The organism is Mycobacterium sp. shizuoka-1, from assembly GCF_002723835.1.
Lineage (GTDB): Bacteria > Actinomycetota > Actinomycetes > Mycobacteriales > Mycobacteriaceae > Mycobacterium.
On record NZ_BEWG01000047.1, the window covers coordinates 26855 to 80832 of the forward strand.

Below are 53978 nucleotides of genomic sequence, written 5' to 3' on the forward strand. Positions count from 1 at the left end.
GGCCGCCCGGATCCCGGTCGCTTCCGCGGCCGTGCTGGCCATGGCGGTGCCCGGCGGCACCCCGCTGCCGCCGCAGTCCGGGGTGTTGGTGGCCAGCGGAGAACGCTTGCACGCCAAGGCGATCACCTTGTCGACCCGCAAATGGGGGGCGCGCGGCAACGCCGAGCTGCTGCGGCTGTCGTTCGGCCGGTTCGGTGATTCGGTGGCCCGCGCCACCTCCGATGCCGATCTGCTGGCCTGGGCGCTGGCCGACCTGCAGACCGTGTTCGGCATCGCGGTGGACCCGCTGGACGTGCGGGTGCACCGTTGGCTGGAGGCGATGCCGCAGTACGGCCCCGGCTATCGCGAGCAGACCGCCGGGCTGCGCGGTGATCTGCCGCCGACGCTGGCGCTCGCGGGCAACTATCTCGACGGTATCGGGGTGCCCGCCTGCGTGGCGGTGGCCGGCCGGGCCGCCGAAGCTGTGGTGGCTGCCACCATCCGCCGATAGCGCAACCGTCGCGTGGCACGATTGGTGCCATGGCCAAACTGGATTACGACGAGCTCAACGCCACCATCCGCTACGTGATGTTCTCGGTGTTCGCGGCCGAGCCGGGGGAACTGGGCTACGACGAAGAATCCCGCGCCGCCGTCGTCGACGAAACGGCCACGTTCCTCAAGCAGCAGGAGGAGAACGGCGTCGTGGTGCGGGGCCTCTACGATGTCGCCGGCCTGCGCGCCGACGCCGATTTCATGATCTGGACCCATGCCGAGCGGATCGAGTCGCTGCAGGCCACCTACAGCGATTTCCGCCGCACCACCGCGCTGGGCCGCGCGGTTTCGCCGGTGTGGAGCGCCGTCGCGCTGCACCGCCCGGCCGAGTTCAACAAGAGCCACGTCCCGGCGTTTCTCGCCGGGGAGGAGCCGGGCAATTACGTCTGCGTCTACCCGTTCGTGCGTTCGCTGGACTGGTATCTGCTGCCCGACGACGAGCGCCGCAAGATGCTGGCCGATCACGGTATGGCCGCGCGCGGGTACAAGGACGTCCGGGCCAACACGGTGCCGGCGTTCGCCCTCGGTGACTACGAGTGGATCCTGGCGTTCGAGGCTCCTGAGCTGTACCGCATCGTCGACCTGATGCGGGATCTGCGCGCCACCGAGGCCCGCCGCCACGTTCGCGAAGAGATCCCGTTCTTCACCGGTCCGCGCATCGGGGTCGAAGAGCTGGTCGCCAAGCTGCCCTAGCGAGCAAACTCGCGGCCGAGCAAACCGAATTTCGCTACCATTGCCCGACCGGGTCCGACGACGCGGCCGCGACAATCGGGAGGCCCGAGTGACTGGGCTCAACGCGACGCACCTGCGTGCGGTGGTTCTGGGCCCGATCCTGTCCGTGGCCGTCCTCACCGTGGTGCTGGTTGTCGGCAGCTGGCGAGGCGGGACGCCGGTCTCGCTGTTCACCGTCGTCGACAACACGATGATCGCGATCGCGATGGTGGCGGCGGCTGCCGCGGCGATCACCGCGCGAAGTGGTCGCGGCCGGACGCGCACGGCCTGGCTCAGCATGACGATCGGGCTGGTCTCGTTCGTGGTGGGCGCGTTGCTGTGGTTTTTCTACCGGGTGATCGACTTCGAGGACACCTACCCGTCGGTGGCCGACGTCGCCTATCTGGTGTTGCCGATCGCCGTGGCGGTGGCGCTGCTGTTGTTGTCCTCGGGGTTCAGCCGGTCGTCGCGGACCCGGTTGCTGCTCGACGGGCTGATCGTGGCCGGATCGTTCGCCATCATCGGCTGGGCGATGGTGCTCGAGGAACTGTGGCGCTCGGCGCCCGGTGGCCGGCTTCGGGTGGCCGTCTCGTCCAGTTACCCGGTGCTGGACGCGGTTGCGCTGACCATCGGTGTGCTGGTGGTGGCACGTGCTCAACGTGGCCAGCGGCGCACCCTGATCCTGCTGACGCTGGGCATGCTGAGCGTCGCGCTCTCCGACGGCGCGTTTGTGTACCTGACAGCGACGCAGCAGCCGACGCAGGTGGCGGTGCTGTACGTCGGATGGCTGGTCGGCCTGGTGTTCTTCATTGCTGCGGCCATCGCCGGTCGCGGCTTTGTGCACCGGGAAACCGTTGTTGCGCAACCAGTCTCGTTGATGTCGGTGTGGCTGCCGTTCGTCCCGGTGTTGTTGGCGAGTCTGGCGGTGTTCACCGAGACGCCCGAGCAGCTCAAGGACGGACCGATTCCGGCGATCGGGGTGGTGCTGCTGCTGGCGTTCAGCGCCCGCCAGCTGCTGGTGATGGCCGAGAACCGGACGTTGCTGGCGACGGTGGCCGAGCAGGCGCTGCGTGACCCGCTGACCGGGGTCGGCAACCGGATCGTGTTCCGCGATCGCCTCAACCATGCGATGGAGATGCGTAAGCGGGACGGGCTCTCGGTGGGGATCCTGGTGATGGACCTCGACGATTTCAAGGTCGTCAACGACACGCTCGGCCATCCGGTCGGCGACGAGCTGCTCAGCCTGGTGGCCGAGCGGATCGTCGGGTGTGTGCGCGCCGGCGACACGGTGGCGCGGCTCGGCGGGGACGAGTTTGCGGTGCTCATCGAGGGCCGGGTGGACAATTCGCAGCTGGTCGCCCACCGGGTGGTGGAGGCCTTCGACCAGCCGTTCATCGTCGACGGCCAGGATCTGGTGATCCGTCCCAGTGTCGGTCTGGCGGTCGCCGAGGCCGACGAACCGGAACTGGCCGCCGACGAACTGCTGAAGCGAGCCGACATTGCGATGTACGCGGCCAAGCGGTCGCGTGCGGGCGGTGTGCACCCGTTCAACGCCGAGATGCTGCTGGCCGAATCGCCGACGCCGGAGCGGGATCTGTTCGCCAGCGGGCCGTTGATGGTCACTCGCAGTGGCGCGAGCACGATCCGGTTGTTGGGCGAGCTCCGCCAGGCCATCGACCAGTTCGAGCTGACCTTGGTGTATCAGCCGAAGTTCGACCTGAACACGGCCGCCATCAGCGGGGTGGAGGCGCTGGTGCGCTGGCCGCATCCCAAGCGGGGGATGTTGGCGCCGGACGAGTTCCTTCCGCTGGTCCGCCGCTATGGGCTGATGGGGTCGATCACCGACCTGGTGGTCAACATCGCCCTCGATGACGTGTTGCGTTGGCGGGCCGAGGGACTCGAGGTGCCCATCGCGGTGAACATGTTCGCGCCGTCGATGGCCGATTTGCGGTTGCCGGCGAAGTTCGCCGCAGCGCTGGCCGAGCGCAATCTGAGCGCATCGCTATTGACCGTCGAGATCACCGAGGATCTGTTCCTGGACAACATGGATCGCACCAAGGCGGTACTGAACCAATTGCAGGAGAACGGTATTCGCATCGCGCTCGACGATTTCGGCAGTGGCTACTCGGCGCTGTCCTACATGCGCGATCTCACCGTCGACGAGGTCAAGCTGGATCGCCACTTCGTTGCGCCGATTCCCGCGGATCAGCGAGCGGCCGCCGTGGTGCGCGCGGTGGTCAACCTGGCCGACGAATTGGGTTTGACCACGGTGGCCGAGGGTATCGAGACGGCGGCCACGGCCGACTGGCTGCGCCGGCATGGCTGCCATGTCGGCCAGGGCTATTACTTCAGTCCGCCGCTGTCCTCGGACAAGCTGGTCGAGGTCTTCAAACGGTGTGAGGGCGTGGGTGACTACCAGAGCTTGGGTGGTCCGGTCGGGGGCAGTTCCTACCGCTGGTCTGAAGCCGATGTTCCCCAAATCGAGCTGATGAGCTAGGTATACTCGCCCGACCGCCACGATCCATGTGGCGGGTGCGGGGAGGGGGCGGGGGATGCCCAGGACGCTGAAGACGTCTCACGTCGCGATCGGCGCCGCCGCGTATTTCGTCGCGTTCCTGGTCGTGATTCTGGGTGGGCAGATCCGCGGACCGCTGCTGACCGCCGTCGACGACATCATGCTGGTGGTCGTCTCGATCGCGGCGGCGCTCGCGTCGGCGCGGACCGTGACCATGACCCGCGGCCGGACCCGCGCTGCCTGGGCCGCAGTATGTTTCGGCCTCACGGCGTACGCTGCCGGGCAGGTCGTCTGGGCATATCTGGAGATCGTGGCCGGCGAGAAGCCGTTCCCGTCGCTGGCCGATGTGTTCTTTTTGATCTATCCGGCCGGCGCCTGTGTGGGACTGCTGCTGATCCGCACTCACTCCAGTCGGTCGTCGGACTGGCGCATCTTCTTCGACGGCGTGATCGTGGCTGCGTCGTTGTTCGCCGTGTCGTGGGCGTTGGTGATGAGTGGGGTGTATCGCGCCGGTGCGTCGAGCGGGTTCGAGTTCGCGCTGCTGATGGCCTACCCGATCTGGGATGTCGTGCTGGTGACCGTCGCCTGTGTGGTGATGCTGAGCGCGGGTCCGGGCGCCCGACTGGCCCTGTGGCTGCTGACGCTGGGCCTGGTGGCGATGGCGTTGGCCGACAGTGGATATGCATATCTGACTGCCCGCAACGAATACTTCAGCGGCAACGCGATCGACATCGGCTGGGTGGCCGGGCTGCTCCTGCTCACTCTGGCGGCGGTGGCGGGCCAGAACGTGACGCCCGACGAGCGCGCCGCCCAGGAGATGCCCGGCTGGGCGGCGGTCTGGGTGCCCTTCGCGCCGTTGATGATCGGCGTGGTGGTGGTGGCGGCCCAACCGCCCGCCGAGTTGGCCTCCGGGCCGATCCTGCCGGTGGGGGTCCTGCTGTTGATTGCCGTGCTGGTTCGGCAGTTCCTCGCGGTGAGCGAGAACCGGCGGCTGGTGGAGACCGTCGCCGAGCAGGCGCTGCACGATCCGCTCACCGGTCTGGCCAACCGCGCGCTGTTCAATCAGCGTCTCGAACACGCGATGCAACTGTATGAGCGCGAGTACCTTTCACCGGCGGTCGTGGCGGTGGACCTCAACGACTTCAAACTCGTCAACGACAATCTCGGCCATCCGGTCGGCGACGATCTGCTGATCGCCGTGGCCCATCGGCTGCTCGACAGTGTCCGCACGGGTGACACGGTCGCGCGGCTGGGCGGCGACGAGTTCGCGGTGCTGGTCGAGGGCAGTTCCGAGGCGGCCGAGGTGGTGGGACGCCGGGTGGTGGCAGCGTTCGAGGAGCCGTTTGTGATCGCCGGCCACGAACTGCTGATCCGGGCCAGTGTCGGGTTGGCGATCGCCGATCCGACCGAACCGGGTCTGTCGACCGAGGAATTGCTCAGGCGCGCCGACGTCGCGATGTACTCGGCCAAGCGGTCGCGGGCCAGCGGTGTGCAGAGCTATCACCCGGAGATGCAGTTGGCGGACGATGCCGGCGACAACCGCCTGTTCGGTGGGCTCCCGGGCGGTTTCGGTGCGGACGCTGCCACGACGACCCAGCTGCTGGGCAGGCTTCGTCATGCCATCGACCACGCCGAGCTCAGCTTGGTGTATCAACCCAAGCTCGACCTACGCACCGGCGCCATCGTCGGAGCCGAGGCATTGCTGCGCTGGCCGCAGCCCGACGGGACGGTGCTGGCGCCCGAGGCGTTCCTGCCCCTGGTCCGCAGGCACGGCCTGATGGGACTGGTCACCCGGCTGGTGATCGGCAAGGCCCTTGACGACGCGTTGACGTGGCACCGGGCCGGGGTCGACATCTCGGTGGCGGTGAACTTGTTCGCGCCGTCGCTGGCCAACGTCGGCCTGCCCGCGGTCATCACCCAGGCGTTGGCCTATCGTGGTTTGTTGCCGTCGGCATTGACGGTGGAGATCACCGAAGAGCTCTTCCTGGACAGCACCGAGCGGACGTGCAATGTCTTGAAAGAGCTGCGCCGCAACGGGATCCGGATTGCCATTGACGATTTCGGCAGCGGATACTCGGCGTTGTCCTATCTGCGTGACCTGCCGATCGACGAAGTGAAACTGGATCGCAACTTCATCGCGCCGATCCTGGTCGATGACCGTGCGGCGGCGGTGGTCCGCGCCGTCGTCGATCTTGCGCACGTGCTGGGGCTCACGGTGGTGGTCGAAGGTGTCGAGGATGCCGACACCGCAGCGTTGGTACGCGATCTCGGCGGAGACATCGGGCAGGGATTCTTTTACGGCGTGCCGGTGCCGCCCGCCGAGTTGTTGCGGTTGGTTCAACGCAGATCCGCCGGCGCGGGCGTCCCCCCGGGTTAGCCCGATCCAGCGGCGAGACCGCTGATTCCGCCTCTGGGCTGCACCGGCGTTGCTAACCTCTGCGCTGGGGTATGTGCCGTTTCTGCCGAAACTGTCATGGGTGTCAGCGTGGACAACAGGGTGCGAGCTGGTGGGGCCGCGGCGTTCATCGCCGCCGCGGTCGCCGCCGTTGCGATGTGGCTGATCGCCGATTGGACCCCCGCTGCCGTGCTCGACAGCGTGAACTCGGTGCTGTTCCTCGGCGCACCGTGGTTCGCTGCGGCCAGTGCCGCGTGGGCGGCGCGGTCGTCGACCGGCCGGCCGCGGGCGGCGTGGCTGTGCATGGCCGGCGGGCTCACCGGCTGGGCGGCCGGAGCGAGCGCGCTGGTGTACGTCGAGGTGTTTCACACCGGACAGATGCTGGCCACCACGCAGAAGTGGCCTTTCATCCTCTTCCCGGTCGGCTTCGGCGCGGCCCTGATGCTGTTTCCCACCGGGATGAGCAAGCGGTACATGGGCCGCTTCCTCTTGGACTCGGCCATCGTGGCGGCCTCGTTCTTCTTGGTGTTCTGGCTTCTGGTGATGGACGAGTTGTACAAGGCCGCCGGCGAAGTCGACCACGTGATGCAGTTCGTGCCCGCGGTGTACGCCGCGATGGAGATCGCCGTACTGACGGTCGCGATGCTTCTGGTGATCCGCGGTCCGTCCGATCAGCGGGTCACGCTGGCCCTGTTGACGGTGGGCTTGTTCTGTATCGTCCTGTCCGACAGCGTCTATACCTACGTCTCGGTGAAGGGCGCTTACCAACACGGGTCTCTCGTCGACACCGGCTGGATCGTCGGGATGCTGTTGATCGCGGTGGCCGCACTGTCGGCCCGTCAGCCGACCACTCCGGCCCGCAGGGTCCGAACCGAGTCGGCGTGGGCGTCGGTGTGGCTGCCCGGTCTCACCGCGGTCCTGTTGGTGGCCGCGGCGGCGACCGAACCGATGGTCGACCTGACCTCCCGACCGGTGCTGGTGCTCGGGGGGTGTTTGGCACTGGCAGTGTTCATCCGCCAGTTCCTGGCCATCAGCGACAACCAGCGTCTGCTCGCCGAGGCCGCAGATCAGGCCCAGCGTGACCCGCTCACCGGGGTGGCCAACTACTCGCGGTTCAACGACCAATTGGCCGAGGCGGTGCAACGGCGGGACCGCGACGGGATCCCCGTTGCGGTGATGGTGTTGGACCTCAACGATTTCAAGCTGGTCAACGACAGCTACGGCCATCCCGCCGGTGACCGGCTGCTGATCCTGGTCGGCGACCGGATCAGCCGGGCGGTCCGGCCGGGGGACACGGTGGCGAGGCTGGGTGGCGACGAGTTCGGCATCGTGATGACCGGTCCGACCGGTGACGCCCACCGGGTCGCGCGGCGCGTGATCGGTGCATTCGAGGCACCGTTCGTCGTCGACGACCACCAGCTGTCGATGCTGCCCAGCGCCGGGGTGGCCGTCGCCGAGGCCGGCGGCCCGGCGGTGTCCACCGACGTGTTACTCAAACAGGCTGATACCGCGATGTATTCGGCCAAGTGGGCCGGATCCGGCGGTATGCATGTCTTCACCGCCGAGATGGACTCCGTGCGGGTCGACCGGGCGTTGTACCGCACCACCGATGTTCCGGTACGCAACGGTTCGGCGGTGCTGACCGTGCTGAGCGATCTGCGCCGCGCCGTCGACGCCGGCGAACTGGCACTGGTGTATCAGCCGCAATTCCGGCTGCACACCGGCGATCTGGTGGGTTTCGAGGCGCTGCTTCGCTGGCCGCAACCCGACGGCGGCGTGCTCATGCCGCACGAGTTCCTGCCGTTGGTCCGCCGCCACGGCCTGATGGACGCGGTGACCGACCTCGCCCTCCGCCGAGCCGGCCAGGACGCCGCGCGGTGGCGGGCCGCCGGCGTCGACGCGTCGGTGTCGGTGAACGTCTTCGCTCCGCTGCTGGCCGACGCCATGCTGCCGGGCCGGATCAGCGCCGCGCTGGCCGCGAGCGGGCTGCCCCCGCAGCACCTCACGATCGAGATCACCGAACACCTGGTCCTCGGCGACGTCGAGCAGACCCGATCCGTTCTGCAGCAACTGCGGAGCCAGGGGATCCGGATCGCCATCGACGACTTCGGCACCGGGTACTCCACACTGGCCTATCTGCGGGAATTGCCCAATGACGAATTGAAGCTGGATCCGCAGTTCATCGCGCCGGTGCTCATCGACCCGACCGCGGCCGCCGTCGTGCGGGCCGTGGTGGGGCTGGCGCAGTCGCTGGGGATCAGCACGGTGGCCGAGGGTGTCGAGAACGCCCACACCGCAGCGTGGCTTCGCCAGCAGGGCTGCGATATCGCCCAGGGCTTCTTCTACGGAGCCCCCGTCGGCGTCGACTCGGTGCTCGCCCGCTTCGCGCCGGCGACCGCTACTCCTCGGACGGCACCAGCTTCAGCGAAATCGAATTGATGCAGTAGCGCTGATCGGTCGGCGTCGGGTAGCCCTCACCGCTGAACACGTGCCCGAGGTGGCTGTGGCAGTTCGCACACAGCACCTCTACCCGGTGCATGCCCAGCGTGTCGTCCGGCCGCAGGATCACCGCCTCGGAGTGCGACGGGTCGAAGAACGACGGCCAGCCGCAGTGCGACTCGAATTTCTCTGTACTGCGGAACAATTCGGCACCGCAGGCCCGGCAGGCGTAGATGCCTTCGGTTTTGGTATCGGTGTACTCGCCGGTGAACGGACGTTCGGTGCCGGCTTGCCGCAGCACCGCGTACTCAGCTGGGCTCAGCCGCTTGCGCCACTCGTCGTCGGTCAGTTCCAGCTTCGGAGCGGGAATCGAACTCATGGCTTCACGTTACCGTGCGGCCGGCTCCGGGCTGGCGCGCATCCACGGCGGATCGATGCCGTCGGCCAGCCGGCCGTCGGCCTTGGCGTCGGAGTAGCGGAAGTACAGCACGCAGAACACCACGATCAGCATCAGCGACCAGCCGTAGGTGATCTTCATGTACTCCAGGAAGCGCCCGGTGGTCGGCCAGCGCCACATCAGCCAGCGGTCCATGGTCAAGAAGCCGTAGGTGGCCAGCCATGCCGGCCAGTTACGCACCACCGAGTTGGGCAGCACCACCGTCATCAGGAACGGGAACAGCATCATCGAGTAGTAGCCCTGCGCCAGTGACAGCACGAGCCAGGACGCGATCAGCAGCACACCCGAAGAGGTCAGCATCCAGAACAGCGGGTCGCGGTGCTTGTAGTACCGATGCAGCAGCCACAGGCTGGCCACCGCCAGCGCCAGGAACACCAGCCGCAGCGCCAGGATCAGCCAGGTCGGCAGCCCGTAGTACACACCGTTGCCCAGCACCGAGCTGTTGAAGTAGTCGCGGGTGGAGAAGATGTAGGGCAGCGTGCGGTTGACGAAGTCCATCGGGTCGGCGACCAGCGGCCAGGCCGCCACGTTGAAGATCACCGGCACGATGACCGCGGCCGCCACGGCCCGCCATTGCCGGTTGAGCAGCGGCAGCAGCAGCAGCACCCCGAGCAGCGGTTTGACCACCAGGGACAGCCCGATCGCCGCACCGGCCAGCCATTGATGGCTGATCTTGCCGTCGAGCAGCCAGCGGAAGAACAGCACCTCGGCCAGCAGGATGCAGCCGTTGATGTTGGTGAACACCAGCGTGTTGGTCACCGACTCGGTGCAGAACATGGCCACCAGCAGCGCGGGCAGCGCCACCGACGTCAACGAGAAGTTGAACAGTCGCACGATCAGGCAGGCGGCGATGATCATGGCCACCGTGTTGAAGAACACAAACCAGTTGTGCGAGGCGAACACCGGCAGGTAGCCGAACGGCGCCATCAGCAGGGTGCCACCCGGGGGATACAGGTAGTGCGGGTCGACGTAGTCGAAGTGCTCGTTGTAGATGGCGAGCCCGCGCCGGAAGTTGGACACCGCCCGGTAGACGGGCCCGAAGTCGTCGGTGATGTAGCCGTTGGACGACAGCACATAGCTGCGATGGATGATCGACATGATCGCGATCGGCCACAGCGCCGACCGCAGGACCGCCGCCGTGGTGGGCGGGCTCGTCCGGGGTCGAAATGCGGACAGCAGGCCGGATCGAGAGTCAGCTAGCGCCACGTCCGCACCGTACACCGGCGCGACGCGTCAGACGCTCAGGCGGGGCAGTAGGTGTCGGTGGGCGGCATGTCGCCGCTGTCGAGATAACTCACCATCGGCGGGATGGCGCAGGCCGAGTAGATGCTCGCGCCGTGGCCGATGCCCTGCCACATCACCCGCTTGCTGGCCGCGCCGGCGTTGATGATGGTGGCCGCCGAGGCGGGCACGCCCTGATTGCCGACGATCGGGTCGTTCTGCACGCCCATGAGCAGCGCATTGACCTTGAGGTTCTTGGGCTCCTTGGGGGCCGCGCCGCTGGGCCAGTTCAGGCATTTCACCAGGTCGAGGGCGCCGACCGTGCCGAATTGTGGGTAGAGCTTGCCCCATTGGACGACGAGTTCGCGGACCCGGTCGGGGGTCGGGCGGTTGAGGGCGTCGCTGCAGGTGTTGACGAACTGGCCGTCGGTGTCGCGCATCGCCTCGGCCTGGTTGATCAGGCTGTTGAGCTGATTGGCGTCCCCGGCCCGGGCCGCGGCCAGCGTATTGGCCAGGCTGACGGTGCTGCCGATGCGGTCGCCGCTGGGGAAGCCCAGCGCGGTGACGATCGCATTGGCCAGGACCGCCACCGACACGCCGCCGGGCCCGCGGCCGGCGCGCGCCGCGGCCAGCAGCGAGTCGACGGCGCCCTTCGGGTCGGGCCCGAGCGCACAGTTGACCGCGATGCACTGCGCGGCGAACGCGTCCAGCGCGGCCTGTTGACCCTTGACCTGCTCCTCGGCGGCGGCTTCGGCGTTGACGCCCGGGGGCACGGGGGAGTCGAGCACCAGGCGGGCCACCTTGTCCGGGTGCGAACCGGCGTAGGCCAGCGCGATCTGCGCGCCGTTGCCGACCCCGATCAGCGCTAAGGCCGGGACGTCCCAGGTGCTGCGCAGCCGCTCCAGATCCTCGGCGGCGCGGGAGTTGTCGTAGGCGGAATCACCGGGGGCGATGGTGTCGGTGCAGCTGGTGGTCGCGGTCATGGTGATCGCGCCGAGGTTGGCCACCGGGTCGTCGCCGGACTCGAACTGGGCTTGGTCGCGCATCTCCTGGCGGTCGAAGGCATCGCGGCAGTCCACCGGGCTGGACATCCCCATGCCGCGGCGATCCACCGACACGATCGGATGGCTCTTGAGGATGTCGGCACCCGAGCGGGACAGCCACACCGGCAGCTGCATCGAGGACGGGATGTCGGTGCCGGTGGTGAACACCACCGGGCCGGCGTCGGGTGGGGTCTGCACCGACCTGGCCCGCACCACACCGATACTCACGGTGCCGGTGGCACCGGCGATCGGATCGAGGTCGGCGTCGTAGTTGGCGCACTCCAGGGTCACCCCGGGCGCGGCCGGGGTGCCGGCGTCGCCGAACACCCGCGACGTGCAGTCCTTCCACATCAGGTCGTTCTTGGGCACCGCGATCGGCGGCGGGCCGCCGGCCGATTTGGTGGACGTGGGAGCCGACTGGTTGTGCGCCTTGTCGCTGGCGAACTGAGGGTTTGCCGCCAGCCACGGGGCGCATCCGGTCAGCAAAGCCGTCAACGCAGCGGTGCCGAGGCTGACTATGGCCTGGGAGGCCCAGACCCGACGATCGCGCATGCCCACCACAGTAGCGACACGGTAGGCCGGTTCCGGTCAGCCGACGCGGGTGTAGCGGGCGTAGAGATAGCCGTCGGCGTCGCCGATCAGGTGCGCGCGCCGCATGGCGGTCAGGACGTTGCCGGGGCCGGACACGATCCGCGGCGCGGATCCGCCGACGAGCGTCGGTGCGGTGGTCAGGCACAGCTCGTCGAGCATGTCGTGCTCGACGAAGGTGCCCATCAGCGTGGGCCCGCCCTCGCACAGCACCCGGAGTAGCCCGCGGTCGGCGAGCGCGGCCAGCACGGCGCCTGGGTCGACCTCGGCGGGATCGTCCGCCGAGCAGGCAATCACCTCGGCGGCCCCGGCGAGCCGGGAGCGGGTCTGTCCGACGGCGGCGTCACAGGTGAGCACCAGGGGCGCCACCTCGGTGCGGGTCAGCACCGGCTGGTCGTGCTCGACATGCCCGGACCGGGTGACCAGCGCGATGGGCGGGACTTCGCTCTGGCCGCGGTGGCGGCGGGCCTGTCGTTCCGGGACCGTCATCTGCGCACCCGCGTAGTTCTCGGCGCGTGCGGTGCCGGCGCCGACGACGATGACGTCGGCGAGCTCGCGCAGCACCCGGAACAGTCGCCGGTCGCCCGCGCCGCCGAGGCCGCCCGAGGTGCCGCCGGTCGCGGCGCCGCCGTCGAGGCTGGTGATCATGTTGCCGCGGACCACGCACCGGGTCAGTGCGCTCGGGTAGGCGTAGAGCTCGGCGAGGCGGTCGTCGCCGACCGCTCCACCGTCACCCAACAGTGTGAAGTGCGTCCCATTCGGGTCATTCGCGCTTGGGTCGGCCATGCGCACGATTCCAGCACGGAGGGCAGGAGCGAAGCGACCCGGGAAACGACCCAGCGATAAGGTGCCTGTCATGGACCGCCTCGTCGATCGCCATCCGACGGTCTCTCCGGAGCGGCTGATAGCCCAACTCGTCCCGCCGCCCACCTTCGCCGACGTCCGCTTCGACACCTATCGCCCCGACCCGGCCGAGCCCACCCAGGCCGCCGCGGTGGATGCCTGCCGGGCGTTCTGCGAGGAGGCCCAGCGGCGCCGGGCAGGCAAGAAGAAACTGTTCGGCAAGCGGGAAACCCTGCCGGGCGTCGGGCTCTACCTCGACGGCGGGTTCGGCGTCGGCAAGACGCATCTGCTGGCGTCGTCGTACCGGGAGATGCCCGACTCGGCCGAGCACCCCAGGGCGTTCGCGACGTTCGGCGAGCTGACCCAACTGGCCGGGGTGTTCGGCTTTGTGGAGTGCATCGACCTGCTGGCCGACTACGTGCTGGTGTGCATCGACGAGTTCGAGCTCGACGATCCGGGCAACACCACGCTGATCTCGCGGCTGTTGTCTCAGCTCGTCGAGCGCGGGGTGTCGATCGCGGCGACGTCGAACACGTTGCCCGAGCAGCTGGGCGAGGGGCGCTTCGCCGCTCAGGATTTCCTGCGTGAAATCAACACGCTGGCAAGTATTTTCACCACGGTTCGGATCGAGGGACCGGACTACCGCCACCGTGGCCTGCCGCCGGCCCCTGAGCCACTGACCGATGACCAGGTGGCCGCGCGGGCCGCTGAGGCCGCCGGTGCGACCCTCGACGATTTCGACGCGTTGTGCGCGCACCTGGCGACCATGCATCCGTCGCGCTATCTGACCCTCATCGAAGGGGTGAGCGGCGTCTACATCACCGGGGTGCATCCGATCGAGGATCAGAATGTGGCGCTGCGGCTGGTGGCGCTGACCGACCGGCTGTATGACGCCGGCATCCCGGTGGTGGCCTCGGGCACCAAACTCGACACCATCTTCTCCGAGGAGATGCTGGCCGGCGGCTACCGCAAGAAATACCTGCGGGCGACGTCGCGGCTGCTGGCGCTGACCAGCCCGGGCGGGCTGTGAAGCTCAGGTTTCCGACGACGGCCGAATCTTGGTCAGCTCGCCCAGGCCGCTGACCTGAAGCACCCGCATCAACACCGGGTTGGCGACGATCTGCACTGATTCGGCGTGTGGGACAAGGGCGTTGATGCCCGCACTGTCCAGATAGTCGACCGCGCTGAGGTCGACGGTGAGGATGCCGGTGCCGTCGGATGTACCCGCTTCGAGCGCCGCGGAGAAGCCGGCCACATTGCTGGCATCGATTTCCCCGGTGGCGATCAGCACCTGTTCGCCGTCCGGTCCGCGTTCGCTGCGAAACGTCACGGGCGTGCTCATCGGCGGATCCTGGTCGACAGCTGCACCACGGTGCCGGTGGTGTCGCGGTGGATCGAAACGTCCTCCATCAGGGCTTCCATGATCTGGATGCCTCTGCCGCGGTGGGTGTAGCCGGTGTCTTTGGGCTTCCACGAGCCGGAGTCGGTGATCGTCAGGCGCAGCTGGTCGACTTCGGAGATGGCCTGCAACGTGATCGTGCCGCCCTCGATGTGCCGGTAGCCGTGTTCGATCGAGTTGGTCACCGCCTCGCCCGCGGCGACAAGCACGTCCTGGGCCTGGTCTTGATCGATGCCGGCGGCGGTCAGCCAGTCCCGCAATGCGGCACGCGCGGGGGCCAGGTGCATCGGGTCGGCGGGGATCGTGACTTCCAGCGGAGCCGGGTGTCGGTAGAGCAGCAAGGCGACGTCGTCCTGATAGCCGCCGGGCGGTGCGAGCTGCCCCATGATCTGGTCGGCCAGCGGGTCGAGATCCAGGGCGCTGTCGCCGCGGATCAGGTCGACCGCCCGGTCGATTCCGTCGTCGAGGGAGCGGCGCCTGCGCTCGACCAGGCCGTCGGTGTAGAGCAGCAGGGTCGCCTGGGCGGGCACCCTCAGGTGAGCTTCGGGGCGTTGCCGGTCCGGCCGGATCCCCAGCGCGAGGGAGTGTCCGTCTTCGAGCAGCCGGGTGGTGCCGTCGGCGCAGACCAGGATCGGTGGCGGATGACCGGCGCTGGAGTAGGCGAGTTCGCCGGTGTCGGGGTTCAGGATCGCGCAGAACGCGGTGGTTGACTGCGCTCCGGGCAGTCGTGCGGCGAAGCGGTCGAGCCCGGCCAATGCGGCTGCGGGGCTGGACTTTTCGAGCAGCAACGCACGACAGGCGCTGCGCAGCTGTCCCATCACGGTGGCGGCGGCCAGGTCGTGCCCGACGCAGTCGCCGACGACCAGGGCGATCCGTCCGTCGTCCAGCGCGATCACGTCATACCAGTCGCCGCCGACCTGCAGCGGGTGCGAGGCGGGCTGGTACCGCACCGCGAAACCGGCGGGCAGGTTGGCCGGGCCCAGAATCGAATGTTGAAGGGCCAGAGCGGTTTCCCGCTGCTGATCCAGCTGGTGCACGCGCTGCAGGCCTTGGCCGAGCCGGCCGGCGAGCACCGCAAGCAGAGTCTGGTCGTCGCCGGTGAAGGGGCGTTCGTCGGTCAGGTCGATCCAGATCACCAGGATGCCGCGCGGGTGCTGAAGCGCGATCGCCGCCGAACCGGCGACGGTGGTGGCCGCGCTGAGTAGGTCCCGGCTGGCGCCCAGGGCGGCGATCGCCTCCTTGACCGATTCGGGCAGCGCGGCCCACTGGGCTTCGTCGGTGTCGCCGAACAGTTCCGGGAGCTCCGATGCCGGCAGGACCTCGCCGTCGTGGACCGGGAAGACCGCGGCCGACACCCGGTGGGCCGACCACAGCGCACGCAGCTGCTGTAGCGCGGCGCGCAACGCGTCGTCGACGGTATCTGCCTGCGCGAGTTGCTGATTGAGCGCAGCCAGGGCGGTCTGGCGTTGCTCGCTGTAGTGCTCTGCGGTCACATCGCGGAAGGTCCCGACCATCACAGCGCGACCGGTTTCGGGATCCTCGGCGTGGGCGATGTTCGCGGTGATCCAGACTCGGTGACCGTCGCGATGGTTCACCGGAATCGTGTAGCTGCCAAGGGGTTTCTCCGCCATGCCGGAGAAGGCCTCGACGATCATGCGGTGCGCCTCGGGCTGGGAGTCGGCGTCCGGCCACCAGGGATGCTCGGGCGCGTAGGGCAGATCGTCGGCGCCGAAACCCAGGATGTCGGTGAACGCGTTGTTGATCTCGATGACGGCCCCGACTTCGTCGCAGACGAAGAAGGCCTCCTGCAGCGACTCCACCAGCGCGGTGCGCCAGCGGGTGTGATGGGTGCGCAGGCGGGCCAGTTCGATGTTCGCGCGCACCCGGGCGAGCAGGTCGGCGGCGGCGAAGGGTTTCACCAGATAGTCGTCGGCGCCGGCCTGCAGGCCTTCGATGGAGGCTTCCTGACCGGCTCGCGCCGACAGCAGCAGCACGGGCACGCCGACGGTCCGCGGATCGGTGCGCAGGGCCGCGACCAGGGACAAGCCGTCCAGGCGCGGCATCATCACGTCGCTGACCACCAGGTCGGGAAGCTCGGAGCGGATCCGCTCGAGGGCCTGTTGTCCGTCGGCCACCGCGTCGACCCGGTACCCCGCGCCGCGCAGCAGCCGAACCAGGTACTCACGCATGTCGGCGTTGTCGTCGGCCACCAGGACGGTGCTCGTGGCCGCGGCGGCAGCCGGCGGCTCCGGAGCGTGGGTCACGTCCTGTGGCCGGTGGTCGGGCAGCCACCGCAAGGCTTCCTGCACAAAGGGTTCGGCGATACCGGAGGGCGTCCGGCTGGCTCCCGGTGCGATCAGCGCGTCGGCGGGCAGGTGGCTCGAGCCCAGCGGCAACCGGATGGTGAAGGTGGTCCCGGCGTCTTCGGTGCTGTCGGCGGCGATGGCGCCGCCGTGCAACCCGACCAGTTCCTTCACCAGCGCCAGGCCGATGCCGCTGCCCTCGGTGGAGCGGGCGCGGGCGCTCTCGATGCGGTGGAACCGTTCGAACAGCCGGGGCATCTCGACGGCCGGTACGCCGATGCCGGTGTCGGCGACGGTCACCACCGCCGCGTCGCCGTCGCGCTCCACCCGAACGGTGATCGTGCCGGTGAAGGTGTACTTCAGCGCGTTGGACAGCAGGTTGAGGACGACCTTCTCCCACATGTCGTGGTCGAGATAAACCGGCTCGCCCACGGAGCGGCAGTCCACCGTCAAGGCCAGCCCGGCGCGCTCGATCGCCGAGCGGAACACGCTCGCCAGTTCCGCGGTCACCTCGGCGAGGTCGACCGGTTCGTACTGCGCCTGCACGCGGTTGGCCTCGATCCGGGAGAAGTCCAACAACGTGTTGACCAATTTGGCCAGCCGCAATCCGTTGCGCTGGATCACATCGAGTTCCTGCTGGGCGTGCTCGTCGAGGCCCGGCGCATGCGCACGCAGCTCGGCCACCGGACCCAGGATCAGGGTGATCGGGGTGCGGAATTCGTGGCTGATGTTGGAGAAGAACGTGGTCTTGGCCCGGTCCAGCTCGGCGAGTTCCTCGGCGCGCTGTTGCTGTTCGCGGAAACTGCGGGCGCTGGAGATGCCGGTCGCGATATGGCCGGCGACCAGCTCGATGAAGCCGCGGTAGTCGTCGTCGAGCGGTCGATGCCGATTCAGGCCGGCGACCAGGAAGCCCGACGGTGTCCCGCCCTGCGCGAGCAGGGGTGTCACCAGCGCTTGGCGCGGCGGCGCCTGCCACTGCCCGGTGGGCATGTCGGTGAACGGCGGACCGCCGAGATCCACCAGCTCCGATTTGCCGTGGGCCAGGGCGTCGAGCGGCCAGACCCTCGCATCCAGCGCCGGGAGTACGTGTGGGGCGGCCGGGTGGTCGGGCTCGATTCCGGTGGCGCCGGCCAGACGGGCGCCACCGTCGTCGTCGAACAGGTAAGTCAGGGTGAACGGCAGGTCGCGCGGGTTGCGCTCGAGCTGGCGGCCGGCGAAGGCCAGCATCTCCTGCTCGGTACGGATCACCGACGGGTCGGAGCCGAGATGGCGCAAGGTGGCCATCCGCCGCTCGCCGATCACCCGGTCGGTGTCTTCACTGACCACGCAGAGCACTCCGACGATGGCACCGGCTTCGTCGCGCAGCGGACTGTAGGAGAAGGTGTGGTAGGTCTCCTCGGTGTAGCCGGATCTCTCCAGGAACAGCAGCAGGCCCTCGTCCCAGGTCGCTTCGCCGGTGGTCAGTACCCGCTCGATCCGTGGCCGGACGTCTTCCCAGACCTCGGCCCAGACCGTGCTGAACGGCAGGCCCAGCGCCCACGGATACTTGCGGCCCAGCGTGTCGCGCCGGTAGGCGTCGTTGCAGAAGAAGGTCAGTTCGGGCCCCCAGCCCATCCACATCGGAAAGCGGGAGGACAACAGGATGCTGACGGCGGTCTTCAGACTCTGCGGCCAGTCCGCCGGCACTCCCAGCGGGGTCGACGCCCAGTCGACGCGGGACAGATCCCGGCCGACATGATCGTCAGGGCCGGAAGCCGAGCCAACGTCCACCTAGCGTCCTTTCGGCTGGATCCGGCATGGGGAGATCAGCCTCCGGAGTTCACAGTACGGCCAGTTGGCCAAACCAGGGGCCCAAGTCGGCGCAGAGGGCCAGATCAGAGCCGGCGGACCATGACGAAGTCGTGCTCGGTGTGCGCGCCGAGCGAGAACGTCTTGGTGCCGGTGACCGTGAAGCCGTGTTTGGTGTAGAACCGTTGTGCCCGTTCGTTTCTCTGGTTCACCCCGAGCCAGACGCAGCCTGCCCCGGCGGCGCCGGCGTGGTCGAGCGCGGTGGTCATCAGCGTCGCGGCGACGCCGGAGCCGTGACAGTCGGGCAGCACGTAGATCTTGGACAGTTCGACCGCCGGGCGGATGGTCACCGCCCGGGCGACGTCGCCGTCGGTCCCGACGCCGTCGACGAGGATGGCGTAGCCGACGATTCGGTCACCGTCGCGGGCAGCCAGCACGGTGCGCGACGGATCGGCCAGGTAGTCGGCGAACCGCCGGGCGGACAGCTGCGCGGCGATGAAGGCCGCGATCTGCTCGGGCGGTGACGTCGGCGGGCAGGCGAGCGGGAAGGTAGCGGCGGCGACCGCGGCGAGTTCGTCGAGGTCGGCATCTACTGCCGTCGACACCGACAACGCTGAGCGCACGACCGTCCTCCTCACCCCGACGAAGGATCGCACACCGGGCCGGCCACGGGTTTGGCAACCGGCGCCGGTGGTACCCGCCCGGTTGCCCGGGACCGGCCGTCTGCGGCATCTTTACGGGTGGTGCGCCGGGAAGTCTGGTCGGCAGTCACGCCTGCATGGGCGTGATTTCAGTGACGATGTGGAGACCTCGGCGTGGCCCTTGCCCTGGCATTTGGTGTGGTGCTGCTGATCAGCGTGTCGCTGTCAGGGGTCGCGGCCAGGACGGTGCTGTCCACCGCGCTGATGTTCCTGCTGGCGGGCGCCCTGATCGGGCCGGGCGGCTTCGGTGTCGTCGACCTCGGGCCCGGCCACGGCATGGTGGCCGCACTCGCCGATATCGCGCTGTTCACGGTTCTATTCACCGACGGCCAGCGTGCCAATATGCGTGCGCTGCGGGAAAATTGGCAGTTGTCGGGCCGGGCGATGGGGCTGGGCATGCCGCTGACGATGGTCGGGATCGCGGTTCCCGCTCACTTTCTGGCCGGCCTCGATTGGCCCACCGCGTTCCTGCTCGGCGCCATCCTGTCGCCGACCGATCCGGTGTTCGCCGCGGCGCTCGTGGGCCGGTCGGACGTCCCGCTGCGACTGCGGCGCCTGCTCAATGTGGAGTCGGGTCTCAACGATGGGCTGGCGCTGCCGTTCGTGCTGATCTTTCTGGCCACGGCCAAGCACGAGAGCTCGCATTGGACCCAGATTCTCGAAGAGCTGATGCTGGGGCTGGTGCTCGGCTTCGGTGTCGCCGCAGTGGTGGCGCTGGCCTGGCGCAGCACGATCCTCACCGCCGAACCCCGGTTGCAGCCGCTCGGGCCGGTCGCGATCGCGATCGTGATCTATGCCGCCTGCCATCTGACCCACGCCAATCCGTACCTTGCCGCATTCGCCGCGGGATCGACGCTGGCGACGTTGGATCCCATGGTGGCCGAACGATTCGAGCCGTTCGGCGACCTGCTGGCCGAGCTCACCAAGTTCGCTGCACTGCTGGTCTTCGGTGCGCTGATCACCCCCGACCGCCTGTCTCACCTCGGCTGGCGGGAATGGTTGTTGGCGGTGATCGCGATTCTGGTCATCCGGCCGGTGTCGCTGTTGGTCTCGCTGCTGCGCACGAAGATGCCCCGCCGCGAGCGGCTGGCGGCGGCCTGGTTCGGCCCCAAAGGGTTTGCCTCGGTGGTCTACGGCCTGTTGGCGCTGCAATCGGGCATCCCGGACAGCGAGCTGGTGTTCGACCTGGTCGCCGTCACGATTGCGCTCTCGATCGTGCTGCATTCGTCGACCGACGTCCCGGTGGCCAAGGTGCTGCGCGTGGAGCCGCCCGACAAACTCCCGGCCGGCCAGGCTGACCCCGGTGAGCCCGTGGCCGGCGAACGCGCGGCACCGGAGAATGCGTGATGGGCCCGCCGGAGGTGACCAACGTCGTACGGTTTGTCTGTGCGTGCAGAGCAGATCGCCGAACAATTCCCGGTCGTCACATCGAATTCCGGTGCCCTGGATGCGGTGCGGCTGATGGCCGACCGGCGGCTGCCGGGCTTGCTGGTCACCGACTCACAGGGACAGCCGGTGACGATTCTGCCTGCCTCGCAAGTCGTGCGGCTGCTGGTTCCGGCCTACATTCAGGACGACCCATCGCTCGCCGGGGTGCTCGGCGAGCAGGCCGCCGACCGCATCGCCGACAAGTTGGGCGGCAAGTCGGTGGAGCAGGTGCTGCCCCGGTCGGCGCCGCACATGCCGACCGTCAACGCCGACGACACGATCGTCGAGGTCGCGGCCGTCATGGCCCGCGATCATTCACCGTTGGTGGCGGTCGTGACCGGCAAGCGGCTGATCGGTGTGATCACCGCCTCCCGGTTACTCGAAGTGGCGTTGCAGGCGCATTGAACTCGGCGAGCGCAGGGTAAGTCGTGGCCGCCGTCGCTCTCGGAGTCTTCGTCGTCGCCTATCTGCTGATCGCCACCGAGCGGATCAACAAGGTCAAAGCGGCGCTCGGTGGTGCCGCGGTGGTGGTCGCGCTGGGCGTCGTCGGCTCCGACGACATCTTCTATTCGCGGGAGACCGGCATCGACTGGGACGTCATCTTCCTGTTGCTGGGGATGATGGTGATCGTCGGTGTCCTGCGGCAGACCGGTGTGTTCGAATACACCGCGATCTGGGCGGCCAAGCGGGCCAAGGGTTCCCCGCTCCGAGTGATGATCCTGCTGGCGGTGATCACCGCCGGAGCCTCGGCTCTGTTGGACAACGTGACGACCGTCCTGCTCATCGCGCCGGTGACGCTGCTGGTCTGCGAACGGTTGGCCATCAATCCGGTGCCGTTCCTGCTCGCCGAGGTGTTCGCTTCCAACATCGGTGGCACCGCGACCCTGATCGGCGATCCGCCCAACATCATCATCGGCAGCCGAGCCGGCTTGTCGTTCAACGACTTTCTGGTACACGTAGCACCGCTGGTCCTGATCGCGCTGGTGGTGTTCTTGGCTGCGTTGCCGGTGCTGTTCCGTGGGGCGTTCACCGTGGAGTCCGACCGGGTCGCCGAGGTGATGTCGCTCAACGAGCGCGAGGCGATCCGTGACGTGCGGCTGTTGGTCAAATGTGGTGTGGTGCTGGGTGCGGTCTTCGCCGCGTTCATCGCGCACTCGGTGATCCACGTCGACCCCTCGGTGGTGGCGCTGCTGGGGGCGGGGATCCTGATCCTCATCTCCGGCGTCGAGCGGATGCACTACCTGGGCAGCGTCGAATGGGAGACGTTGTTGTTCTTCGCCGGCTTGTTCATCTTGGTTGGCGCGCTGGTGCGGACCGGGGTGATCGCTCGCGTGGCCGAGTTTGCAGGCGCGGCCACGGGCGGCAATCCGCTGTTGGCGGCGATGGCGATTCTGTTGGTGTCCGCGTTGCTGTCGGGGGTGATCGACAACATCCCGTATGTGGCGACGATGAGTCCGGTGGTCGCCGATCTCGCGGCGACGGTGGCCAATCCGGTGCACGGCCAAGCGCTGTGGTGGTCGCTGGCGATCGGCGCGGACTTCGGCGGCAACCTGACCGCCGTCGGGGCCAGCGCGAACGTGGTCATGCTCGGCATCGCGGCCCGGGAAGGATATCCGATCAGTTTCTGGGAGTTCACCCGCAAGGGTGCGGTCGTCACCGCACTGACGGTCGGTGTCGCGGTGCCGTACCTGTGGCTCCGCTACTTCGTTTTCGGCTGAGCACCTGTCCTGTCGGCTTCCTGGGAAGGTGGTAGGGCAGCGTTTGACCCCCGCCCGAGCGGGTACGACCGCTCCGCTCGACCCAAATGACCCGGATGATCGGTGGACGGAGGCGGCATGGGCATTCAGTGCTGGATCGAATACTGGGCGGCGTACCTCGCGGGCAGGCCGACGCCGGTGTCGCCATGACCGTGCCTGTCGCGCGTACGCCCAGCGCAACCCGTCCCTACCCGCCGCGCACCAGGCCGCTGGGCGCTGCGGTGGTGGACCTGATCGCGACCACCGATCCGAAGCGGATCGGCCAGATGTATCTGGTGACATCGTTCGTGTTCTTCATGACCGGCGGTCTGATGGCGCTGTTGATGCGCAGCGAGCTGGCCCTGCCAGGTCTGCAGTTCCTGTCGAACGAGCAGTACAACCAGCTGTTCACGATTCACGGCACGGTGATGCTGCTGCTGTACGCCACCCCGATCGTGTTCGGCTTCGCCAATGTCGTGCTGCCGCTGCAGATCGGGGCCCCGGACGTCGCGTTTCCTCGGCTGAACGCATTGTCGTTCTGGCTGTTCGCCTTTGGCGGCCTGATCGTGCTGTCCGGGTTCGTCGTGCCCGGTGGTGCCGCCGACTTCGGCTGGACGGCCTACACGCCGTTGAGCGATGCGGTGCACTCACCCGGCGTCGGTGGAGACCTGTGGACGTTGGGGCTGATCGTGTCCGGCCTGGGCACGATTCTGGGTGCGGTCAACATGATCACCACCGTCATCTGCATGCGCTGCCCAGGCATGACGATGTTCCGGATGCCGATCTTCACCTGGAACATCCTGGCCACCAGCGTGTTGATTCTGATTGCCTTCCCGATCCTGACGGCCGCCCTGTTCGGGCTGGCCGCCGACCGTCACCTCGGGGCGCACATCTACGATCCCGCCAACGGCGGCGGCATCCTGTGGCAACACCTGTTCTGGTTCTTCGGTCATCCCGAGGTCTACATCGTGGCCCTGCCGTTCTTCGGGATCGTCACCGAGATCTTTCCGGTGTTCTCCCGCAAGCCGGTGTTCGGCTACAACGGGCTGGTATTCGCGACCTGGGCGATCACAGTGCTGTCGGCATCGGTGTGGGCACACCACATGTTCGTGACCGGTGCGGTGCTGCTGCCGTTCTTCAGCTTCATGACCTACCTCATCGCGGTGCCCACCGGCATCAAGTTCTTCAACTGGATCGGCACGATGTGGAAGGGCCGGCTCACGTTCGAGACGCCGATGCTGTTCTCCCTCGGGTTCCTGGTGACCTTCCTACTCGGTGGTCTGTCGGGTGTGCTGCTGGCCAGTCCGCCGCTCGACTTCCACGTCAGCGACACCTATTTCGTCGTCGCGCACTTCCACTACGTGCTGTTCGGCACGATCGTGTTCGCCACCTACGCCGGGATCTACTTCTGGTTCCCGAAGATGACCGGACGCCTGCTCGACGAGCGGCTGGGCAAGCTGCACTTCTGGCTGACCTTCATCGGCTTCCACTTGACCTTCCTGGTGCAGCACTGGCTCGGTAACGCCGGCATGCCGCGCCGCTACGCCGACTACCTGCCGTCGGACGGTTTCACCACGCTGAACATCGTCTCGACCATCGGTGCGTTCATCCTCGGTGTGTCGGTTCTGCCGTTCGTCTGGAACGTCTTCAAGAGCTGGCGGTACGGCGAGGTCGTCACCGTCGACGACCCGTGGGGCTACGGCAACTCGCTGGAGTGGGCCACCTCGTGCCCGCCGCCGCGGCACAACTTCACCGAGCTGCCCCGGATCCGTTCGGAGCGGCCGGCGTTCGAGCTGCACTACCCGCACATGATCGAGCGGATGCGGGCCGAGGCCCACGTCGCCCGAAAGTCGGCAAATCAGGACGGTCCGGCCGATACGGTTGGCAGCTCCGCAGGTGGGGCCAAACGCTAGGACTTCTGCGCCGCCGTGATCGCCGCCAGGGTCTCGGCGATGTCGTTCTCGGCGCGGGCTTTGTCGAACCCGAGGCGGTGCAGGGTTCCGCTGTCGTCCTCGGCCTCCAGCAGCGCCAGCAGCATGTGCTCGGTTCCGATGTAGTTGTGGCCCAGGCGAAGTGCTTCGCGGAAGGTCAACTCCAGCACTTTACGAGCCTGAGTGTCGAACGGGATCAAGGCGGGCGGGTCGCCGGCGGCGGGCGGCAACGTGATCGCGGCGCGGATGGCGTCGGCGGTGATCTGTTGGGCGCGCAGCAGTGGGGTGGCCAGTGCGGCGGGATCGGTGAGCAGCCCCAGCAACAGATGGTCGGCAGTGATCTCGGCGTTGCCGGCGTGGTGCGCGGCGTTCTGCGCGGCGACCACGGCAGCGCGGGCCCGCGGGGTGAACCGGGCGAAGCCCTGCGCGGGGTCGAGGTCGTTGGCGTCGAGGTTGGTCAGCTTGGGCACGAAGCGTTTCTGCGCGGCCTGTTTGGTGACACCCATGCTCTTGCCGATGTCGGTCCAGGAGGCACCCGAGCGGCGGGCCTGGTCGACGAAATGCCCGATCAGATGGTCGGCGAGGTCGCCGAGCGCTTCAGCGGTCAGCACCGCGTCGGCGAGCTGCTCGAGGGCGTCGGTGTGGACCCGTTTGATGGCGTCGATCAGGTCGTCGAGGCGCACGGGGTAGGCGATACGGGCCGGCTCTTCCATGCGTCAACTTTAGGTTGACGCATGGAAGATCGTCAACCGCAAGTTGACGGTATGGCTCACGGATCCGCGGGTACTCGCGAACCATGCCAACGAGCGTTACTCGCGATATCAGCGCCCCGCGCAGCCGGGTCTGGGAGGTTTTGGCCGACGGCTGGACGTACTCGCAGTGGGTGGTCGGCAACAGCCGGATGCGTGCCGTCGACTCCGACTGGCCGGCTCCGGGGACGCGCATCCTGCATTCCATTGGTGTGTGGCCCGCAGTCATCGACGACGAGACCGTGGTCTTGAGTTGCACGCCCCAGGAGGAACTGGTGCTGCTGGCCCGCCTCGGCCCGGCCGGCGCCGCGCGGATCACGTTGCGGCTCAGCGACACCTCGGACGGATGCCGTGTCGAGATGGCGGAGGTGGCCGTCGAGGGGCCGATGAAATTCGTGCCCAACCGGCTGCAGCTGACCAGTTTCTGGCCGCGCAACCGGGAGTGCACCTGGCGGCTGGCCAACCTTGCCGAGAGCCGCGAGCCGGCGGAGTTGGATTAGCTCGGGTGCCTGCCAGCGCAAGCCGGAACCGACCGGCCGGGGCCGAATTGCTTTGCCCGGGCTTCGGTGATTCCGCCACGGGCGGTGGGGCGGGCTTCATACACTCGCGCCATGGCAGGCCAGCGTAAATCCGAAGAGCGGCCCGACCTGACCAGGATTGACAACCGGGCGCCGTCGGTGCCGCGGATGTTCCTCGATCGCGTCGCGGCCACGCCCACCAACGAAGCGTTCCGTTACCCCGATCACGACGGGTGGACCAGTGTCACCTGGCAGCAGGTCGGCGACCGGGTCGAGCTGATCGCCGCCGGGCTGATCGCCCTCGGGATCAACCCGCAGGACCGGGTGGCGCTGGCGTCGGGGACCCGCTACGAGTGGGTGGTCGTGGACTTCGGCATCCTGTCGGCGGGGGCGGCCACGACGACGGTCTATCCGACCACCAACGCCGAAGACACCGCATTCATCGTCGCGAACTCCGGCAGCCGGGTTGTGGTGGCGGAGAACCAGTCCCAAGTGGACAAGCTGGTCGCGCACCGCAGCGAACTGCCCGCCGTCGAGAAGGTGGTGATCATCGACGGCAACAGCGACGACGACTGGGTGATCACCCTCGGCGACCTCGAACAACTCGGCAAGCAACTGCTGGCCGACAATCCCACCGCGGTGACCGACCGGGTCGACGCGATCTCACCCGATCAGCTCGCCACGCTGATCTACACCTCCGGCACCACCGGCAAGCCCAAGGGCGTGCGGCTCAACCACGAGGCATGGACCTACACCGCGGCCGCGCTGGATTCGCTGCACGTGTTGTCCGACCGGGACCTCAACTATCTGTGGCTGCCGCTGGCCCATTCGTTCGGCAAGGTGATGCTGGCGATGCCGTTGGTGATGGGCTTTCCCACCGTGATCGACGGCCGGGTCGACAAGATCGTGGAGAACCTGGCGATCATCCAGCCGACGTTCATGGGCGCGGTGCCGCGCATCTTCGAGAAGGTGCACGGCCGGATCACCGAGACGATGGCCGAAGAGGGCGGGGTCAAGAAGCGCCTGTTCGACTGGGCGATCGACGTCGGTCTGCAGATCTCCCGGGCCCGGCAGGCCGGCCATCGGGTCGGTCCGGTGCTGGCGTTGCAGCACAAGCTGGCCGACCGGCTGGTGTTCAACACGATCCGGCAGCGCTTCGGCGGCCGGCTGCGGTTCTTCATCTCCGGGTCCGCCGCGCTGGACCGCGATGTCGCCCAGTGGTTCGACGCGGTCGGCGCCATCGTGCTGGAGGGCTACGGCCTGACCGAGACGTCGGCGGCGTCGTCGTTGAATCGCCCGCAGGCCTACCGGTTCGGCACAGTGGGGTGGACGTTGCCGTACACCGACGTGATGATCGCCGAGGATGGCGAGGTGCTGCTCAAGGGTCCGGGGGTGATGAGCGGGTATCACGACCTGCCGGAGGCCACCGCCGAGGCGATCAACGGTGACGGCTGGTTCCACACCGGTGACATCGGTGAGCTCGACGCGGAGGGCTACCTGCGGATCACCGACCGCAAGAAGGACATGTTCAAGACCTCGCAGGGCAAGTATGTGGCGCCCTCGGCGATCTCGGCGTCCTTCAAGGGCCTGTGCCCGTTCGCCAGCGAGATCATCGTCTACGGCGAGGGCAAGCCGTACTGCGTCGCGCTGGTGAGCCTGGACGGCGACGCGATCCGGGAGTGGGCCGACCGTAACGGCTTGGAGGGCAAGTCGTTCGGGGAGATCGCCCGCGACGAGAAGACCAAGGAGATGATCGGGGAGTACGTGGAGACCCTGAACAAGCATCTCAACCGCTGGGAGCAGGTCAAGCGCTTCTCGATCATCGATCGTGAATTGACGGTCGAGGCAGGCGATTTGACGCCGAGTCTGAAGCTGAAGCGGAAGGCGGTCGTGGAGAACTTCCACGACAACATCGACGAACTGTACGGCTAGCGGTTCTCGGGCGAGGGTCGGGCCGCCTTCGCGCGGACCCGGTTCGGATACCAGGTGGTGAAGACGGCCGCCCCGATCAGGGCGACGTAACTCAGTGTGTGGCAAGCCCATTCGGGCATCAGGTGCTTCATCAGCGCCCAGGCCAGCGCGGCGTTGACGGTGAACACCGCGGCCCACAGCGAGGTGAGCTGCACATTGACGCGGATGAACAACGGATCGTTCCATTTCGACGGGTCGGTGTGGGCGCGTGCGTACTCCAGGGTGAACGGCCTGCCGAGGGCCAGGGTGATCCACGAGCCGAGCGCCAGCGCGCCGTTGGCGAGCACGCCGAGATGGCGGACGGTCCAGATGTTGTCGAAGCCGAGGACGGCGACGGTGGCCGCGGTGAAGAACGCCAGGCCGACCCACATGATGATGCCGCGGTGCAGCTTGAGGACCGCCATGACGACCGACAGGATCAGCGCCGTGATCAGGCCGATCTCGACGCGCTCCTGGGTGTCCCTGGCGATGAGCAGGAATGCGATCCATGGCGCGAACGACACGAGCAGTTTGACCAGTGACACGCACTCATTGAGCCGATCCGGGAGACGGCTGCAGTAGAGGCGATGGTCCCGGCACTCGACACCGTTGGTCCCGTCCGCGGGGCGACGTAATCTGGAGGCCGGGTGCGCGACGAGGGGACGGCGATGCGACGGTACGGCGTACTGGCGGCGGTGGTGGTTGCGCCGCTGTGGTTTTCTGCGGGGCTTGCTCATTCGGACGTTCCGGCGCCCCAACCCGGTGCGCCGTGCCCGGCGGAGTTCGCCGACGTGATGACGCAACTGCCCGGCGGCGCGGACTTCCTGGTGTGCCAGGCCGCGCCGGATACTGCGGGCAGCTGGGTGCCGGTCGTCACCCCCTTCGACCCCAGCAGCCGGTGGTTGAGCTACGGGCCGGAGATCACCTTGCACGGCCAGGGTTTTCGCAACCCGAACCTGCGCTCGGGGAGCTGGACCGCCGAGCCACTGAATCCGGACGCGGTGTGCGGCGCCGATCAGGTCACCGTGGTGAGCGCGGGAGTGCTTGCGCCGCTGGAGCATTCGCAAAGCGAGCCGGGTCAACCGATGCAGCTGGAGGTGTTGCCCAGGCTGTTCACTATCGTGCTCAGTGGTGACTGCCTGTGGTCGGAGGACCAGCCGTCGCCGCCGATGGGGTGGTGACGGTGTTCCAGCTGACGGTGCAGGACGTGTTCGTCATCAAGGGCCGTGGTCTGGTCGCGACGGGCCGCGTCGAACTCGGGGAGGTCCGGGTCGGCGACGAGGTGCGGATCAACGGTGCGCGCGCCGTGGCGGTGGACGCTATCGAACTCTTCCGCAAGAAGACCGAGCACGCGGTGGCCGGGGAGAACGTCGGCCTGCTGTTCACCGGGCTGCAGCGAAGCGACGTGTCACCGGGTGACGTGCTGAGCGCTGGTGGCACCGACCTGGCCGCGGGTGGTGTCGAGGTGCGGCTGTAGTTCGCCGGCGGCGAGTGGTCCCCAGGGGCGGGGGGCCGGTGGCCCAAGGGGGTGGCCACGTAGCGTGAACCCACCCCTGGAGACCCGCTTGTGACAGTCGGGACGCCCGACCGATCGGCAATGCATTGCTCTACCGGGAATCTACGACACCGCTGATCGCGCGGGCACGGTTCCGCCGAAATATTGACGATTAAGTAAGGCTTGCTTTTCGGCGGCGACCGTCAGCCGCGCGTCCCCCGAATGGTGGAACGAATTTCCCCTGTTCCAGGGTCCGCTCGGTGGACAGACGTGCGCCCTCCCGGCGAGCACAGTGGCATCTGTCGCGCCGATACGGACCGCGACCCCACGACATGAAAGGTAGTGCGATGAAGATCAACGGAATGTCTCTGACCGCCGCGATCGGCGGGCTGCTGGTGGCCGGCTCGATGGCACTGGCCGGACCGGCGGCTGCCGCTGCCCACGGCAACGCGGGCCCCGGCGAGCCGCCGCCCGCGGCCGCAAGTCACGGCAATGCGATCCCCGGCGAGGCCGCGCCCGCGGCGGCGTCGTGGGGTGGTGGCGGCAATGCGATCCCCGGCGAGGCCGCGCCTGCGGCGGCGACCCAAGGCGGGTCGAACATCGGCGAGGGCGAGTTGCCCTGGGCTCCGATCGGAACCGCGCACTGACTCTCGGCTACCAGGTCACCGGAAGTGCGACCAGGCCGTTCGACAGCGAATGGAAGCCGGCGGTCATGGTCGCCGGGTTGGCGCATAGCCGCAGGTTCGGGAACCGCGGAATGAGCTGGGCGTAGACGGTCTTGAGCTCCAGGCGGGCCAGTGCCGCACCGATGCAATAGTGCAGGCCGTAGCCGAACCCGACGTGCGTCGCGCCGGTGCGGGTGAGGTCGATCCGGTTGGGGTCGGCGAAGAACGCCGGGTCGTGATTGGCGGCGCCGGGATCGAGCAGGACGAGGTCGCCGGCCCGGATCGTCACCCCGTCGGCGTCGATGTCGTCGCGGGCGTAGCGGGGAACGCCGACCCCGCCGGTCATCCCGGCCCGCAGGATTTCCTCGGCGGCCTTCGGGATCAGTTCCGGGTCGGCCAGCAGCGCCTGCCACTGGTCGGGGTTGGTGAGCAGCATCAGCGAGCCCACCCAGATCTGGGTGACCGTGGTCTCGTTCCCGGCGAACAGTAGTTGCATCGCCAGGGTGGCGATCTCGAAGTCGGCGAGATCGGGTTCGTCGCACAGCCGGGAGATCACGTCGTCGTCCGGGTTCGCGCGCTTGGCGGCCACCAATTCCATGCCGTAGCCGAGCAGCATTTCCAGGCCCTTGAGCGAGACATCGTCGTCGGGGGAGAAGGCGGCGTCGTCGACCCAGCGCCGGAAGCGATCCCGGTCGTCGTAGGGCACGCCGAGCAGATCGCAGATCACCAGAATCGGTAGCGGCTGAGCCAGATTCGTCAGCAGGTCGGCCGGCGGACCCTGGCGTTCCATGTCGTCGAGCAGTCCGGCGCACAGCGCCTCGACCTTGGGCGCCAGGGTGCGCATGTGCCGGGGGCCGAAATGCGGCTGCAGCAGCTGACGCATGCGGGAGTGGTCGGCCGGCTCGGAGTCGAAGTCCCCGATCGGGCCGCCGAAGAGTGCGGAGGTGCGGCTGCGCGGCGCGTTGGCCGGGTCGCGGTGGGTGCGGCCCAGCCGCTCGTCGTCCATCAGCCGGCGCACCAGGGAGTAGCCGGTGACCAGCCAGGCCTCGTCGCCGACGGAGGTGAGGACCTTGTGAATCGGCCCGTCGGCGGCCAGCGCCAGCAGATCGTCGGGGGAGCGCAACGGATGACTCTGGCGGAACGGCAGCTGCGCGGCGGCGGTCATGGTGGGCAGCCTACGGTGGGCGGCCGGCGCTGAGGCGGGGTTTTCCAGACGCATGGTCTTGGTTGTTTCGATAGCGCCCGAGCCGCTGCACCCGGCTTTTAAGATCCAGCGATGGCTCACATCGATGGTGGCGGCCTTGGCGCACTGCTCGGTGTGGGCGGTGCGGTGTGCGCGGTCGCGCTGTGGCTGCCGCCGGCCGCGTCCGCCGACTCGCCGACCTGGAACGGGGAGTACGCGATCACGTTCATCGTCGGTCCCAAATCGGGAACGAGTATGGCGGCCGGACAGCCCGAGCAGCAGCACACCGAGACCTACGGATTCCAGTCGAGCTGTGCGAGCGGAACGTGCACGGCCACCATCACCAGCGGTCCGCCGCCGAGCAACCCGACTGTCCCGCAGCCTGTCCAATTCACCTGGGACGGCACATCGTGGACGCAATCCAGTGATTTCCAGTGGGACTGCAGGATGTCCGACGACGGCACCGTCGAGTGGAGTCCGGCCCATGCCGAGGTGCGCTACACGCCGCAACCGGACGGAACCCTGTCCGGGGTCATGCACACCGAGATCGCGAGCGGTCCGTGCCAGGGGAGCGTCGAGATGAACATGACCGCCGAGCGGGTTTAGCGTGTGGCCCAGCGGTAGGTGGGCTCCATATCGCTGTTGAGCTGACTAAAGATTGGTGCGCGAGACTGGGATTGAACACGAGGTGGTGCGGGTGCCACTTCGAGTTATGAGTCGCGCCCGCCGGGCGTTGTGAACTCGCGGCAATTCGCACTCGATCGACGTACTCGCGGTCGCTGGAGCCGTTCGGGCCGAGCCCGCGCTGACGATAGCTGCCCACGACGAAGTGTCGTGGGGCATGAAACTTCTGGTGGGCCGTCGCGACGATCTCGTAGGACAAAGGACCGCGACGGTTAATTTGCTCCTGTGGCGTATCCACCATTGCGACCCTGCCGTTCGTGTAGATCATCATTGACCTCGGCGCCGCCGTACCCCGCCGACGGTTGCAGCGGATTTGAACGGTCAACGAGGCCGAGTCGGCACCACAGTCGTTCTAAAGCAGAGTGATCCTGCTTCGCTGGGGCATCTGCGAGCTGTCGCAATCACGCGTTAGCATCCCGAAGATGGGGGCAAAGAAGTCCGACGACGGCATGCTCGTCGCTTGGGGAATTGTGCTGTTTCTCGTCTTCATGGTCATCGCCTGGCCCTATTTCGTGGGAACCTGGCTGGCCGTGCAACTCGGGGCGGACAACCCGTCCACAGCGCGGTCGGTGACCGGCTGGGTCCTCGAAGTTCTATGGGTCGGCGGCCTGTTGTCGGTCGCCGGGTGGTCCTGGCTCGCAAAGAGGCGAAAGCAGGACGAGGCCCGCCGCCTCGAGCTCCTCAAGCAACGACGTATCCGGGAGTTCGGATCGGCCGGCGCGCTTCTCTACGAGCAGGCCGACGCGTCGGTGTCGATGATCGCCGCATCCGAGGCCGCCGGGACGGGGTGGCTCGGGGATCCCGCTGATTTCGAGTTTCACGCCGACCTTGAGGCGATCGCTGCCAATCTGCGCCGGGCGGAGAAGATCCGCACTGTCACGGCGGACGCGTCCTCGATCCGCGACTTCAGCCCGGCCGACCAGCAAATGCTGCGCGACGCGAAGGCAGAGATCGCGAAGCTGGAGAGCTCGGTGAAACGGCGCGTCGAACTGATTGGCAAATGTGCACTGCAGGCCGCCGACATCGACCGTGCCCTGCGTGAGGAACGCGAAAGCGTTGTTATGGCCAAGCGACGTGAGGAACTTCGCGGACGCCTGGGCCCGATCCTCTACGAATCGCAGACGACGCCGAGTGAGAGCCCTTCTGAGTCTGCCGATCTAGTGACTGCGCGCGCGGCTGCCTTCCGCGAACTAAAGGCCCTCGTCGACAAAACCCGACTCAACGGGGCGAGCGATTGACGGGTGAGGAATTCGAGCCGAACGACTAGATTCTCGGCGAAGCACCTCAGTGATTTTGGATTCGGTGGGGGAGAAGAATCGGTCCGCACTGGGTCACGTCAGCGATCAGGTCGGCCACTCTCTGCCCGTCATGAACCGCCGCGCCGACGGCTGCAACAAGCCGATCAGGGCCAAGGCCGGCGCGGTCGCACTATCGCAACTATCTGACCCTTGACGTAGCTGCAGAGTGCCCGCCGGCCCCAAGCGAATCCACACGCGCCAGCTCTGCCGCCGCCTCCACTACTAGGAGTGGCTCGGTAGCCCGGGGGCAACAAGACACTTGAACGCCTCTCGCCGTGGGCGGCACCAATCCGCACCTGAACGCGGTGGAGCAAGGACCCTCACCAGGGTGGCGATCCCTGTGTCCGACCCGAGCCTGTTCGGAGACCGCGACGAAGTGGAGATCGGCGGCCGCCGCTTTGAAGTGGACGGCCTGCCCGACGACTGGCGCAACGCGCCCGCAGGACTGGCCCAGTTCGCCCGCGTGCATGGCTGCGTCATCCACGCCAAGAGGCAGGGCTGAGACATGGGCGTCCACTCCCTGCACTCCCTTGGTAGTTGGTCGGATTTGAAATCCAACCACTGCCAAGGGGTGCGATCCGAAATCCGAACCCTGGTCCTTTGTGTCGCCCAGCAGAAGTGAGAACAGGCGCGCGCTGACGGCGATAGACGCCGGCCGCTCGGACTCCCGGCGCTACAGAAAACTCAAGCTCGAGTTCCGCGCCGAGTGCGTGGCAACGAAGGCGCCCTGCTGGCTCTGCAACCGTCCAATCGACTACCTCGTGGGCTACCCGCACCCGGACAGCTTGAGCCGCGGCCACGCCAAGACCGTCGTCGACCATCCCGAACTCGCGGACGACCGCGCCAACTTCCAGCCTGCCCATCTCGACTGCATTAAGCGACGCGGCACCGATGACCCTCACGTCAACCTCGGGGATCCATCGGAGATTTGGTGACGGGAGTGGCTATCGCTCGACCTTGCCTGGCTCATATCGCATCACTCGTGTTCCAACGGTGCGTAGCGAAAGCCACCAGGGCCCAGAGGGATTCGAGGCAACTTGCCTTTCGACTGCGTTCCAACGCCCCGTCACCCGGATCAGCTGATCCCACGCCAGCGCGGTCCCAACCGCACCGTGAAGATGAACAACCTTGAGCCGGTGTTCGATAGCCAGCTGAGACTCAGCGGGGCGAGTTCGAATACGACGGTCGTTCGTGATCACCACCCAGCCGTTGTCGCCCACGATCGGAATCCAGTCGACATCGTCGATACCTTCGGGCAGCAATTCATCGAGCGGAGCCTCAGTGAATCGGCCCGCGTCCCGCCTGACCGCGACCATGCCCTTGCCCAGCCGCAGCAGGTTCTCATCCACCACGTAGACGATCTCGTTGAGCGCGACCATCTACCGATGCACCTCGAGGCCCCTTAGGCCGCGACGCGATGCTTCTTCGCGTAATCGACAGCCGCACGAACCTGGGCGATGCTCAGCCCGTAGTCGGCGGCCAGGTCCTCCTCGGACTCACCGGCCTTCCGCATCCCCGCGATCGTCGCAACGGCGATCCTGCGACCGGCGATCGTTGGCTGCCCGCTGAACCGCTGTGGGTTGATCACGATGTCCGGGAACTCGTCATCAGCGGGGAGCTCTGCCACGAAGCTCTCACCGTGCTCATCAACTCCGAGCTTCGCCCGCTCGATCAACGGCCAACCGTCACCCAGCAGCATCTGGCCAGTGCGCACAACCATCTTCGCTTCGTCCAGCCCGACATCGCTGCCGCCCAGGATCAGCTCATGGTTCGCGGCGGACAGATACGGGCGGAGGTGCGCGAGCGGATAATCGACGCGGAAGGTGTGCCGCAGCGCTTGGATCGCGAGGCGCAGCCGCCGCGTCTGGACCTCCTCGCGGAGTTCCGCGAGGATCCGCGTCTCGACGAACTCGCCCCACGTCGCCCATTCGGTGTCACGCGACATCACCCGCAGGATCGGTTCGTAGTGCTTGCCGCCGCGTTCGTATCCGTTGATCCAGCGTCGCGCGGTACCGCTGCGCAGCCCGACAATCCGATCGACCTCCGCATAGAGGTACACCTCTCGGTCGAGCATCGGGATCACAGCCACGCGCGACAGCATGACACACACGTATCAGCCAGCCCCGACATATACACCAACCCGTGATGCGACCCGACTCCTGGCAAGGTGGCAAAAGTTCATCCCGGACTCGCACGGCCGTCTCGCTCCGGTAAGGGGTCCTCTCTCCCCGAAGCAACTGGACAAAATGTGGCGGGTTAGCCCATCTGATCGGCCTGATTATCGTGGTTGTTGTCCACGTGGTCGATTTCGTCCAGTCCTGCCGCCTCGAGTCTGTGGGCGCCCTTGACGGATTGTCGGAAAGTCCCTTCCAGCCATGGAAGCGCCGTCTACCCTGCGGAGATCCATTCTTTGCTAACCGGGGGGGCACGATGGCTGGTTTCGCAGTGATCGATTTTGAGACGACCGGCTTCGCTGCCAGTAAACACGATAGGGCGGTCGAGGTCGGCGTGGTCTTGCTGTCACCGGACGGCGACATTGAATGTGAGTGGGCGACTTTGCTGGATCCTGGTCGTGATGTTGGCCGTAGCGATATTCATCGGATCACGGCGCTCGACGTGGTGGGGGCGCCTACCTTTGCCGCGATCGTTCCGAGGTTGGTGAGGGATCTTCGTGGCCGGATCGTGGTCAGCCACAACCTCGGGTTCGACCTGGGCTTTTTGCGCGAAGAGCTGCGGCGTGCCGGTGTGACGCTGGACAGCCCGTTTCTGCCTGGATTTTGCACCATGAAGTGGGCTGGTCGGCTCATTCCCGGTGCATCGCGCAAGCTGCAGGACTGCTGTGATGCTGCGGGTGTTGCTCTTGTGGATGCCCATTCGGCACTTGGGGACTGTCGTGCCGCAGCTGGATTGGTCAGGTGTCTTCTGAAGGTCGGCGGTGTCCCTCCGCCGTGGGCAGGGGAGATCGCAGGCGTCGAGGAATTTCAGTGGCCCGACGTCATCGGCCCGGAGGTGCCGCTGGCAGTCCGCGGCACCGCGCCTCCGCGGCAGCCTGCGGGCTGGCTCGATCGCATAGTCGCACGTATGCCTCGACACGATGACGTTCGGATCGAGTCGTACCTAGAGGTGCTCGAGTCCGCACTTCTCGATTGTTATCTGTCTCGTCATGAGGAGCTGGCACTGGTGGCGATGGCCGAAGAACTTGGCCTCTCGCGCCCGCTGCTCGAGGAGATCCACCGGGGGTACCTGCGAGCGATGGCGAGCGTTGCGCTCGCCGACGGCGTGGTCACCGTGAGCGAGCGCGCCGATCTGCTTCAGGTCGCCCGCCTGCTTGGACTGACGTTCGACGACGTTGACGCGGCGCTGGCAACCGCGCCGCCAGCTCGCCAACCTAACGCCGAGTTCGTGATCGCGGCCGGAGACGTTCTGTGTCTCACGGGCACGATGTGCAGGCCGAGGTCGGAATGGGAGGCAGAGCTCGAGCGGCGCGGCATCCAGGTCGGCTCGCTCACCCGCAGGACGCGCGTTCTCGTCGCTGCCGACCCGGACTCGGCCAGCGGCAAAGCCAAAAAGGCTCGCGAATACGGAATCCCGATCATCACCGAGGTGGCGCTCGCTCGCCTGCTGGGTATTGAGCTGCAATCCTGAGCCAAGTGGAACCAGAGTGGAAGAGGACCAATTCGCGGCGCTGCGTCGGTTGGCGGACTTGGACCGGGTGGAGGTCATAGCCTGCGCAGTGACTCCCGGCGGCGTACCGAAAGGCTGAGATTCAGTCGTTCTGCGGGCCGAGCTGGGCTGACAGCTCTTCCGCGGAGACGGTATCGCCGGTGAGCAGCGCTACACTGAGCCGGTCCTGCAGGTCCTCGATGGACACGTCGATCACACGGGACGGCAGACCGCGAGCGCCGGCATCGCCGACAGCGTCTTAGAGCTAGCGGGCTGCGGCGATGAGCCGCTCGACATCGTAGGCCCGAATTGACGGGACATCAGGGTCGAGCTGGTCAAGCCAGCGCTCAACCGCTTCGGCATCCTGCTCGCTCATGCCGTTAAGGGCATTCCTAACGCTGGGCTTGCGGCCGTCGTCATGCGGTTGGTGGTGCCGCATCTGGCGGTGTCACCGCCTCGTCTGCGTATCCTTTTCGGCCGCAACGGCGCGGTACCATCGCCGCTCAGCGAGCTTGCAACGAATGCTGCGCCGAGGCGAATACCGGTCGAGGCCGCGCTGCATGAAAGCTCGTGCTGCCTGGTTGAACCCGTCGATGGCGGCGGAACCGACCTCGACTGTGCGGTTGAGCCGGGCGAGTTCCCCCGCAACGTCACTGGCCTTGGGTTCCGTCAGCAGCTCAAGAAATACGGCGAGGTGCATCTCGATTTCGGCAATGCGGACTTGCAACTCAAAGTCGTTGCACGCTAGGCGCGCTGACTTCATCACCCGATCAGTTTCCGCCGCCGCTTTGGATACGCGCGCGACGCCCTCGTCGTTAATTTCAGAGGCCGGCACTTCCCGGGCCAGGAAGCCGCGCACCAGCCCGAGAAATCGGCCTGACTCGATGGTCCATGTGGAGGCAATCGAGGTGACATCGACGACCACCTGGCGGCCCAGCGTCACGGCACGTTCTTTGGTCTCCGCGCGTGCGATCCACAGGGCGGCGGCCGCGGCGGTGAACGTTCAGATTGTCGACCAGGGCCAGTGCCCGACGACATCGACAGTGTGCCCCACATGACCGAAACGATATCCGGGCGGCGTTAGGGCGTCTGTGACTAGTCGCGGTGCTCGTCGTGCTCGGCGGCCTCGTCGAGTCTGTCCTCCGCGCGCTTGGTGGCTTCGCGGCGCCGCTTCGGCCGCGTGCTTCTCGACCCGGTCGAGGTATTCCATGATTTCGATAACGCGCAGCTCGATATCAGGGCGGCCAGCCTTACGAGCCGCCGCGGCAGTTTGGGCTGCCCAATCGTCGAGTACGACACGCTCTGCAGCGTTCTCGGCTGCGGTGGCTTTCGACTCGATGTCAAAGAGCGGCATTTGTGCGAGCAGCTCGCGGAGCTCCTGGACAGGATCGCCCGCAGCGTCGTCGGGCTCGTCATCCTTAGGGTTGCCCATATCCGCGACTGCAGGCGCCTCGTCAGGCATCTCGTTGTCCGACACCAGCTCCTAGGCTCATGATGTGAAACTTGCCGATTGGATTAGCCTTGCCAGCTTCGTCGCGGCAGCCATCTCTGCGGCCGTGGCAGTTTTGCAGGCTCGGCGTGCAGCGACTTCGAGGAGCGCCGCTCAGCATCACGAAGCCAGGGCTGAACACGACGCCGAACGGGCCATCAAGGCGGCTGAGCAGGCGGCTGCATGGCAGCTACAAGCCGCCGCGGCGGCTCAACGATCAGCGGACGCTCTCGAACAGCAAAACCGGCTCGTCGAGGAGCGTGCCGAGCAGGCCGAGGGCGTCCCCTGGGAAATCAGGCACAACTACGGTGACACCTACAACCTGGTCAACGTCACCACCACTGCCAAGTTCGGTGTACAGATTTCAGGGCGTGGGGTCGCGGGCGAACAGCTCACCTTCGACCGCATCGACGGCCGGAGTTCTTCTGGCCAATTCGGGATCGCACCCTTCGGCGCTGAATTTAGCCAGGTCGACGTGACGTGGCACCGTCGCGAAGACCTCTCAGACACGCCGCAGCGGTGGTCGGGCAATAAGCCGCCGAAGGTGTAGCGCGAGGCGATAGGTGCAGTGGCATCTCGTTGCCTTCTAGATCCTTTTATGCAGGATGTCACTACCCTCGGCTTGTGACTTTGATCCTCGCTATGAGCAAGCCCGAGGGAATCTATCTGTCGGTCGATTACCGAATCACAAATGTTCATACCCGTAATTGCCTTGACGACACCAGGGTGAAGCATTTAAGGGTCGACTACCCGCCGGAAAACGGTCCAAAAGCTCTCTTCGCCCACACCGGAGTCGCAGAACTGGCGGACGGCACACCGATCGGTGACTGGCTGCGAGAGACTATTCGCGGAGAAACCGATGTCATTAACGTTTCGATGCAGCACGTGAAGTCACGGCTTGACCGTGACTTAGCACGCTATCTCTACAAGTATCATGCCAGTCTGATCATCATCGTTCTCGTCATCGAAGGAAACAAGCGATTTCTCGGTGGCTTCCACAACTTCAAAGCTGACTTGACTGTCGCAAGGCAGTTTACTTATGAGATGACCGAGTTGACCGAGCCAGGCTGGTGGGCATACGGATCGGTGCATCAGCGCGTGGCCGACGACTACGGTGACAAGTTGACCGCTGCGCTCGCGGTTCGTCCGCGGCGACCCCAAAGCCACATGAAGCTCCTCGCCTCGGTAAATCGCCGAGTCGCCGATGAAACCGTAAGTCCTTACTGCCACGTGGCTTTCATCCCTGCTAGTGATTACTTCACCACAGGCGATAATTCCGGACGGGGACCTCAATCCCAAACGTTCGTCGAACCCGGTGAATCAGTACCGTTCAAGATGCCTTCGGTCATTAACGGGATCGACTTGTCCTTTCAGATGGAGCTCTTCGTTGAAAACGCGCAGGAGCAATTCAAGCTCATGAAGGAAGGAAAAGCACCGGGACCCAATCCGTTGAGTTTGATGTCACCGGACGAGATTAATAGGCACCTGCAACGGCGGCCGTAGCGAGGTAACGATGGACGCGGGCGCCTAGTGGTGCGAATCGAGAGAATCGGCCGCGTCTAACAAAGCGGCGGCGAGTTGGCGGGCGCGGGCGGCGCTGAGTTCCTCACAAGCACCGGGCGCGTGCACCGCTACATACGTGGACCGCTACATATGAGTGGACGCGGCCGCCGGCGCACTGCTCGCGCTGGACTATGACCACACAGACGCCGGCGTCGTGGCGTAACCATTCCGTGGCGTAACCATTCGAGGTCGCGCCAGACGTCCTCAAGGTGGAAGGTCGGATTATTGCCACTCGTCGGCCGTTGCGCAGGAAGGCACTGGGACGTGAGCAAATTCAGCGGTCATGGCGAAGCCTCTCCAGAGGGTTGCCATCGAGTCAGGTCATATGTAGGTCACGCGGACCGATTTTGCGGGTGAAGCCGCACGTGAAACGTGGTGCGCGATACTGGGATTGAACCAGTGACCTCTTCCGTGTCAGGGAAGCGCTCTCCCGCTGAGCTAATCGCGCGGGGTACATCTTGGAGGTGGAGACGGGAATCGAACCCGTGTGCACGGCTTTGCAGGCCGTTGCCTCACCACTCGGCCACTCCACCGTTGGGTCTGATGCCTCTTGCACCTTCGAGCGGATGACGGGATTCGAACCCGCGACCCTCACCTTGGCAAGGTGATGCGCTACCAACTGCGCTACATCCGCACGCCACGGATGAGATCGTCATCCGGTGCGAAGCACGACAATAGTCGACGCAACCGAGGGCACACAAATCCCCTCGCCGAGGTGCCACGACGAGCGCATTCCGGGCTGGCGGGGTAGTCGTGCTAGTGTTCGTCGTCGGCGAGTTCGGCCACCTTGACGGTGTGTCCGCCACCCGGGTCTCGTAGCTCAGTGGGAGAGCGTCCGCCTCACACGCGGAAGGTCGCTGGTTCGATACCAGCCGGGACCACTCAGATCGTTGTGAATCTGCTCCACCGCACCGCGGTGGGGAAGATCGGCCCAAAGCACGCAAACCGGCATCCCGGGTTGCGTCGCGCCTCCTGGTCAACCAGTCGCGCGGTGTCCTCGGCAAACCCGTCGCGCGGATAGCGCTCCAGGACCTCGCGCAGATTCTCCGGATGCACCCGCCACTGCTGGGCCAGCACGTCGACCAGTCCGCCCTCGCGCATGTAGTGCGCCACCGGCCCGTACCGCTCCAGCGAGACGAACGGGTTGAGGTTGGTGGTGATCGCCAGCGCCACACCGTCGCGGCGATCCGCATCCCATCCGGCCGCCGCCGTGATCTCCCGGGCCCGCCGCGCGCCGGCCACCGTGAAACAGCCGCGCCGCTCGGCGTCGAACAGACCGGTGTCGTGCAGAAGCGCTGCGACACAGAGTGCTTCGCGATCCAGCGCAGCGGGGTGGCGCGCCAGCTCGTAGCGGATCGCGGTGAAGTAGTAGGTGCGGTAGCTGTGGTCCACCATCTGCGGGCTGGCCACCGCGCGCAGATACTCCTCGGCGGCCTGCACCGCCGCCGTCGCGGGCGGGGCCCACGGTGCGAGATCGACTTTCCGGGGTACGCGCCCGAGTCCGGCCATCCACCCCAACCGCGGGCCGGCATCGCCGAGCAACACCGCCGCGGTGCCGCCCAGCAGCCAAAGTCGCTGGGGGAGAGACAACGCCGGGCCGCCCAGCCGCTCCCACTCCAGCGAGCCCACCGCCGGCCGTGCCACCGACTACTCCGTTGCGATCGGGTGTGCGGCCAGAAAGTCCTCGATCGCGGACACCAGACGCTGCGGCTGCTCCTCGGGGATGAACGTGCGGCTGCCGGCGATCAGGTCAAAACGTGCCTGCGGCAACAGCTCTGCCAGCCGGCGGCCGTGCTCGCGGGGAAAGATCTTGTCGCGCTCGCCCCACAGCACCAGCGCCGGCTTGTCGAAGCCCGGCAACGCCGCCGCGGCCTCGAACGTGAACCGCGTGTCGACGGCGCGCAGCATCCGTTGAAAATCCCGGCGCACACCGGGATTGCGGCGGATCGGACCGGTGTAGGACTCCATGATCTCCGCCGGCAGCGGCGCGGAGGTCACATACCCGTAGGCGGTCGGCAGCCGCTGGACGAACCGGAATTGCGCGGTGTACGCCACGATCCAGGTCAGCAGCCGCGATCGCGCCATCACCTCCAGATACTTCTGCGGCGTCGGCGGAAACTTCTCGAGTGCGTCGCACGAGGTCAGCACCAACCGAGCGATCCGCTGCGGGTAGGCGCCCACCAACGCTTGGGCCACCGCGCCGCCGGTGTCGTTGGCCACGATCGTGACGTCTTCCAAGCCCAGCGCGGCGATGAAATCGGCGACGATCCGCGCCATCCCGGGCAGCGACAGATCCACGTCCGGTTCCAGGGCGGCCGAATGTGATCCCCACGGCAGATCGGGGGTGATGCAGCGATGATGAGCCGCCAGCGGCGGCGCCACGTGCCGCCACAGGTCACCGTTGACCGCGACGCCATGGACGAACACGATCGGCGGCCCGTCGCCGGTCTCGCGGTAATCGATGGCGCCTGCAGGGATGCGCACGCGGTGCTGCGGACCGAGCTGCGGGCTGATCGACATGACCCATGAGGTTACTTGCATGGTGCAAGCAAAGCTAGGGCCGAGCGCGACCGGCCCAGGCTGCCAGCTGGGGCGGGGTCGGCCCCGCCGGGTCGCCAGTCGGCACGACCCGCAGATCGGCGAGCTCGATGGGTTCGCCGCAATGCTCGCACCGCAGTGCCCCGCCGGCGTCGTGAGCACAGCCCACGTGCCGGATCGACACTTCGGGTCCATCTGGACCGGGCTCGTACCGGTCGGCCCAGGCCATCAGCGTCACCAGGGCCGGGAACAGGTCGCGACCCTTTTGGGTCAGGTGATAGGCCCCGCGCGGACCGGTGTGCTCCAGCACTCCGTGGTCGACCAATTTCTGCAGTCGCGCGCTGAGCACGTTGGTCGCCACGCCGAGACTGCGCCGGAACTCGTCATGGCGGGTCAATCCGTGGAACGCGTCGCGGACGATCAGCATGGTCCAGCGCTCGCCCAGGATGGCCAGCGCCCGGGCCAGCGCGCAGTCCTGTCCGGCGTAATCACTCCCAAGTGGCATGGTGCAAGTTTAGGACGCGTTGTCTGGCTTATTGAAAACCATTATCATTAACGCTCATGTCCGCTCCCGCTGCTGAACTCGTCCCCGTCACCGTGCTGTCCGGCTTCCTCGGCGCCGGCAAGACCACCCTGCTCAACCACATCCTGGCCAACCGTGAAGGGCGCCGGGTGGCGGTGATCGTCAACGACATGAGCGAGGTCAACATCGACGCCGCGCTCATCGCCGGGCAAGGCCACCTGGATCGCACCGAGGAGAAACTCGTCGAACTCACCAACGGCTGCATCTGCTGCACGTTGCGCGAGGATCTGGTCGCCGCCGTCGGCAATCTGGCCCGGCAGCGGCGCTTCGACCAGATCGTCATCGAATCCACCGGCATCTCCGAACCGATGCCGGTGGCCGCGACCTTCGGCTGGGAGTTCGACGACGGCTTCGCACTGAACACGTTGGCCCGGTTGGACACGCTGGTGACGGTGGTCGACGTGTCGACCTTCCTGCCGGAACTCGCCCGCGGTGAAGCGCTGGCCGAACGGGATCTCGCGGCCGCCGACGGCGATGCGCGCAACATCGCCGACCTGCTGGTCGACCAGGTGGAGTTCGCCGACGTGATCCTGCTCAACAAGACCGACCTGGTCAGCGAGAAGACGACGGCGACCGTGGAAACGGTTGTGCGCCGGCTCAATCCGACCGCGCGCATCGAGCGCACCGCCAACGGCATCGTCGCCCTGGACACGGTCTTGGACACCGGGCTGTTCGATCCGGACCTGGCGGCGAACGCCCCCGGCTGGGACGAGGAGATCGCCAACGGCCACACCCCCGAGACCGAGGAATACGGCATCGGCAGTCTCACCTTCCGCGCCGACCGCCCGTTTCATCCGCAGCGTTTGGCTGCAGCGCTCGATCAGGTCCGAGGGTTGTTGCGCAGCAAGGGATTCTGCTGGATCGCCACCCGGCCCACCATTGCCGCCATCTGGTCGCAAGCCGGGCCCAACCTCGTCATCGAGCCGGCGCAGTTCTGGTCGAGCACCGACATCGAGCCCGGCCAGGAGATCGTGTTCATCGGCGTGCGCCTCGAGAAGAGCCGAGTGCACACGCTGCTGACGTCAGCCCTGCTCAGCGACGCCGAAATGGCCGGCGGCCCGCAGGAGTGGTTGACCTATCCCGACCCGCTGCCGGCGTGGTCGGTGACGCACACCCATCACTGAGCCTGAATTCGGCCACTCAGTCCAGCTCGGCGAGCGCCTTGCGGGCGAGTTCCAATTCGGCTTCGAGTGCCGCCACCCTGGCGGCCTGCTCGCAGCGTGCCGCCTCGATCACCTCGTCGATCGGAGTGGCGAGATCCTCATGCAACTCCCGTGCCGCCCTGGAGACGGCCGCCGCGGCGACGGCGAGGTCGCGAGCAACATACGTGGTGCCGCGCTTGAGTTCCGCGCGCCATTCCCCATCGGCGGTGCCGATGACCGTCAGGGTGAGCTCAAGCGTCTTGGCTTTCCTGCCGGTCTTCTTGGCCGGGGCCTTCGGTTCCGACGCGGGTTCGGCCGATTCTGGCGACCCGGAAGCGGCTTCGGGCGCCGTAATCGGATGAAGAAACACGCCCGGCGATTCCGTCTCGGTGGACGGCGCGTGGGTGTCTACAGTCGTGGTCACGTCGATCTCCTCCTGAACATGGCTGGCAATCACATCCAGTAGAACATACGTTCGAAGCGCGCAGTGTGTGCCCCGGCCTCGCGTGTCGCCACCGATTGAAGAACGGCTCAGCCGTGCGGTGCCTCGGAAATCTTGGTGTCTTCCTTGCCCATGGTCTGGCAATAGAGCGTGACCGAGGTCTTCGTCGCGGTGATCTCCAGATTCGTCGGATCCTGGCCGCTCTTGTCCTTGAGCATCTTGCTGACTTCGTCGTTCTGCTTCTTCTCGTCCTGAGTGACGAAGTCCTTGCACTTCGTGTCGCCGCCGGTGTTGACGACTTCCGAGGCCGAACAGCCGCTCAGGGCAACCGCCACGGCCGATGCTGCCAGGAGGGAAGGCACGATTCGCTTCACTGAGAACCTCTTTCGCTTGGGAAACAGCACGCAGTTAATTCACAGAATCGCGCAATTCGAAACCAACGACGCTCTCACACCCCGCGGTGCGTCATGCTCGCGTTCGCCGTCGGCTGCGGAATCCGCAACCGTGACACCGTGATCCGAGCACCCCGTCTCGGCGTCAAGATCACGTGTTTGACCTGCTGCCGTTCGCCGCGGGCCGTGGTCGTCACCAACTCGGTGCGGCGCAACACCTCGCGCAACACCACCCGCATCTCGGCCATCGCGAACGTCGCTCCCAGGCACCGGCGCGCCCCACCGCCGAACGGCAGCCACGTCGTGGGGCTCAGCGACGCGCCCACCATGCGGTCGGGGTCGAAGCGATCGGCATCCGGATAGATCCGGTCATCGGAGTGCACCAGCCCGACCCCGGGCACCACCATCACGCCCGCAGGCAGCTGGTAGCCGGCGATCTCCACCGGCCGGGTCAGCAACCGGCCGACGTCGAACACCACCGGCCGGTTGCGCAGCGTCTCCTTGGCGACCGCATCCAGGTACTCGTCGTCGCCCGCTTCCGCGGCTCGCACCGCTTTGGCCAGCACCGCGGGATGGCGGGTCAGCCGTTCCAGCGCCCACGACAGCCCGGTGGCGGTGGTGTCGTGGCCGGCGACCAGCAGTGTCATCAGCTGGTCGCGCAGTTCGGCGTCGGTCATCGTGCGGCCGTCCTGGTCAGCGGCGCGCACCAGCATGGCCAGCGCGTCGGTGCGCGTCGCCAGCTCCGGATCGGCACGGCGTTCGGCGATCTCGGCGTACAGCAGGCGGTCGGCGTCCTCGATGCGCCGGCGCACCTCGCGCCACGGCAGCCGCCGCTGCAGGCCGGGCGTCCCGATCGCCAGCAGCTGGAACGCCGAGAGGTTCAGCAGCCGCGGCAGCACCTCGCGCAACGCCGCCAGCCGCTGGGGATCGCTCGCGCCGATCACCAGTCGCAGGATGACCTCCAGGGTGATCTGCGACATCTTCGGCGCCACCGGGAACGGCGTGCCGACCGGCCAGTCGGCGATGTTGGCTGCGGCGATCTCGGCCATCACGTCGGTCTGGCGGGCCACCGCGTCGCGGTGGAACGGCTCGAGCATCAGCCGCCGGCGGTCGCGGTGCACATCTTCGTCGATCACCAACACCGACTCCGGCCCCAGCAGTCCGGTTAGCACCGAATTCGCTTCGCCTGCATGGAAAGTCTTGGCGTCGCCGGCGAAGACCTGCTTGATGTCCGCCGGATCGTCCAGATAGACCAGGGTGCCCATCTTGGCGATGTCGAGGGTGAAGATGCGACCGTAGCGACGCCGGCAGGCCGACACGAAGTGCGGCCAGTAGCGCAGCATCAGGGTGGCTTGGATGACCGGCGGCAGCGGTGGCCCCGGCGGCAGCGCCGGCGACGGCTTATTAGACACGAGTCCAGTATAGGAACCGGACGCCCCGGGGCGCCCGGATTGCCGAAATTGACGCGTGGCCACGAAAAGCCCGAACCGCGTAGGGTTGAAAGATCAACGAACCAGACGGCGGAAAGCCATGGTGAGCACCCAGTTTTGCATCCGGACTGCCGAAACCGACGAGAACGAACGTCTGCAGGCGCTGCACCGCTACGCCATCCTCGACACCCCGCCCGACGACGCGTTCAACCGCATCACGCGGGTGGCCGCCCGCGCGCTGGGCAAGCCCGTCGCCGCGATCAGTTTCGTCGACCGCGACCGCGTCTGGTTCAAGGCGATCCATGGCGCCCAGGGCCCGCATGAAATCCCCCGGGAGGCCGGGCTGTGCGCGCTGGCGATCAGCGACAGCCGCACCTACCTGGTGCGCGACACCGCCGCGGATCCCTATCTGTCCCAAAATGGGAGCGCTCCAGCCGTATTCGGGGTGCGCTTCTATGCTGCGGCGCCGATCACCACGGCCGACGGCCACCAGCTGGGCACCGTCAGCGTCCTCGACACCGTGCCGGGTGACGTCACCGCCGACCAGCTAGCCATCCTGGAAGATCTCGCCGCGATCGTGATGACCGAACTCGAACTGCGGCTCTCGGCGCTGACCACCGTGCGCGCCGAGCGGGAACTGCGGGAGAACGCCGAACGCAACGAAGCCACCACGCTGGAGTACGCGACGGTGCTGCAGCGGGCGTTGCTGCCGTCGGCCCTGCCCCAGATCCCGGGGCTGTCGATGGCCGCGCACTACCACCCGGCCGCCTCCGGACAGGTCGGCGGCGACTTCTACGACGTGTTCGGCGTGGCCCCCGACCGGTGGGCCTTCTTCCTGGGCGATGTCGAGGGCCACGGCGCCCCCGCGGCGGCGGTCACCGCGCTGGTGCGGCACACCCTGCGCGCAGCGGCGCTGCATCATGACGACGCCACCGCCGGACTGCACGAACTCAACACGGCCCTCATCAGCGACCCGGGGGAGCGCCGGTTCTGCACGGTGCTGTCGGGCACGTTGCAGCCCGAGGAGGCCGGCTTCCACGTCACCCTGGCCACCGGGGGACACCTGCCGGCCTTGCTACTCGACCCCGAGGCCGGCTCCATCCGCCCGGTCCGGTCGTCGGGCGGCATGCTGATCGGCGCCGTCGCCGACGCCACTTTCGAGGCGTGCGAGATGTTGCTGGGCCCCGGCCAGACCCTGTTGCTCTACACCGACGGCATCGTCGAAGCCCGCCCCGACGGCACCACCACGTTCGGCGAATCGGCGCTGCGCCTGTTCCTGTCCGAGCGGGCCGGATTGCCCGCCACCGCGCTGATCGCTGAACTGGCCGAACTGGCCGCTACGCTGCGGCCCGACGACGATGTCGCGTTCCTGGCGTTGACCGTCGCTGCCGCACCCGCAGGCGAAGTAGGTTAGCCTGGAGCGGTCAGTCCGGTAATTTTTCGGACACCGACCGTGCACCGCAAGAAGACCGGTGTGCAACTGCTACTACGTTCTTGCCAGGTTCAGACAGCAGCCTCGCAGATACGGGTATTCGCGAGAGCGCCGTCTGGCGCGCGCTAGTGAGGTGAATTTTGGACGAGCAAGCCACTGCCGCCACCGGCACGACGACCGCCGCGAACACCGGGTGCGTGATCACCGAAGAGTGGTTCGGGCGCACAGTCGTCATCTCGGCAGCCGGCGTGGTGGACATGCTGACGTCACCGCAACTGGAGACCAGCATCGCCACCTCGCTGACAAAGAATCCGGCCAACATCATCGTCGACATGACCGACGTCGACTTCCTGGCTTCGGCGGGAATGGGCGTTCTGGTCGCGGCCCGCGACAAGGCCCCCGCAGAGGTCGGCTTCGGCGTCGTGGCCAGCGGGCCCGCGACGAGCCGGCCGCTCAAATTGGTCGGTCTGGCCGACATCATCGGTCTCTACGCCACACTGGAAGAGGCGCGCACCGCATTGGGTGAGTAATTCTCGGAAGTTGGGTATAAGAGCTTTGCCATGACGACACCGAGTTACCCACGCTCCGCAGCCGGCGGTGACCGTTTCAGCCGTAATGATGTCGTCGCTGATGCGCACAACGCAGCCAGGGTCCGCGATGAATTCGCGACCTGGCTGCGGGCGTGCGGAGATCTGGACAAGGTTCGGTTCAGCGATGTCGTCCTCGCGGTCAACGAAGCGCTCGCCAATACCGCCGAATTCGCCTACCTCCAGAACGGCGGTCACGGCACCATCGATGTCGAAGCCGTCCTCGACGCGGGCAACCTGACCGTCACGATCGCCGATCAGGGTTGCTGGCGCGAATCCACGCCCGCCACGCAGAGTCGGTCCCGCGGGCGGGGCATCCCGCTGATGCGCGCGCTCGCCGACGACGTCACGATCGACGCCTCCGCCCTGGGCACCACGGTTTGCCTGCGGTTCGACAACTTCCTTCCCGCCCGCACCGATGACGACGCCGACGCGAAAGTCGGCTGATCAGGCCGGCTGATACCGCAGCATGGTGACTCCCGAGTCGGGGTAGTCGAAGAACACCGGCGCCAGCCGCATTCCGACCGCAAGTTCGTCGGGCTGTGCATTGACGATCTCGGTGGAGAATCGCGGCCCTTCGTCCCACTGCACGACGGCGAGCAGTTGCGGTACGTCCCCGGCGAAATGTGGCGCCACCGGCCGGTAGGCCACCGTGTAGGTGTACAGCGAGGCCGCCCCGGAGATCTCTCGCCATTCCAGGTCGTCAGCCAGGGTGCCCGGGGCCAGCACCCGCGGATAGAACACGTAGCACTGCGCCGATGGCGAGTATTGGATGCGAATCTTGTGCTCGGCCAGCGCATCCCAGAAGGGTTGGGTGGTCGGTGTGGGGATCGGCATCGGCTTGGCGAGATCGGCCATGACTAGTCGCCTTCCAGGACGAGGGTGGTCTGCTCGCTGAGGATGCCGCCGTTGCCGGAGACGAATGCCCGGTTGCAGTCGGCCACCTGGGTGGCGCCCGAGCGGCCCATGATCTGGCGGGTGGCGTCGCAGACGTGGTGCATGCCGCCCGCGGTCCCGGCTTGTCCGTAGCCCAGCTGCCCGCCGGCGGTGTTCATCGGGAAGTCGCCGCGGAAGGTCAGGTCATGTTCGGCGACGAACTGCAGCCCCTTGCCCTTCTGGCAGAACCCGGCGTCTTCGAGGCTGAGCAGCACGGTGATCGTGTAGCAGTCGTAGAGCGACACCATGTCCATGTCGGCCGGGGTCAATCCGGCCATCGTGAACGCTGATGCGGCGGCCTTGATCATCGGTGTCTGCAGCAACTCGTGGGCGTAGGTCGGGGTCTTGTAGGGCACCCGTTCGCCGAATCCCTTGACCCACACCGGCCGATTGGCGCTGCGGCGGGCCAGGTCGGCGTTTGCGACCAGCACCGCCGCGCCGCCCATCACCGGCATCACGATCTCCAGCATGTGCAGCGGGGCGGCGATGAGCGGGCTGTTCACCACGTCGTCGACGGTGATCGGGGTGTCGTGGAAGATCGCGCCGGGCGTGTGATTGGCATTGACCCGCTGATCGACGCTGATCTTGGCCATCGTGCGCTCGTCGTAGCCGTAGGTGGCGCCGTAGAGCGTGGCCACCTGACCGTAGGGACCGTTCTGGCCCAGATTGCCGTAGGGGATCTCGAATTCGGCTTGCGGTGAGCCGTACCGGTTGCTCGATGCACCGAAATACATGAGCTCGGTGATGTCCAACGGCTTCTGCGCGCTGACCGGGGTCATCGGCGTCGCGGGGATCACGCACAGCACCGCGTTGCACAGACCCAGCTCGATCGCCGCCGCTGCCCGCCACACCATGGCCGCCGCGCTGGCCCCGCCGAGATCGACCATTTCAGCGAAATTGGCTTTGATGCCCAGGTATTCGATCACCGTGGACGGCACGAAGATCTGCGATTCCTGCAGATGCGTGGTGCAGATGCCATCGACATCGCCGGCCGAGAGTCCGGCGTCGGCCAGGGTCGCCGCCGCCAGCCGGGCCCACTGCTCGAGGGTGAACTCCAATGGTCCGGTCGGCCGCTTGGTGGAGGGAAGTTCGGTATAGCCGACGATCGCGGCCTCTCCGCGAAGACCCATGCCGCCGCCCTTCGTCAAGTCATTGCCCAAGAACATTGAGCATGTAATCATATTGAACGCTTAATGAAAATCCGCGAGCAGGGAGAGGTAGCTCACAGTGGACGGTGCAGCACCGTTGGACGGCAAGGTCGCCGTCGTCACCGGCACCAGCCGTGGCGTGGGACTTGGAATCGCGCATGAACTGCTGCGGGCCGGGGCCACCGTCATCGGCTGTTCGCGAGGGCCGATGGACGCCATGCCCGGCGCCGCCGACAACCCGCAGTGGCTGGCCCGCTCGTCGCAGCGGGTCTGCGATCAAGGCGATTACCGGGCCATCGACGAGTTCGTCGCCGGGGTGGTCGCCGACTACGGCCGCATCGACATCCTGGTCAACAACGCCGGCGGCACGGTGCCGGCCCCGCACGTCGAGAACATCCCCGAACTCGTCGCCCGTATCCAGGGTGCACCGGCGGCCGCCGACGACTACGAGCGCACGGTGTTGTTCCACGCCTTCGCGATCCAGATGAACCTGATCAGCCCGATGTGGTTCGCGATCCGGACGTACCGCCAGATGCGCGACCAGGACGGCATCGGCTCGATCGTCAACATCTCCAGTGGCGCAGGCCATCCCGCCGGCTCGCCGACGCTGGTGTCCTACGGGGCCGCCAAATCCGGGCTCAATCACCTGACCCGCTCGCTGGCCGAGGAATGGGGTCCGAAGGTGCGGGTGAACTGTCTGGCGCTCGGCCCGACGATGACCGACAACTTCAAGTCCTTCGTACTGCCCAAGGATGACCCGACGGGGGAGAAGTATTTCCACGCGGTGCCCATGCGCCGGGCCGGCGAGCCCGCCGAGGTCGGCCGCGCGGTGGTGTTCTTATGCGGTGGGACAGCCGATTTCATCAACGGCACCACCATCGAGATCGACGGCGGCATGTTGCCTGGCGTGCTGTATGAGGCCGGCCTCAAGACGATCACGGATCTGCTGTGAAGCGCGTCATCCAGTTCGCCACCGGCAACGTCGGCCGCCACGCCCTGCCGATGATCATCGAGCGGCCCGGCCTGCAGCTCGTCGGGCTGCACGCCCACGGCGCGGACAAGGTCGGCCGCGACGCCGCCGACATCAGCGGCCGGTCCGAACCCACCGGCGTCATCGCCACCAGCGACATCGACGCCCTGGTGCAACTCGGTGCCGACTGCGTCGTCTACACCTCCCAGGCCGAGATGCGCCCGCAGCAGGCGATCGAGGAGATCTGCCGGTTCCTGCGGGCGGGCACCAACGTCGTCGGCACATCGATGGTGTGGCTGGTCGCCCCGCACCAGGCCGACGCCTGGATCCGGGAACCGCTGGCGGCGGCCTGCGCCGAGGGCGGCACCTCGCTGTACATCAACGGTGTCGACCCCGGCTATTCCGGTGACAGCCTGGTGTACACGGCGCTGACCCTGGCCGGGCGGGCCACCGCGATCACCGTCTCCGAGATCTGCGACTACGGCAGCTACGACGACGCTGAATTCACCGGCGTCAGTTTCGGTTTCGGCACCACCCCGGATCACACCCCGATTATGTTCGCCCCCGGCGTGCTCTCGTCGCTGTGGGGCGGACAGGTCCGATCGCTGGCCGAGGTGCTCGGGGTGAGCCTCGACGAGGTGCGCGAGCGGCACGAGAGCTGGGTGACCCCGACACAGATCGACTGCACGATGATGAGCGTGCCGCCGGGCCACGTCGCCGCCGTCCGCTTCGCCGTCGAAGGCATCCGAGACGGCCGCCCGGTGATCACCATGGAGCACGTCAACCGGCTGACCCCGGTCACCGCGCCGGACTGGCCCTACCCGCCCGACGGCCGGCTAGGTGTACACCGGGTCGTGGTGCACGGCAACCCCGGCGTGGAGATCAACACCCACCTGGGCCTCGACGGCGTCGACCACAACGACGGCGGGGTCATCTCGACCGCGGCACGTGCGGTGAACGCCATCGACGCGGTGTGCGCTGCGCCGCCGGGCCTGCTGTCGGTCAAGGATCTGCCGACCGCGCACGCCGATACCGTGATGTGGTGAGTCCCGGGATCGCGCCCCGCAGGCCGCCCGGTGGCAGCCAGGTGCGCGCCGACCGCACCCGCGAGGCGGTGCTCGACGAGACGGTGCGCTGTGTGATCGAGGAAGGTTTCGCGGCCGCCAGCGCCAAACACATCGCCGAGCGCGCCGGCGTCACCTGGGGTGTGGTGCAGTACCACTTCGGTGATCGCGACGCGCTGCTGATGGCGGTGGTCGACCGCGGTTTCTCCGAGTTGCTCGACCTGTTGCGCAGCCTGCCGCCCCCGTCGCCCGCGCAAAGCCGCCGCAAGCGGGTCGAATTGGTGGTCCGCGCCGCGTGGGAGGCGTTCTCCAGCCCGACGTCTCGGGCTTCGCTGGAGATCCTGATCGGCACCCGGGCCATGCGCGACAAACGTGGGACGCGCCATCTCGTCGAATTGCACAGTGCAATCACCGATTTGAGCGCCGACATCGCCGAAGGCCTGGACAGCCCGCACGCCGCGGCGATCGGCGATCTGATCTGGGCCACCATGCGTGGTCTGGTGATCACCCAACTGGTGATGGCGGGGTCGGCGCGCAGCGACCGGGAACTGGCTGCACTGGTCGACGTGATCTGCGCCTACCTCGATCGGCACGGGCAAACACAATGAGCACCAAGCACAGTCACAGTTAGGTCATAGGCGGGCGCCGAACCGGCGCGCCTGAGTGACATCGCCGCGAGCCGTGGTGATCATGGCCGAATGACCGAACCGCTGGGTATCTGCGTGGGCACGACCACCCTGGTCGCCGCACGAGCCGGAGCCGCACCGGTCATCTACCCCGCCGAGTTGACCCTCGGTGAGCAGGTGTGGACCGACTTCATCGACCGCGTCGGCGACCCCATGCCGCTGGTCGGCGCCGACGGAACGGCCTACCGTGCCGAGCAGTTGCTGGCCCTGGCGCTGTCCGCGCTGGCCGACGCCGAAGGCGCCGGTCTCGCGGCAGTCGCCGGTATCGCCGTTCCGGCGCATTGGGGTCCCGGGCGCCGCGACGCGCTGCGCGACGCGCTGTGGACGTTGCCTGTGCTGGCCGGCGCCGCCGCGCCGCCGCTCCTGCTGTCCGACGCCACCGCCGCGCTGCGCTCGCTTCAGAACGATCCCGGGCTGCCGCGGTATGGGGTGGTCATGGTGTGCGGGCCGGCTGCGGGCGCGACCTCGGTGACGCTCGCCGACGCCGGCGCCGACTACCGTCAGGTGGGCGAAACCGAGCGCTGGCCGGAGCCGCCCGGTGACCTCGACGCTCTCGTCGACGCCACCCTGACCCAAGCCCGGATTTCCCGCGCCGATGTCAGCGCCGTCGCCGCGATCGCCGACGGCGAGTCAATACCTGCTGTCGCGCAACAACTCTCAGCAATCCTGCAGCTTCCGGTCACCGTCTCGGCGCATCCCCAGCTCGATGCGGCGCTTGGCGCGAGCCTGGCGGCGGCACGCCAACTCGCCGCCGACGCACCGACCGGACTGGCACCCGTGCCGCTGATCGCCGACGTCGGCCCGCAATCGGCGACGATGGCCGCACCGCTGGCCTGGTCCAGCGACGACACTCCCGACGAACCATTCGGGACCGACCAGTCCTACACCTACGGCGACTACGACTACCGCGGCTATCACGACGACGACCAGGACGACGACCTGTCCATCCTGGGCGACCAGCCGCCCGCCCGGCGCGGCTCCGGGCTGACCCGCAGCGTTCCCCTGCTTCTCGGCGGAGCGGCCGCCGTCGCCGCGGTTGCCGTCGGGGGTTTCGCCTACACCCTCACCGGCACCAGCACGCCGGACACTCCGAGCACGCAATCGGTGAAGCCGGTGCCGGCCACCGCGGCCACCTCGGTGGTGACCAACCCGTCGCCGCCGCCCCCCGCGCCGACGGAAACCGTCACGATGACCAACCCGCCGGTCAGCACGGTCACCGAGCAGGTGCAGCCGTCCACCACGGTGGTCACGGTGGAGACGACCACCACCACGCCGCCCACCACCACGACCACGACAACCACGACCACCACGACGACGACCACCACGACAACGACGACGCCCA

The 53978-nt window shown here is 67.1% G+C and carries 51 protein-coding genes, 4 tRNA genes and 1 pseudogene; 31 read left to right on the plus strand and 25 right to left on the minus strand.

What is annotated here, in order from left to right; translation table 11 throughout:
- The 5 genes and pseudogenes from MSZK_RS33030 to MSZK_RS14960 all read left to right on the plus strand — a co-directional run.
- Positions 1-490 (plus strand): annotated as a pseudogene (locus tag MSZK_RS33030) (protoporphyrinogen oxidase); the annotation flags it as partial.
- A gap of 29 nt (positions 491-519) precedes the next feature.
- Complete coding sequence (gene hemQ, locus MSZK_RS14945) at positions 520-1224, plus strand: hydrogen peroxide-dependent heme synthase (RefSeq protein ID WP_099249054.1); 705 nt, start codon at positions 520-522, stop codon at positions 1222-1224.
- 88 nt (positions 1225-1312) lie between these two features.
- On the plus strand, positions 1313-3739 hold the full coding sequence (locus tag MSZK_RS14950) for a bifunctional diguanylate cyclase/phosphodiesterase (protein ID WP_099249055.1): 2427 nt from the start codon (positions 1313-1315) through the stop codon (positions 3737-3739).
- Between the two features lie 55 nt (positions 3740-3794).
- Entirely contained in the window at positions 3795-6134 is a 2340-nt protein-coding gene (locus MSZK_RS14955; RefSeq protein WP_099249057.1) for a bifunctional diguanylate cyclase/phosphodiesterase, read from the plus strand.
- Between the two features lie 108 nt (positions 6135-6242).
- Positions 6243-8591 (plus strand): bifunctional diguanylate cyclase/phosphodiesterase, encoded by a 2349-nt coding sequence (locus MSZK_RS14960; RefSeq protein ID WP_158230585.1) that lies wholly within the window; start codon positions 6243-6245, stop codon positions 8589-8591.
- On the opposite strand, the gene msrB is transcribed toward MSZK_RS14960, so the two are convergent.
- Genes msrB through MSZK_RS14980 form a run of 4 tightly spaced genes read right to left on the minus strand, consistent with a single transcriptional unit; the run spans position 8551 to position 12686 of the window.
- The gene (gene msrB / locus MSZK_RS14965) at positions 8551-8961 is read right to left on the minus strand and encodes a peptide-methionine (R)-S-oxide reductase MsrB (RefSeq protein ID WP_199203348.1); all 411 of its coding nucleotides are present in this window, start codon (positions 8959-8961) and stop codon (positions 8551-8553) included. The two genes, MSZK_RS14960 and msrB, sit on opposite strands and share 41 nt — an antisense overlap.
- Positions 8962-8979: 18 nt before the next feature.
- Positions 8980-10269: an arabinofuranan 3-O-arabinosyltransferase gene (gene aftC, locus MSZK_RS14970; RefSeq protein ID WP_099249064.1), complete on the minus strand. Its 1290-nt coding sequence runs from the start codon at positions 10267-10269 to the stop codon at positions 8980-8982.
- 20 nt (positions 10270-10289) lie between these two features.
- The gene (locus MSZK_RS14975; protein WP_099249176.1) at positions 10290-11864 is read right to left on the minus strand and encodes an alpha/beta fold hydrolase; all 1575 of its coding nucleotides are present in this window, start codon (positions 11862-11864) and stop codon (positions 10290-10292) included.
- 36 nt (positions 11865-11900) lie between these two features.
- A complete protein-coding gene (locus MSZK_RS14980) occupies positions 11901-12686 on the minus strand; it encodes a pyrimidine reductase family protein (protein WP_099249066.1) in 786 nt (261 codons plus the stop codon).
- Here MSZK_RS14980 and zapE point away from each other — a divergent pair.
- Complete coding sequence (gene zapE / locus MSZK_RS14985) at positions 12685-13773, plus strand: cell division protein ZapE (RefSeq protein WP_371411339.1); 1089 nt, start codon at positions 12685-12687, stop codon at positions 13771-13773. The two genes, MSZK_RS14980 and zapE, sit on opposite strands and share 2 nt — an antisense overlap.
- 3 nt (positions 13774-13776) lie before the next feature.
- Here the strand turns inward: zapE and MSZK_RS14990 are convergent, their stop codons facing one another.
- The 3 genes from MSZK_RS14990 to MSZK_RS15000 all read right to left on the minus strand — a co-directional run bounded on the left by MSZK_RS14990 (position 13777) and on the right by MSZK_RS15000 (position 18871).
- A complete protein-coding gene (locus tag MSZK_RS14990) occupies positions 13777-14085 on the minus strand; it encodes an STAS domain-containing protein (protein WP_099249070.1) in 309 nt (102 codons plus the stop codon).
- Positions 14082-18215 (minus strand): SpoIIE family protein phosphatase, encoded by a 4134-nt coding sequence (locus MSZK_RS14995; protein WP_099249072.1) that lies wholly within the window; start codon positions 18213-18215, stop codon positions 14082-14084. The genes MSZK_RS14990 and MSZK_RS14995 overlap by 4 nt, the downstream gene beginning before the upstream one ends.
- Before the next feature lie 104 nt (positions 18216-18319).
- Positions 18320-18871, minus strand: a complete 552-nt coding sequence (locus tag MSZK_RS15000) for a GNAT family N-acetyltransferase (RefSeq protein WP_233211324.1) — start codon at positions 18869-18871, stop codon at positions 18320-18322.
- A 177-nt stretch (positions 18872-19048) separates the two neighbouring features.
- Here MSZK_RS15000 and MSZK_RS15005 point away from each other — a divergent pair, with 177 nt between their 5' ends.
- The 4 genes from MSZK_RS15005 to ctaD all read left to right on the plus strand — a co-directional run bounded on the left by MSZK_RS15005 (position 19049) and on the right by ctaD (position 24011).
- Positions 19049-20281, plus strand: coding sequence for a sodium:proton antiporter (locus tag MSZK_RS15005; RefSeq protein ID WP_099249076.1), 1233 nt, complete (start codon positions 19049-19051; stop codon positions 20279-20281).
- A 39-nt stretch (positions 20282-20320) separates the two neighbouring features.
- A complete protein-coding gene (locus MSZK_RS15010) occupies positions 20321-20767 on the plus strand; it encodes a CBS domain-containing protein (protein WP_099249078.1) in 447 nt (148 codons plus the stop codon).
- Between the two features lie 23 nt (positions 20768-20790).
- Positions 20791-22080 (plus strand): SLC13 family permease, encoded by a 1290-nt coding sequence (locus MSZK_RS15015; protein ID WP_099249080.1) that lies wholly within the window; start codon positions 20791-20793, stop codon positions 22078-22080.
- Between the two features lie 185 nt (positions 22081-22265).
- The gene (gene ctaD, locus MSZK_RS15020; protein WP_099249178.1) at positions 22266-24011 is read left to right on the plus strand and encodes a cytochrome c oxidase subunit I; all 1746 of its coding nucleotides are present in this window, start codon (positions 22266-22268) and stop codon (positions 24009-24011) included.
- Here the strand turns inward: ctaD and MSZK_RS15025 are convergent.
- Positions 24008-24742 carry a Clp protease N-terminal domain-containing protein gene (locus MSZK_RS15025; protein WP_099249082.1) on the minus strand — a complete coding sequence of 245 codons (735 nt, stop codon included), beginning with the start codon at positions 24740-24742 and terminating at the stop codon, positions 24008-24010. The two genes, ctaD and MSZK_RS15025, sit on opposite strands and share 4 nt — an antisense overlap.
- 83 nt (positions 24743-24825) lie before the next feature.
- On the opposite strand from MSZK_RS15025, the gene MSZK_RS15030 reads away from it, so the two are divergent.
- Both MSZK_RS15030 and MSZK_RS15035 read left to right on the plus strand, forming a co-directional pair.
- Positions 24826-25278, plus strand: a complete 453-nt coding sequence (locus MSZK_RS15030) for an SRPBCC family protein (protein WP_099249084.1) — start codon at positions 24826-24828, stop codon at positions 25276-25278.
- Positions 25279-25389: 111 nt separating this feature from the next.
- Positions 25390-27228 (plus strand): long-chain fatty acid--CoA ligase, encoded by a 1839-nt coding sequence (locus MSZK_RS15035; RefSeq protein WP_099249086.1) that lies wholly within the window; start codon positions 25390-25392, stop codon positions 27226-27228.
- Here the strand turns inward: MSZK_RS15035 and MSZK_RS15040 are convergent.
- Positions 27225-27791: a hypothetical protein gene (locus MSZK_RS15040; protein WP_099249088.1), complete on the minus strand. Its 567-nt coding sequence runs from the start codon at positions 27789-27791 to the stop codon at positions 27225-27227. The genes MSZK_RS15035 and MSZK_RS15040 overlap by 4 nt on opposite strands.
- A 102-nt stretch (positions 27792-27893) precedes the next feature.
- Here MSZK_RS15040 and MSZK_RS15045 point away from each other — a divergent pair, with 102 nt between their 5' ends.
- From MSZK_RS15045 to MSZK_RS15055, 3 genes are all read left to right on the plus strand, one after another.
- Positions 27894-28427 carry a hypothetical protein gene (locus tag MSZK_RS15045; RefSeq protein ID WP_099249090.1) on the plus strand — a complete coding sequence of 178 codons (534 nt, stop codon included), beginning with the start codon at positions 27894-27896 and terminating at the stop codon, positions 28425-28427.
- A 2-nt stretch (positions 28428-28429) separates the two neighbouring features.
- Positions 28430-28723 carry an EF-Tu/IF-2/RF-3 family GTPase gene (locus MSZK_RS15050; RefSeq protein ID WP_199203349.1) on the plus strand — a complete coding sequence of 98 codons (294 nt, stop codon included), beginning with the start codon at positions 28430-28432 and terminating at the stop codon, positions 28721-28723.
- A 365-nt stretch (positions 28724-29088) separates the two neighbouring features.
- Positions 29089-29388, plus strand: a complete 300-nt coding sequence (locus MSZK_RS15055; protein WP_142389930.1) for a hypothetical protein — start codon at positions 29089-29091, stop codon at positions 29386-29388.
- A gap of 7 nt (positions 29389-29395) precedes the next feature.
- On the opposite strand, the gene MSZK_RS15060 is transcribed toward MSZK_RS15055, so the two are convergent.
- Positions 29396-30571 (minus strand): cytochrome P450, encoded by a 1176-nt coding sequence (locus MSZK_RS15060; RefSeq protein ID WP_099249096.1) that lies wholly within the window; start codon positions 30569-30571, stop codon positions 29396-29398.
- Positions 30572-30682: 111 nt separating this feature from the next.
- Between MSZK_RS15060 and MSZK_RS15065 the strand changes: the two genes are divergently transcribed.
- From MSZK_RS15065 to MSZK_RS32050, 4 genes are all read left to right on the plus strand, one after another.
- A complete protein-coding gene (locus tag MSZK_RS15065; protein ID WP_099249098.1) occupies positions 30683-31195 on the plus strand; it encodes a hypothetical protein in 513 nt (170 codons plus the stop codon).
- 500 nt (positions 31196-31695) lie between these two features.
- On the plus strand, positions 31696-32511 hold the full coding sequence (locus MSZK_RS15070; protein WP_099249180.1) for a hypothetical protein: 816 nt from the start codon (positions 31696-31698) through the stop codon (positions 32509-32511).
- A 388-nt stretch (positions 32512-32899) separates the two neighbouring features.
- On the plus strand, positions 32900-33073 hold the full coding sequence (locus MSZK_RS32380; RefSeq protein ID WP_158230587.1) for a hypothetical protein: 174 nt from the start codon (positions 32900-32902) through the stop codon (positions 33071-33073).
- Between the two features lie 100 nt (positions 33074-33173).
- Positions 33174-33506, plus strand: a complete 333-nt coding sequence (locus MSZK_RS32050) for a hypothetical protein (RefSeq protein WP_142389931.1) — start codon at positions 33174-33176, stop codon at positions 33504-33506.
- 9 nt (positions 33507-33515) lie between these two features.
- On the opposite strand, the gene MSZK_RS15075 is transcribed toward MSZK_RS32050, so the two are convergent.
- The gene (locus tag MSZK_RS15075) at positions 33516-33950 is read right to left on the minus strand and encodes a hypothetical protein (protein ID WP_099249100.1); all 435 of its coding nucleotides are present in this window, start codon (positions 33948-33950) and stop codon (positions 33516-33518) included.
- A gap of 23 nt (positions 33951-33973) precedes the next feature.
- Positions 33974-34672: a DUF433 domain-containing protein gene (locus tag MSZK_RS15080; protein WP_099249102.1), complete on the minus strand. Its 699-nt coding sequence runs from the start codon at positions 34670-34672 to the stop codon at positions 33974-33976.
- A gap of 329 nt (positions 34673-35001) precedes the next feature.
- Here MSZK_RS15080 and MSZK_RS15085 point away from each other — a divergent pair, with 329 nt between their 5' ends.
- Complete coding sequence (locus MSZK_RS15085) at positions 35002-36216, plus strand: exonuclease domain-containing protein (RefSeq protein WP_099249104.1); 1215 nt, start codon at positions 35002-35004, stop codon at positions 36214-36216.
- A gap of 466 nt (positions 36217-36682) precedes the next feature.
- Here MSZK_RS15085 and MSZK_RS15090 read toward each other — a convergent pair whose 3' ends face one another.
- Complete coding sequence (locus tag MSZK_RS15090) at positions 36683-37177, minus strand: hypothetical protein (RefSeq protein ID WP_099249106.1); 495 nt, start codon at positions 37175-37177, stop codon at positions 36683-36685.
- Between the two features lie 60 nt (positions 37178-37237).
- The gene (locus tag MSZK_RS32055; RefSeq protein ID WP_142389932.1) at positions 37238-37711 is read right to left on the minus strand and encodes a hypothetical protein; all 474 of its coding nucleotides are present in this window, start codon (positions 37709-37711) and stop codon (positions 37238-37240) included.
- 19 nt (positions 37712-37730) lie between these two features.
- On the opposite strand from MSZK_RS32055, the gene MSZK_RS15100 reads away from it, so the two are divergent.
- Positions 37731-38273, plus strand: a complete 543-nt coding sequence (locus MSZK_RS15100; RefSeq protein WP_099249110.1) for a hypothetical protein — start codon at positions 37731-37733, stop codon at positions 38271-38273.
- Between the two features lie 92 nt (positions 38274-38365).
- Positions 38366-39226: a hypothetical protein gene (locus MSZK_RS15105; protein ID WP_142389933.1), complete on the plus strand. Its 861-nt coding sequence runs from the start codon at positions 38366-38368 to the stop codon at positions 39224-39226.
- Between the two features lie 433 nt (positions 39227-39659).
- On the opposite strand, the gene MSZK_RS15110 is transcribed toward MSZK_RS15105, so the two are convergent.
- The 3 genes from MSZK_RS15110 to MSZK_RS15120 all read right to left on the minus strand — a co-directional run bounded on the left by MSZK_RS15110 (position 39660) and on the right by MSZK_RS15120 (position 39920).
- Positions 39660-39734, minus strand: a tRNA-Val gene (locus MSZK_RS15110).
- A gap of 11 nt (positions 39735-39745) precedes the next feature.
- A tRNA-Cys gene (locus MSZK_RS15115) sits at positions 39746-39819 on the minus strand.
- A 28-nt stretch (positions 39820-39847) separates the two neighbouring features.
- A tRNA-Gly gene (locus MSZK_RS15120) sits at positions 39848-39920 on the minus strand.
- Positions 39921-40095: 175 nt separating this feature from the next.
- Here MSZK_RS15120 and MSZK_RS15125 point away from each other — a divergent pair.
- Positions 40096-40167: transfer RNA gene (locus MSZK_RS15125), tRNA-Val, on the plus strand.
- A 1-nt stretch (position 40168) separates the two neighbouring features.
- Here MSZK_RS15125 and MSZK_RS15130 read toward each other — a convergent pair.
- From MSZK_RS15130 to MSZK_RS15140, 3 genes are read right to left on the minus strand one after another with little or no spacing between them, the layout of a single operon-like run.
- Positions 40169-40930 (minus strand): hypothetical protein, encoded by a 762-nt coding sequence (locus MSZK_RS15130; protein WP_142389934.1) that lies wholly within the window; start codon positions 40928-40930, stop codon positions 40169-40171.
- A 3-nt stretch (positions 40931-40933) separates the two neighbouring features.
- Positions 40934-41806: an alpha/beta fold hydrolase gene (locus tag MSZK_RS15135; protein ID WP_099249116.1), complete on the minus strand. Its 873-nt coding sequence runs from the start codon at positions 41804-41806 to the stop codon at positions 40934-40936.
- Positions 41807-41840: 34 nt separating this feature from the next.
- Positions 41841-42329 carry a helix-turn-helix domain-containing protein gene (locus MSZK_RS15140; RefSeq protein WP_099249119.1) on the minus strand — a complete coding sequence of 163 codons (489 nt, stop codon included), beginning with the start codon at positions 42327-42329 and terminating at the stop codon, positions 41841-41843.
- A 56-nt stretch (positions 42330-42385) separates the two neighbouring features.
- Here MSZK_RS15140 and MSZK_RS15145 point away from each other — a divergent pair, with 56 nt between their 5' ends.
- Positions 42386-43531, plus strand: a complete 1146-nt coding sequence (locus tag MSZK_RS15145; protein WP_099249121.1) for a GTP-binding protein — start codon at positions 42386-42388, stop codon at positions 43529-43531.
- 16 nt (positions 43532-43547) lie between these two features.
- Here the strand turns inward: MSZK_RS15145 and MSZK_RS15150 are convergent, their stop codons facing one another.
- From MSZK_RS15150 to MSZK_RS15160, 3 genes are all read right to left on the minus strand, one after another.
- Entirely contained in the window at positions 43548-43904 is a 357-nt protein-coding gene (locus MSZK_RS15150) for a DUF6319 family protein (RefSeq protein ID WP_233211330.1), read from the minus strand.
- A 176-nt stretch (positions 43905-44080) separates the two neighbouring features.
- A complete protein-coding gene (locus MSZK_RS15155; RefSeq protein WP_371411340.1) occupies positions 44081-44365 on the minus strand; it encodes a hypothetical protein in 285 nt (94 codons plus the stop codon).
- Between the two features lie 74 nt (positions 44366-44439).
- Positions 44440-45795 carry a cytochrome P450 gene (locus MSZK_RS15160; RefSeq protein WP_099249123.1) on the minus strand — a complete coding sequence of 452 codons (1356 nt, stop codon included), beginning with the start codon at positions 45793-45795 and terminating at the stop codon, positions 44440-44442.
- Positions 45796-45916: 121 nt separating this feature from the next.
- Here MSZK_RS15160 and MSZK_RS15165 point away from each other — a divergent pair, with 121 nt between their 5' ends.
- The 3 genes from MSZK_RS15165 (at position 45917) to MSZK_RS15175 (ending at position 48279) form a co-directional block, all read left to right on the plus strand.
- Positions 45917-47227: a PP2C family protein-serine/threonine phosphatase gene (locus MSZK_RS15165; RefSeq protein ID WP_233211325.1), complete on the plus strand. Its 1311-nt coding sequence runs from the start codon at positions 45917-45919 to the stop codon at positions 47225-47227.
- Positions 47228-47385: 158 nt separating this feature from the next.
- Positions 47386-47775, plus strand: a complete 390-nt coding sequence (locus MSZK_RS15170) for an STAS domain-containing protein (protein ID WP_099249127.1) — start codon at positions 47386-47388, stop codon at positions 47773-47775.
- Between the two features lie 30 nt (positions 47776-47805).
- Positions 47806-48279 (plus strand): ATP-binding protein, encoded by a 474-nt coding sequence (locus tag MSZK_RS15175; protein ID WP_099249129.1) that lies wholly within the window; start codon positions 47806-47808, stop codon positions 48277-48279.
- Here the strand turns inward: MSZK_RS15175 and MSZK_RS15180 are convergent, their stop codons facing one another.
- Together MSZK_RS15180 and MSZK_RS15185 are read right to left on the minus strand one after the other, a co-directional pair.
- Positions 48280-48690, minus strand: coding sequence for a Zn-ribbon domain-containing OB-fold protein (locus tag MSZK_RS15180; RefSeq protein ID WP_099249131.1), 411 nt, complete (start codon positions 48688-48690; stop codon positions 48280-48282). It lies immediately after the preceding gene.
- Between the two features lie 2 nt (positions 48691-48692).
- Positions 48693-49898 carry a thiolase family protein gene (locus MSZK_RS15185; protein ID WP_099249186.1) on the minus strand — a complete coding sequence of 402 codons (1206 nt, stop codon included), beginning with the start codon at positions 49896-49898 and terminating at the stop codon, positions 48693-48695.
- 97 nt (positions 49899-49995) lie between these two features.
- On the opposite strand from MSZK_RS15185, the gene MSZK_RS15190 reads away from it, so the two are divergent.
- From MSZK_RS15190 to MSZK_RS32060, 4 genes are all read left to right on the plus strand, one after another.
- Entirely contained in the window at positions 49996-50868 is an 873-nt protein-coding gene (locus MSZK_RS15190; protein WP_099249133.1) for an SDR family NAD(P)-dependent oxidoreductase, read from the plus strand.
- Positions 50865-51932 carry a dihydrodipicolinate reductase gene (locus MSZK_RS15195; protein WP_099249135.1) on the plus strand — a complete coding sequence of 356 codons (1068 nt, stop codon included), beginning with the start codon at positions 50865-50867 and terminating at the stop codon, positions 51930-51932. Before MSZK_RS15190 ends, MSZK_RS15195 begins: the two co-directional genes overlap by 4 nt.
- Positions 51929-52558 carry a TetR/AcrR family transcriptional regulator gene (locus tag MSZK_RS15200; protein ID WP_099249188.1) on the plus strand — a complete coding sequence of 210 codons (630 nt, stop codon included), beginning with the start codon at positions 51929-51931 and terminating at the stop codon, positions 52556-52558. Before MSZK_RS15195 ends, MSZK_RS15200 begins: the two co-directional genes overlap by 4 nt.
- A 90-nt stretch (positions 52559-52648) precedes the next feature.
- A partial coding sequence (locus MSZK_RS32060; protein WP_199203345.1) for a hypothetical protein occupies positions 52649-53978 on the plus strand: 1330 nt, incomplete at its 3' end.

What these genes read in the sequence shown, in the direction of transcription:
- MSZK_RS14955 (WP_099249057.1), top strand. Translation starts at nt 3,795, where the DNA reads ATGCCCAGGACGCTGAAGACGTCTCACGTCGCGATCGGCGCCGCCGCG.
- MSZK_RS15065 (WP_099249098.1), top strand. Translation starts at nt 30,683, where the DNA reads ATGGCTCACATCGATGGTGGCGGCCTTGGCGCACTGCTCGGTGTGGGC.
- MSZK_RS15140 (WP_099249119.1), bottom strand. Translation starts at nt 42,329, where the DNA reads ATGCCACTTGGGAGTGATTACGCCGGACAGGACTGCGCGCTGGCCCGG.
- MSZK_RS15105 (WP_142389933.1), top strand. Translation starts at nt 38,366, where the DNA reads ATGAGCAAGCCCGAGGGAATCTATCTGTCGGTCGATTACCGAATCACA.
- MSZK_RS15135 (WP_099249116.1), bottom strand. Translation starts at nt 41,806, where the DNA reads ATGTCGATCAGCCCGCAGCTCGGTCCGCAGCACCGCGTGCGCATCCCT.
- MSZK_RS15075 (WP_099249100.1), bottom strand. Translation starts at nt 33,950, where the DNA reads ATGGTCGCGCTCAACGAGATCGTCTACGTGGTGGATGAGAACCTGCTG.
- MSZK_RS15145 (WP_099249121.1), top strand. Translation starts at nt 42,386, where the DNA reads ATGTCCGCTCCCGCTGCTGAACTCGTCCCCGTCACCGTGCTGTCCGGC.
- MSZK_RS14990 (WP_099249070.1), bottom strand. Translation starts at nt 14,085, where the DNA reads ATGAGCACGCCCGTGACGTTTCGCAGCGAACGCGGACCGGACGGCGAA.
- MSZK_RS15180 (WP_099249131.1), bottom strand. Translation starts at nt 48,690, where the DNA reads ATGGCCGATCTCGCCAAGCCGATGCCGATCCCCACACCGACCACCCAA.
- MSZK_RS15080 (WP_099249102.1), bottom strand. Translation starts at nt 34,672, where the DNA reads ATGCTGTCGCGCGTGGCTGTGATCCCGATGCTCGACCGAGAGGTGTAC.
- MSZK_RS15025 (WP_099249082.1), bottom strand. Translation starts at nt 24,742, where the DNA reads ATGGAAGAGCCGGCCCGTATCGCCTACCCCGTGCGCCTCGACGACCTG.
- MSZK_RS15175 (WP_099249129.1), top strand. Translation starts at nt 47,806, where the DNA reads ATGACGACACCGAGTTACCCACGCTCCGCAGCCGGCGGTGACCGTTTC.
- MSZK_RS15055 (WP_142389930.1), top strand. Translation starts at nt 29,089, where the DNA reads ATGAAGATCAACGGAATGTCTCTGACCGCCGCGATCGGCGGGCTGCTG.
- hemQ (WP_099249054.1), top strand. Translation starts at nt 520, where the DNA reads ATGGCCAAACTGGATTACGACGAGCTCAACGCCACCATCCGCTACGTG.
- ctaD (WP_099249178.1), top strand. Translation starts at nt 22,266, where the DNA reads ATGACCGTGCCTGTCGCGCGTACGCCCAGCGCAACCCGTCCCTACCCG.
- MSZK_RS15030 (WP_099249084.1), top strand. Translation starts at nt 24,826, where the DNA reads ATGCCAACGAGCGTTACTCGCGATATCAGCGCCCCGCGCAGCCGGGTC.
- zapE (WP_371411339.1), top strand. Translation starts at nt 12,685, where the DNA reads ATGCGCACGATTCCAGCACGGAGGGCAGGAGCGAAGCGACCCGGGAAA.
- MSZK_RS15070 (WP_099249180.1), top strand. Translation starts at nt 31,696, where the DNA reads ATGGGGGCAAAGAAGTCCGACGACGGCATGCTCGTCGCTTGGGGAATT.
- MSZK_RS15035 (WP_099249086.1), top strand. Translation starts at nt 25,390, where the DNA reads ATGGCAGGCCAGCGTAAATCCGAAGAGCGGCCCGACCTGACCAGGATT.
- MSZK_RS15185 (WP_099249186.1), bottom strand. Translation starts at nt 49,898, where the DNA reads ATGGGTCTTCGCGGAGAGGCCGCGATCGTCGGCTATACCGAACTTCCC.
- MSZK_RS14975 (WP_099249176.1), bottom strand. Translation starts at nt 11,864, where the DNA reads ATGCGCGATCGTCGGGTCTGGGCCTCCCAGGCCATAGTCAGCCTCGGC.
- MSZK_RS15060 (WP_099249096.1), bottom strand. Translation starts at nt 30,571, where the DNA reads ATGACCGCCGCCGCGCAGCTGCCGTTCCGCCAGAGTCATCCGTTGCGC.
- MSZK_RS14980 (WP_099249066.1), bottom strand. Translation starts at nt 12,686, where the DNA reads ATGGCCGACCCAAGCGCGAATGACCCGAATGGGACGCACTTCACACTG.
- MSZK_RS15085 (WP_099249104.1), top strand. Translation starts at nt 35,002, where the DNA reads ATGGCTGGTTTCGCAGTGATCGATTTTGAGACGACCGGCTTCGCTGCC.